We start from the raw sequence: 57671 nt of genomic DNA, 5'->3' as shown, positions 1-57671 counted from the left end.
GCATCGTCGACCGCGATGTGCAACTGCACCGCCTGGACGGCATCTGGTACCGGATCGAACTCGCGCCGGTGCCCGAGCCGCGCCGCTCCAAGCGCAAGTCCGGCGTCGTTTTGCCGGGGCTCGCGTTCGATGCGGTGCTGCATGCGCAGATCGGCGAATGCGAAAGCAAACGCTGGAACCTGTACGGCCGCTGCGGCGTCTACGCGCGCCGCAAACGCCAGCTGAGCCAGGCCGAGCTGACCGCCCACCGGCTGCGCAACGGCGACGGGCCCGATCCGTTCGACCCGCGCGCGCTCGCCGCGGCCGCTCGCGCGAACAGCCGCAAGCGGCGTTCGCCCTGGCGCACCGGCGCACCTAATTAAGGACTGAACCATCATGAGTACCTCAAACTACGAACTGCTCCACGCCGACGAAGGCGTGGCACCGGTCAAGGCCTGGATCCGCGGGGTGCCGGTCGACGAAAGCGCCAAACACCAGCTGCGCAACATCGCCGCCCTGCCCCACGTCGGGCCCTGGGTCGCGGCCATGCCCGATGTGCATCTGGGCAAGGGCGCGACCGTCGGCTCGGTGGTGCCGACCCGCGGCGCGATCATTCCCGCCGCGGTCGGCGTCGACATCGGCTGCGGCATGGCCGCGGTGCGCACCACGCTTCGCGCGAGCGACCTGCCCGACAGCCTGGCCAAGCTGCGCTCGGCGATCGAGCACTGCGTCCCGGTCGGCAACGGCCGCGGCGGCGAGCACCGGCGCCTGCCCGACAGCCACGCCACCCGGCTGGCCAAATCGGGACTGGCGACGCGGCTGGACGCGATCCACGCCAAGCACCGCCGGCTGCGCACCGACAAGCTCGACCGCCAGATCGGCACGCTCGGCGGCGGCAACCACTTCATCGAGGTCTGCCTCGACGAAGCCGGCGCGGTGTGGGTGATGCTGCACTCGGGTTCGCGCGGCACCGGCAACCTGATCGGCAGCTACTTCATCGAGCTGGCGCGGATGAAGCTGGAAAAGCGCACGCTCGGCTTCCATCTGCCGGACAAGGATCTCGCGTTCCTGCTGGAGGGCGAGCCCTTGTTCGACGACTACGTCGAGGCGGTGGGTTGGGCGCAGGACTACGCCCGCCACAACCGCGAAGCGATGATGGAGCGGGTGCTGCATGCCATGCGCATCCAGCTGCCGAAGTTCAAGCTCGACAAGACCGCGGTCAACTGCCACCACAACTACGTGCAGCGCGAGGAACATTTCGGCGAATCGCTGTGGGTCACGCGCAAGGGTGCGGTCAGCGCGCGCGAGGGCGAGCTGGGCATCATCCCCGGCAGCATGGGCGCGCGCAGCTACATCGTGCGCGGCAAGGGCAATGTCGACAGCTTCCACAGCTGCAGCCACGGCGCCGGCCGGGTGATGAGCCGGGCCGAGGCGCGCCGCAGCATCACCTTGAAGGACCACCGCGCTGCCACCGCGCATGTGGAATGCCGCAAGGACGCGGCGGTGATCGACGAGTCGCCGGCGGCGTACAAGCCGATCGAAGCGGTGATGGCGGCGCAGTCCGACCTGGTCGAGGTGGTGCACACCTTGCGCCAGGTGGTCTGCATCAAAGGTTGAACGCCGCAAGGCGTTGTTTCGGCGCCGTCCGCGAGGGCGGCGCCATTTTTATGCGCGCCATTCTTACAGGCGCCGGTTTCGATGCGGGGCCGGCGTCAGTCGGCCAGCACCAGCCGCCACGCGCCTTCCACTTCGCCTTCGACGTGGGTCCACGGCACCTGCTCGGCGCCGCGCAGCCGTTCCCAGCCGCGCGCGAGCTCGTCGCGGATGTCGTCCCAATGGCGTTCGCCGTGGTGCAGGCGCGCGCCCAGGCCATAGGTGATGGCCAGTTCGCGGATGCGGTGGGAGAGGGATACGACGTTCGCGACGGTGGCGGCGGCCGCCGGCGCGTCGGCTTCGCGGGCCTAGTCGGCGATGAAGGAACTGAGCCAGTCGACGTTGCGTGGCGGCATGGACGAGTCCGTTGGCATCTCTTTTGCATCACGACGATAACGTTTTTTTCATCGCCGGGAACGGTCAAAAGTCCGAATCGCACGCGCAAACCGCGAGCGCTGTCGCAAACGCGCATCGGGGTTTCGCGGCGCTCGCTCGTCGGTCGTGAAGATGCGCCGCGATTCACGTATACGAAGCCGGCCGGCTACTGAACGCGCGTGACGGCATTCACAGCGGGCAGCACGACAAATTCCCACCGGCGCATCCTTGCGCCGGCCGCGCGGGCGCAATCGCCCGGCGGGTCCGCGAACGGGCGGAGTGGGTCGAGAAAGCCGAAGGGCGATGCGCAGCGCGCAACAACGCCGTGGCGGTCACGCGCGCGCGGGCTGCGCGCGGCGGCGCCATTGCCACTTGAGGTTGACGCCGAGCGTGCCGACCACGATCAAGGCCACGCCCAGGCTCTGTACCGGCGCCAGGGTGTGGCCGTAAACGGCGTAATCCAGCAGCAGCGCGATCACCGGATAGATGAAGGCCAGCACCGCGATGGTCGCCACCTGCAATCGCGGATAAGACGAGTAGAACAGCACGTAGCACACGCCGCTGTGGATCAGGCCGAGCCCGGCCAGCCAGTACCAGTGCGCGCCGGGCACCATCACCCGGGCGTAGTCGGCGAACGGCGCGAGCATGGCCACGCCGACCAGGCACTGGATCAACACCACGGCGAACGGCCGCTCGCGGCTGATCCGCCGCGACAGCAGCAGCGAGGCGCCGCACAGCAGCGCGGCGACGAAGGTCAGGCCGACGCCGATCAGGTAGCCGATGTCGGCGCTGCGCAGCAGCTTGAACGGATCGGCCGAGCACAGCACGCCGACGAAGGCGATCGCGGTCCAGCCGATGTCGGCGGCGCGGGTGCGCTCGCCGTAGAACAACGCAGCCAGGCCCAGCACCACGAACGGGAAGAAGTGATAGACCATCGTCGCCACGCCGATCGACGAGCGCGCCATGCCGGCGAACAGCGCCACCCAGTTCAGCACCAGCAGCACGCCGCTGAAGATCGCCGAGCGGATCAGCGCGCCCTCGCCGAGCAGGCCGCGGAACAAGCCGCGCGCCCAGCCCCAAGCCAGCAGGAAGACCACGCCGAACACGCAGCGGAACAGCACGGCGGTGATCGCGTCCTGGCCGCTTTCGTGAACGAACACGCCGACCGAGCCGATCAGCAGTTCGGCGATCAGCAACTGGATCAGCGCCGGGCGGGAGTCGGCGGCGGGGACGGCGGCAGCGACGGTGCTCATGGGCGGGAGCGCGCGGCGTAGGGAGGGGAGGCTCAGGTTAGGGTCGGGCTGTGGACCGATACAGATTCAGTTAGGATGAATTTCGACCGGTACAGATTTCAGTCGCGCTCTGCTCCCTCTGCCGCTTGCGGGAGGGGGCCGGGGGTGAGGGCAAACAGGGCATCGAGGATGTCGTCGCAAGCAGACACCCTCACCCCAACCCCTCTCCCGCAGACGGGAGAGGGGCTTTTGCATTGCGAAATTGGTGGTGATCCAGGACTTGCTCTACCGAGCTCTGCTCCCTCTCCCGCTTGCGGGAGAGGGCCGGGGTGAGGGCAAACAGGGCATCGAGGATGTCGTCGCAAGCAGACACCCTCACCCCAACCCCTCTCCCGCAAGCGGGAGAGGGGCTTTGACACTGCGAGGTTGGCGATGACCCAGGACTTGCTCTACGAACGCCTCGCCGAGCGCATGCGCCGGCAGATCCAGCGCGGCGTGCTGCGCGCCGGCGAGCGGTTGCCGTCGTTGCGCCGGCTCGGCCGCGATCAGCGCATCAGCCTGGCCACCGCCGTGGAGGCCTATCAGCAGCTCGAGCGCGAAGGCCTGATCGAAGCGCGCCCGCGCTCGGGCTACTACGTGCGCGCCGCGCCCGCGGCGGCGCCGCGCAGCCATCGCGCCCGACACCTCGCGCGCGCGCCGACGCCGATGCGCAACCCGGCCCTGCTCGGCGTGCTCGACGTGCAATCGCGCCGCGACCTAGTGCCGCTGCACGCGGCCACCCCGGCCGCGGCGCTGCTGCCCAGCGCCGCGCTGTGCGCGTCGGTGACCCGGGCCATGCGCCGCGATCCCGACGTCGCGCTCGGCTACACCGTGCCGCAGGGCCTGCCGGCGCTGCGCGAGCGCATCGCCCAGCGTTACGCGCAATGCGGGGTGGAAGTCGATCCGGACGAAGTCATCGTCACCGCCGGCGCGATGGAGGCGATCAGCCTGACCCTGCGCACGCTGACCCGGCCCGGCGACATCGTGATCCTGGAAACTCCGACCTATCACGGCCTGCTGCAGGCGGTGGCCGCGCAGGGGCTGCGCGTGCTGGAAATCCCCAACCATCCCGGCCGCGGCCTCGACCCGGCGCAGTTGCGCGAACTGCTGGAGCGCCATGCGGTACGCGCAGCGCTGTTGGTGCCGAACTTCAACAATCCGCTCGGCAGCCTGACCAGCGAGACGGCCAAGCGCGAGATCGTCGCCGCCTGCGCCGCGCATGGCACGGTGCTGATCGAGGACGATCTGTACGGCGAGCTGGCCTATTCCGGCGAACGCCCTTCGCCGCTGCGCCGCTACGACGACGGCGAGCACGTGATCACCTGCGGCTCGTACTCGAAGATTCTCGCGCCCGGCTTGCGCGTGGGCTGGATGATCGGCGGGCGCCGGCGCTCGGAACTGCTGCGCACCAAGAGCTTTTCCACCGTCGCCACCGCGACCTTGCCGCAGTTGGCGCTGATCGACTTCCTCGCCCGCCACGACATCGAACGCGGCCTGCGCCGCCTGCGCCGCGCCCTGGCCGGCAACGCCCAGGCGTATCGGCAGGCGCTGCTGGATCACTGGCCCGACGGTATCGCCGTGGCCGAACCGGCCGGCGGCATGACGCTGTGGGTGGAACTGCCCGAACGCATCGACGGCCAGGCCTTGTTCGAAGCGGCGCTGGCGCGCGGCATCGGCATCCTGCCGGGGCATCTGTTCTCCAACCGCGGCGACTACACCCACCACGTGCGGCTGAGCTGCGGGCAGCCGTGGGATCGCGCGATGGAAGCGGCGTTGAAAACGCTGGGCGATTTGGCCAAGCAGCTGATGCGCTAGCTGCGCAGCATCCCTGTAGGAGCGGCGCGAGCCGCGACTGCGGCAACGCAACTACGCCGTCAGTTCCGTCGTGGCTGCGTTGCCGCAGTCGCGGCTCGCGTCGCTCCTACAGGGGGCGATCGTGCTTTCGTCTGGGCCGGAAACGAAACGAGCCGCGATCTTGCGATCGCGGCTCGCTTCATTGCGGCGTCGATGCAACGCCCTCGTCCGCCTCAGGCCTGCGCCGTCAGCAAGCTCGGCAGGAACTGGCTCAACGCATCCTTGACCTGCTCGACGGTGAGGTCGGGCTGGCTGATCGCGCGCATCGCCAATCCTTCGATCAGCGATTGCAGGATCAGCACGCGCGTGGCCACCTGCTCCTTCGGCACGCCCAGGCCGCCCTCGGCGGCGCTGCGCGCGAACCACGAGGCCAAGTCGGCGCGAAACACCTTGTCGGACGCGTGCGTGGCCGCGGCGATCTCCGGATCGCGCGTGGCCTCGGCGGTCAGCTCCAGGAACAGCGCCGCGCTGGTGATGCTGGGATCGTTGGCCTGCCACTGCTGGAAGACCTCGGCGATCCCGCCGACCAGATCGCTGCTGGAATGCAGCTTGGCCACATCGGCCCGAGCCTCTTCGAGCTGGCGCTCGATGATGGCCAGGATGATGTCGTTCTTACCCTTGAAATAGCGGTAGATCAGGCCGGCGCTCATGCCCGCGGTCTCGGCGATGTTGGCCATGCTGGCGGCGTGGAAGCCGTGCACGACGAAACATTGCTGAGCCGCGACCAGGATGCGCTCGCGCTGCGCCTGGGCCCGTGCGGCGGCCTTGGCGCTGGGCTTGGCGGTCGGGGTGCCCGGGGTGCTCATTGGCTGCGCTCGTTCCAGCCACCTCCGAGCACTTTGTACAGGGTGACGCGGTTGGCCTGTTCGGCCAGACGCGTGCTCACCAAGCCTTGCTGCGCGCCGTACAGCGTGCGCTGGGCGTCGAGCTGGTTGAGGTAGCTGTCGCGGCCGGCCTTGTAGCGCGCGGTCGACAACTGCTCGGCGCGGCCGGCGGCCTCGACCAGCGCTTCCTGCGCCTGGCGCTGCTCGGCCAGGGTCTTGGTCAGCGCCAACGCATCGGACACATCGCGGAAACCGGCCTGGATCGCCTTCTCGTACTGCGCCAGCGCGATCTTCTGGTCGGCCTTGGCCGAGGCCAGGCCCGCGCGCAAGCGGCCGCCCTGGAAGATCGGAATGTTGAGCACCGGCGTGACCGACCACATGCGGGTGTTGCTGTCGAACAAGCCCGACAGTTCGTTGCTGGCGCTGCCGAAGAAACCGGTCAGGCTGATCGACGGGAAGAACGCGGCGCGCGCGGCGCCGATGTTGGCGTTCTGCGCGCGCAGCAGGTGCTCGGCCTGGAGCACATCGGGACGGCGCAGCAGAACCTCCGACGGCAGGTTCTGTGGCAGCGCCGCCAGGCCGGTGACGCCGGCGGTGAGCTTCTGCGGCAGCAGCGCCGGATCGACCGGCTCGCCGACCAGCAGGTTCAGCGCGTTGATGTCCTGCGCCACCTGTCCGGCGTAGCGCGCCGCATCGGCGCGCGCCTGCTCGACCTGGGTGCGGGCCTGGCTCAGTTCCAGGCCCGACACCGCGCCGAGTTCGCGGCGCTTGGCGGTCAGGTCATAGGCCGACTGCTGATTCTTCAGCGTCGCCTCCGACACCGACAGCAGCTCGCGGTCCGCCGCCAGGGTCAGGTAGGCGTTGGCGACTTCGGCGATCAGGCTCAGCTGGGCGGCGCGGCGCGCTTCCTCTTCGGCGAAGTAACGCTGCAGCGCCGACTGGCTCAGACTGCGCACGCGGCCGAACAGGTCGATCTCGAAGTTGGCGATGGACGCGCCGGCCTGGTACTGGTCGGTGATCTGGTCCGGCGTGTCGGTGCCCACGCGCTGCAGCTGTCCGCCGACGCCGACCGAAGGCAGCCGGTCGGCGCGCTGGATGCGGTACTGCGCGCGCGCCTTCTCGACGTTGAGCACCGCCACGCGCAGGTCGCGGTTGTTGTCCAGCGCGCGGCCGATCAACTGCTCCAGGTTCGGGTCTTCGAAGAAATCGCGCCAGCCGATGTCGGCCACCGCCGCGCCTTCGGTCGCGGCGGCCTCCTGCGAGGCCGCCGGATCGGAGGTCAGCGGTTGCGCGCCGACGAAGGACTGGGTGGTCGGCGGCAACGGCCACTGCGCCGGGATGCCGGCCTGCTGCTCGGGCAGCTTCGGCGCCAGACTGACGCAGCCGGTGGCGGCCACGGCGATGGCGAGCGCCAGGGCGTGGGTCGAAAACTTACTCATGGTTCTGCGCTCCTTGGGCGCTGTGCTCAGCGGGCGCGTGTTTCTTGCGGACGAAGATCTTCTCGACCACGACGAAGAACAGCGGGACGAAGAAGATGCCCAGGAACGTACCCACGACCATGCCGCCGAGCACGCCGGTGCCGATCGCGCGCTGCGCGCCGGAACCCGCGCCGGAGGCCAGGGCCAGCGGCAGCACGCCCAGGCCGAACGCCAGCGAGGTCATGATGATCGGGCGCAGGCGGTCGCGTACCGCGGCCAGCGTGCCCGAGATCAGGTCCATGCCCTTCTCCAGGTTCTCCTTGGCGAACTCCACGATCAGGATCGCGTTCTTGCTCGACAAACCCACGGTGGTGAGCATCGCCACCTGGAAGTACACGTCGCGCTCCATGCCGCGCAGCCACGTCGCCAACACCGTGCCGAGGATGCCCATCGGCGCGATCAGCAGCACCGAGGTCGGGATCGCCCAGCTTTCGTACATCGCCGCCAGACACAGGAACACGATCAGCAGCGACAGCGTGTACAGCAGCGGCGTCTGCGCGCCTGCCTGGCGTTCCTGGAACGACAGGCCGGTCCACTCCAGGCCGATGCCCGGCGGCAACTGCGCCACCAGCTTCTCGACCTCGGCCATGGCCTGGCCCGAGCTCACGCCCGGCTTGGCTTCACCGTTGATTTCCAGCGCGGACACGCCGTTGTAGCGCTCCAGACGCGGCGAACCGTATTCCCAACGGGTCGAGGCGAACGCCGAGAACGGCACCATCTCGCCCTTGTCGTTGCGCACGTACCAGCGGTTGAAGTCGCTGGGCACCATGCGGAACGGCGCATCGGCCTGGATGTAGACGCGCTTGACCCGGCCGCGGTCGACGAAGTCGTCGATGTACTGGCCGCCCCAGGCCGCCTGCAGGGTGCTGTTGATGTCGGCGATGCTCAGGCCCAGCGCCGCGGCCTTCTGGTTGTCGACGTCGACGCGGAACTGCGGGGTGTCTTCCATGCCGTTCGGGCGCACGTTCTGCAACAGCTCGCTCTGCGCGGCCATGCCGAGGAACTGGTTGCGCGCGGCCACCAGCGCTTCATGGCCGAGCGCGGCGTTGTCCTTCATGTAGAACACGAAGCCGTTGGAGTTGCCCAGTTCGAACACCGCCGGCGGCGCCAGCGCGAACACGAACGCGTCCTTGATCTGCATGAAGTTGCCCATCGCCCGGCCGACCACGCCGTTGACGCTGTTGTCGGGCATCGGGGTCTTGCCGAAGCTGGTCAGCCAGCGCCAGCGGTCGCCCCAGGTGCTGGCGCGCTCTTCCCACGGCTTGAGCTGCGAGAACGCCATGCCCGCGTTCTGGCCGTTGCCGGCGAAGCTGAAGCCCTGCACGGTGAACAGCGAATCCACGGCCGGGTCGTTGAGGAACTGCTCCTCGACCTTCTTCAGCGTCTCGCCCGTGCGTTCCTGGGTCGCGCCGACCGGGGTCTGCACGATGGTGAACAAGAAGCCCTGGTCTTCCTGCGGCAGGAACGACGACGGCAGGCGGAAGAACATCACACCCATCAGCGCAGCCATCGCCGCGAACACGATCATGAAGCGGCCGGCGCGGGTGACGATGCCGTGCACCACGCCCTGGTACTTCTTGTTGCCCGAGTCGAACTTGTTGTTGAACCAGCCGAAGAAGCCCTTGTCGGACGCGTGGTGGCCCTTCTCGATCGGCTTGAGCATGGTCGCGCACAGCGCCGGGGTCAGCACGATCGCGACCAGCACCGACAGGAACATCGCCGAGACGATGGTCACCGAGAACTGGCGATAGATCACGCCGGTGGCGCCGCCGAGGAAGGCCATCGGCACGAACACTGCCGACAGCACCAGGCCGATGCCGACCAGCGCGCCGGTGATCTGGTCCATCGACTTGCGCGTGGCTTCCTTCGGCGAGAGGCCTTCCTCGCTCATCACACGCTCGACGTTCTCGACCACGACGATGGCGTCGTCCACCAGCAAGCCGATGGCGAGCACCACCGCGAACATGGTCAGCATGTTGACCGAATAGCCGAACAGCGCCAGCAGGCCGAACGTGCCCAGCAACACCACCGGCACCGCGATCGTCGGGATCAAGGTGGCGCGGAAGTTCTGCAGGAACAGGTACATCACCAGGAACACCAGCACGATCGCTTCGAGCAGGGTCTTGACCACTTCCTCGATCGCCACGCGCACGAACGGCGTGGTGTCGAACGGCGTCACCGCCTTGAGGCCCTTCGGGAACGAAGGCTTGAGCTGTTCCAGTTCGGCCTGCACCGCCTGCGCGGTGGCCAGCGCGTTGGCGCCGGTGGCCAGCGAGATGGCGATACCGGTGGCCGGCTTGCCGTTGAAGCGGGCGATGGTGCCGTAGTCTTCCTGGCCCAGTTCGACCCGGGCGACGTCGGACAGCTTCAGCACCGCGCCGCCGCTGTTGGCGCGCACGACGATGTTCTTGAACTGATCCGCGGTCTGCAGGCGATCCTGCGCGGTGATGGTGGCGTTGAGCTGCTGGCCCTTCACCGACGGGGTGCCGCCGAGCTGGCCGACCGCGACCTGGGCGTTCTGCGCGCGCAGGGCGTTGATGACGTCGGTCGGGGTCAGCTTGTAGGTGTTGAGCTTGTCCGGGTCCAGCCAGATCCGCATCGCATACTTGGTGCCGAACAGCTGGGTGCTGCCGACGCCGTTGACGCGGGCGAGCGGGTCGACCAGGTTGGCGGCCACGTAGTCGGCGATGTCGGCGCCGTTCATGCTGCCGTCCTCGGACACGAAGCCGATGACCTGCAGGAACGACGAGTTCGCCTTGGACACGCTCACGCCCTGCTGCTGCACGATCTGCGGCAGCAACGGGGTGGCCAGCTGCAGCTTGTTCTGCACCTGCACCTGGGCGATGTCCGGATCGGTGCCGCTCTCGAAGGTCAGCGTGATCGAGGCCTGGCCGTCGGCCGAGCTGGTCGCCGACATGTACATCAGGCCGTCGATGCCCTTCATGTTCTGCTCGATGATCTGGGTCACCGAGTTTTCGACGGCTTTAGCCGAAGCGCCGGGATACGACGCGTTCACCGCCACCGTGGGCGGGGCGATGGTGGGATATTGCGAGATGGGCAGCTGGGTGATCGCGATCGCGCCACCGAGCATGATGATGATCGCCAAGACCCACGCGAAGATGGGGCGATCGATGAAGAACCGTGCCATGAATGTCTCCGATTACTGCTTCGGCGCGGCGGCGGGGGCCGCCGGCTTGGCCGGGGCGGCGCCCTTCTCGGTCGCGTCCACCGGCATGCCGGGGCCGATCTTCTGCAGGCCTTCGACGATGACCTTGTCGCCGGCCTTCAAGCCGCCTTCGACCAGCCACTTGTCGCCGAGCGCCTGACCGACCTGCACTTCGCGCGGCTCGACCTGGCCCTTGGCGTTGACCACCATCGCGGTGGCGTTGCCCTTGGGATCGCGGGTCACGCCCTGCTGCGGAACCAGCAGCGCGTTCTGGCGCACGCCGGTGCCGACCAGCGCGCGCACGTACATGCCGGGCATCAGGATGTTGTCGGGGTTCGGCACGATCACCCGCAGCAGGAAGCTGCCGGTGCCTTCGTCGACGGTGACTTCCGAGAACGCCAGCTTGCCGTCGTGCTCGTACTTGGTGCCGTCCTCGAGCAGGATCGCGACCGGCGTGGTCGCCTCGCTGAGCGTGCCCGCGGCGATCTGCTTGCGCAGCGCCAGCAGTTCGGCGCTGGACTGGCTGATGTCGACGAACACCGGATCGGTCTGCTGCACCACCGCCAGCGCATCGGCCTGGTTGGCCGAGACCAGCGCGCCGGCGGTGACCGCCGACTTGCCGATGCGGCCGCTGATCGGCGAGACGATGCGCGCGCGGCCGAGGATCACGCTGGTGCTCTGCACGCTGGCGCGGCCGGCGGCGACGTCGGCGCGGGCCTGCTTGAGCGTGGCGGTGGCGTTCTCGTCGTCCTGCTTGCTGACCGCGTCGATCTTGACCAGTTCGGTCGAACGGCGGGCGTTGAGCTGGGCCGAGTTCAACGCGGCCTCGGCGCGCGCCAGCGACGCCTTGGCGTTCTCGGCGTCGGCGGCGTAGGTCTTGTCGTCGAGCTGATACAGCGGCTGGCCGGCCTTGACCAGGCCGCCTTCGGTGAACAAGCGCTTCTCGACGATGCCGTTCACCTGCGGCCGCACCTGCGCCACCAGCGACGCGCTGGCGCGGCCGGGCAGCTCGCGGGTCAGGGTCACGGTCTCGGGCTTCAGCGTCACCACCGTGACCTGGCCCTTCTGCCCGCCGGGGCCACCCGGCCCGCCTTGTTGATCGCCGCCTTTACCGCAGGCCGCCAGGGCCAACGCAAGCACGGAAACAGTGAAAATTGCCTTATAGGACATGGACTTGCGCGACGGCATTGGGGGAGCCTCAGGTATGGGTGCGGCCGGGACGGACTGCGGACGGATCGTAGAATGAACGATCATTCTCTTTTTTTGAGTGTGAACGTTCCATCAACGGGAAGGCTCGGGGCGTGCCGTTTTGGGAGGTTTAGGGTGCGGAGCATGTGTTTATTTGTGCGCAGCAGCATCAAAAAGACACATTCGGCAAAAACAGCCGAATCCCGCGGTGTCGCCGCCTTCGTCAGACGAGCAGCGGGTCGACCCTTCCGCTGTTGATCGCGTCCAACCACTTGAGGTCGTCCCTGAACTCCAGGACGAGCAGCATTCCCTCCAGACGAATGCAGAAGTAGACGCAATCGGGAGAGTCGGGCCTGGCCTCGGACTCCAGCCGCCACACTTCGGTAGCCGACCATTGGGCCACGCCCAACTGCACTTCCACGACATACCAAAGCATGTCCAGAACCCGGAAAGACAGATAACGGCGCAGGTCCGTCAGGCTCGTCGAGCTGGCGGACGCAAGCTCGCGAACCAGGAACGGCTGGATGTCGCGCTCCAAGCTGCCGAAGCCGCGTGGCAAGCGCTCGCCTTTGCCCAGAACGAATTCGGTTCGTCGCGGGTAGAGGCCGGTTATCGCCCGCTCGAGGTCGACTTCGGGCTCGACCGATTCGACCAGAAAGGCGTTCGCGGAGTAGTTCCGAATGCATCCGTTGGATGCTGCGATGCCCGCGAGATAGCCGTCCAGCCTCGCGATCTCTTCATGCACTTGCGACAGGGACATGCGATACGCCCGGCGTGGCGCCGAGGTAATGGGAATAGATCAAGCTGCGCCGACAGTATCAGACCAACCGAACAAAGCCATAGAAATCGCCGCAGGCGAACTAATCGGGACGCGGACACGACATCGATCCAGGCCGATGCTCGGCAGATCGCCATTGAGACAAGGCGGCGAACCCCGCCGGCGAGCGAGCGTTCGCCGGAGCCTATGGATCACCGCTTGTCGGAGCAGTAATCCACTCCGCTGTTCTTGCCGTTGCGCAGCAACGCGATTCGATAGCCCGTCTTGCCGGCGTACTTCCACACCGAAAAATTGAAACCGGTGGCGTTCTGGCAGTACTTGAAGGACCGGTCTGCGTTGGCCTTCTCGTCGGACTCGATCAGCTTCCAGCCTTCAGCTTCCAATTGCGAACGATAGTGCTGTGCGATTTCCGCTTCCGTGCGCGTCGATTGCAGATGTCGGATTGCCGCGACCGGTCCGCCGTGATTCAGGATTTCTATCGACTCGCTATCCGTATCTCCTGCGAGCACGGAGAACCGCAGGAGTTGCTGCTTCAACTCCTGCACCAATGCGCCATTCGCCTTCTCGAAATAGCAGCCAGACACTCGGCTCAATGCGTAAGCCATTGCTACCAAAATGCAAAAATAGACGAATCCGTCGATTGCTTTTTTTCGAGTAAGCATCGCGCCTTACCAACCCGAGCCAACCGTGGCCGCTTCACCAGAATAAGTCACGCCGATGCCGGCACTACGCGTTCCGACACCGATCTCTACGGCAGAACCGCTGCCGTTTACTGTCACTCCACCGCCTGCACCGTTGAAGCCGCTTGCGTTGAAAGAGCGGCCGTTCAGGAATCCATCGACCTTCTCACGAGCTTCTTCACGAGTTATAGGGCAGTCATTGACCCAGCCAACAACGAACGAGACCCCTGCAGAGCTCAAAGACTTCCCCACATTTCGAGGGTCGCCAACAAAGCCGCCACCCGAGAACAGCTTCCCGCTGCGCGAAAGCGTGTAATGCAAGCTGCCCAGCCCGAAATTCACCGTAATGGTGCCGTAGTCTGGAGCGCGGCCGGAACCGTTCTCCCAGCTCAACCGCGTTCCGCCGTTGTTGAACGAACCTGGCCCTTCGAGCCCGAACGGATCGACGCCCGACACCGGATTTGAGCTTACGTAGGCGAAGGTATTGATCCCGCCCGACATCCCGATCGGATCGCTCTGCAAGTAACGGCCAACCGAAGCGTCGTAGTCGCGGAAATAGTTGTAGTTAGATCCAGTCCAGGGATCGAACCGCTGCCCGGGAAAACGCATGTCGAAGACGAATGCGGTCCCGTCCAAGTCCGGATCCTGATTCGGCGCGGTGGCGCCGAACGCCTCGCCCTTCGCATCCCACGACCACACCGCGACATCGCGCTGCGGATCGGCGACCGCTCGGGGCGTGGCCAGACGATCGGTGTAGATGTAGTAGAGCTTCTGTCCCTGTGGCGAGTTCGCCAGAACTGCCACCGGCACGCCATCCCACCAAACGATCTGCTGCATCGGCAGACCCGCATCGCTGTAACTTCCGATCCAACCGCCTCGTTCGTCGTACAGCAACCTAGAGCTCGCAACTCCCACATCGGCAGCCCGCACTTGCTCCCCTAGCGCGTTATACCGATAGCCGGCCTTATCGAGGCCATTCCATTTGACGGTCTTCAAACGGTCGTCGGCGCCATATTCGAACTGTTTATCCGCACCGATACTCGTCACGTTGCCTGCGGCATCGTAATCCCTCGCAATCCCGCCAACGCTTGCGAGACGATGGTCCGTTGAGGCATAGCCGTACACCTCATTGACCCCACCATGCTTGAAGCTTGTACGGTTGCCCGCCGCGTCATAGCCATAAGAGTCCAAAGGCACTCCCGAGGCCCCATCGCGCGTCACGGTCAGCCGACTCAAGCTGTCGTAGTCGTACTTGGCCAGGACCGCACTTTGCAGCCCATCTTTCAACGCCGCGACCTCTCCAATTTCGTTGTAATCGTAGTGCAGGGAAAGCGCGGCATTTCCCGAGCCGGAAACCGTCGCGACCCGATAGTCCTGATCATGAACGCGGGACTGGACCGTTCCATTGCCATAAGTCCAGCTTCTGGCCGGCCCATTGGGCTCGTAAGCGACCCCAGTCAGCACGACCGAGCGGACGCCAGCACTGGGTGTAACTCCGATCTCCGTCACCCGCCCTCTGCCATCGCGCGTGTAGTCCGCAATTGATCCATCGGGATAAGTCACGCTCTTCAACTCGCCGCCCAGGGTATAGGCGTAACGCATCGTCAGGACGCCTGCATCGATCGCCTGCACTTTGCGCACGACCTGCCCGAACCTGTCATAGCAATATTTCAGTTCCGTTCCGTCCTTACGCATCGCACTTACTCGCCCAGCGGCAAAGGTTTCGCCCACTGCACAGGCGCTATTGACCGTGTCGTAGTCGAATTCCACATCCGCCCCCCCGCTGGCCGAGTAGTAGATGGCCTTGGTGCGATTCAAGGCGTCGTAGACATAGCGATGCGGCACCGCATCGTTGGCGTCCTGTTTAGTCGCAACACCACCTGCCGCGTTGTAGGTGTAAGTGGCTACGCCGGTATCTGGACTGCTCAAGCGGACCTGATCGCCAAAACCGTTGTAGCTATAAACGGTATCCAACCCCTTCGGATCGGTAACCTTAGCCACCCGATCCAGCGGGTCGTACTCGAACTTCGTCTCGACATTAAGTCCACCGACATCCTGCAGCGTCCGCACCAACCGGTTGAGCGGGTCGTAGGTGTGGTCGGTGATCCGGCCGAGCGCATCGGTGGTGCGGTCCTGGTTGCCGCGGCCGTCGTAGCGGTAGACGGTCGCGTTCTGCGACGCGTCCTTGTTCGCCTGCAACTGCCCCAGCGTGTTGTAGACCCGCGACAGGGTGCGCTTGAGCGTGCCGGTGGAAGTCTTGGTGTCTTCCTTGGTCCGGTTGCCCTCGTTATCCAGGGTGTAGTGGATGGTGTTGCCGTCGTTGTCGGTGACGTCGGTCAAGCGCTGGGCCGCGTCGTAGGTGAAGGTCAGCGAGGCGCCGTCGGGTAGGGTCGACTTCTTGAGCTGGCCGGTCGGCCAGTAGTCGAAGCGGGAAATGCGGTCGTCGCTTTCGCTGTTGTTGTCGGCGCCGCGGACCTTGGTGGCGAGCAGCCAGCCGCGGGAGGAGAACTCGTTGTCGGAGACGACGCCGTTGATGTCCTTGCTCGACAGCAGGCGGCCTGCGGAGTCGTAGCGCAGCATTTCGGTCGAGCGGCCCAGGGCGTCCGTGATCATCCACAGGTCGCCCTTGCGATAGGCGCAGTTCGCCGGAGGCGCCGCGGCGCAACCTGCCGCGTCGACCGGGTAGTACTCGTAATGGGTCACGTCCGCCACGTCGGTGCGCGGACCGTCCACGGACCGGACCAAGCCGATCACCGGGCAATCGCCGGCGGTCACATCGGCCTGTTCGCAGTAGGCGATCGTCGTGGAGCGCTCTTCATTGGTGGCCGGATCGACCTCGGTGGACACCAACGGCTGTCCCCGGTCGTTGTAGGTCCACTTGCGTTTCGCCACGGCTGCGCCGCTGCTGTTCAAAACTCTTTGTTCGCTGGGCTCGTTATAGGCGGTGTTCCAGTCGAACTGAGTCGTTCGGGTTACTGCGGTAGTAGCGCCAGCTTCGCTCAAACCTTCCTTGCGGCTGGAAAGATTCGGCCCCGTGTAACCGAACTCGGTACGCGCACCGCCGACGGCGCTGTTGTAAGCCACTCGCCAGCGATTGTCGTAACCCACCTGAGTGGTCTGAGTGGAGGTTCCGGCTCCGCCCGAGACGGTCGCGCTCGAAATTTTCTTCAGCTGTTCGTTGGTGTAGCCGAAGGTTTTGACCGCGCCGGACGCCAGGGTCGCCTTGCTCTGGGTGGCGGAGAGATAGTCCACGGTGACGCGCCCGGCGCCGCCGGCATGCTCGCTGATGGTCGCCCTGCCCTTGTCGTCATAGGAGTAGGTGGCGAAGCGGGTCGCGGACTCGTCCTCGACGCCGGTCATGTGGTTCGGAAACTTGATCGGATCGCATCCCGCAATCGTGCCGCCGCTGGCGTTGCGGCACAGTTGCGCCGATTCGCCATAGAGGTAGCGACGCCCCGCGCCTTCGACACCGTCGTGCCACGCCGCGGTCATACGCCCTTGGGCGTCGTAGCGGTACTGCATCGCGACCGCGCCGTCGGCCTTGACCGAGACCAGCCGCGCTTCCTGCGTGGCGCCGGGCAGAACGGTATAGGTGAACTCGAGCGTGCGGCCACGCGAATTGGTCGCGCGCCGGATCAGATCCCGGGAGGGGCAGTCGTCGGTACCCAGTTCGGTTCCGCCGCAGTAGGCAAGGTCGACCTTGGTGCCGGCGATCTGCTTACGCAGCAGCCGCCCCTTGGCATCGAACCACGTGACTTTCTGCCCGGGTGCGGAAAGCCGCCAGACGCCGTCCGCCGGATCCTGAGAGCCTCTAGTTGGCTTGGTCAGCGCGAGATTAGGCGTGTTGGGCGAGTAATAGACCTGCTTTCCGGATTCGACCACATACAGGCGCTCCACATAGCCGTCGGGGCGGATCCAATAGGTCGCGTTGCCGGCATTGTCGAACATCAGTCGGTCGGAAAACGTATGCGACCAGTTGTTGCCGAAGCCCGAAGACAGCGGGAAATCGGCGATCGAGTTATAGGCGCGGCGGAAATCGAAGCCATCCCAGGCGAAATCGCCCTCGCGGTATTCCTTGTTGCCGAAATCAGCGGCGCAGGGGTTGCCGGGCCGGTCATTGGGTACCTGGCCGGACTGATCGGTCTTGCCAGAACAGAACGGAGCCCGTTGCTTGAAGCGCACAAGGATCTGACCTTGCGCGCTATTGACGCAGAAGATCGGCCAGGTTCCGTAACGCGCTTCCCCATAGGGATTATCAGTGCCATTGAACAGCGCCGGACAGATGTAAGTATCGACCCGATTGATTCGATAGGTATAAGAATTACCGCTAGCGTTGGTTGCAGTAATCTCCCGTGCGTTGGGGATCGGCCCGCCGCTGTACTGCACCGCATTCATAGCGATCCAGACTTTCCGAGCATCGGACGAAGTTGTAGACCACATGGCAAACGGGGGCGACAGATAAGCGCCGCGCAGCGTCGGGGTGTAAGCGCCATCGAGCGGATAGGCGCGCATGCTTGCAGCGACCATTTCCTCTTCGGTCCGGCACTTCAGGCCGTAGCAGTCGGTCGCATTGCCCGACATATGTCCGTCGTAGTAAGCACCCTCGTAGCTTTCGTACTTCCGCCACGGCACGTTGTATTCGAGCAGGACGGCGCTGTCGCTGGCCGCAAACGCGCGGGTATTGACCAGGAACGCGTTGCCCAAGGCAGGGGACGGCTCGGCCCGGATATAGGCCTCGGCTTCCGCCTGGGTGGCGAAGTCCTGCGACTGCGCCTGAGGCATGTAGCGGGTAGCCCGATACACATATTCAGGCACCTGAGCCTGCACTGCGCCCGCAAACAGCAACGCAGCCGAAGCAGCTGCAATGCCCCACCATGACTTCGCGTTCATCACGATTCCTTTTCCGAACTTCATACGGTTGCCCGCTGCAGGCGGGCTTGCGGCAACACGAACGGACCCGGCCCGCCGGCAATGCGGACTTTTCGACTTGGACGCTCAGTGGACAGGATCGGCAAGGCGCCCGTAACGCATAGCAGGAGGCTGGCGCGCGTGTCGCCATCGGCTCGTGCAGAAATCATAAACGGGGCGTGTGTCGAGCTGTTCATCCGTTGATGACGGGCCCTGCCGGGCCCGATCGACCATCCTTGCTGGCTTTCGAGAGGTGCTCCGCCCTGGCGAAAGAACAAGGAGCGATCGCACCGCATCATCTCTGCAACGACCGGATCGATTCAAGCCGCAAAATTCGCAGCTTTTGTACACATGCTCATTGCGTCGTAGAAGCCGCGCTTCCCGCCACCATTCACCGATACGGGTTGTAGCTATACACCCCACTCACCGCCTCCGGAATCCGAAAGTAATTCATCGTCAGCCCCACCGGATCCGTAGCCAATGCGCCGCGCCCCGGGCCATCGTTGCTGTCGTCCCACCCCCACGGAGCGTTGGCCGCGTTGACGCTGCAGCCGATCGCTCCGCTGCCGCAGCCGCCGCTCTTGTCGCCGGCGAAGCTGCCGTAGCTGGCGAACAGCGACGGGGTGTTGCGCTGGTCCCACAGGCCGCCGGGTTCGAAGATGTCGATGAGTTTGTATTTGACGTCGCGGTCGTCCGGGCCGGAGGGGACTTCGGCGACGCTGAGCGAGGGGTAATAGATCACGCCGTCGCCTTTGATGTCGTAGGCGGGCCAGGCCTTGAGGCCGTGGCCTTTGGCTTCCTGCGCGGTGACCGGGTGCGGCGCGCCTTGGTAGGTCAGGAACGACAGCGTGCCGTCGACGTTTTCGGCGTTGCCGGTCCAGTCGCTGCCGGCGGGCACGAACGAGAAGAAGTCGGTGTGGGCGACGGTGACGGCGGCCTTGAGCCTGCCGTAGGCGCTGCCGTCGCGGGCGACGGCGAGCATCACGCCTTCGGCGTCGTTCTCGTGTTCGGTGTCGAAGAACGAATCGGTCCAGTCGCGCGGATGGAAGAACAGGTAGGTGATGTACCAGTGGGTCGCGGTTTCCACCACCGAGTAATAGGCGTGCGCGGCCAGCGGGTAGGCGCTGTGGCCGGCGCGGTCCCAGTTGTTGCGCGCGTCGAGGTCGCCGTCGAAGTCGTAGCGGGCGATGTAGTCGGCGGCGCCGCCGAGGGCGTGGCTGCCGGTCTGGTCGACGTCTTGGTAATGCACCGGCGCCCAGCGCAGCGCGAGCGCGGCGCGGTCGACGGGATTGGCGGCCGACAGGCCGGCGGCGCCGGCGGCGTTGGCGGCGAGCAAGCCGGTGCCGAGGCAGGCGAGGCGCACGGCGGTGCGCAGACGGGCGGCGAAGCATCGGAGCATGGCGGCGGTCCTGGCGTTGGGCGAACCCAGGAGCTTGCGGCGGCGGCGATGGCAGCGATGTGGCAGACCGCGCGCGTCGGCGGGTCGGTGCGCGGATTCGTTCTAACCGTCTCGTCGCGAATGCGGCGGCGGTCACCGCCGGCGGCGCGGCGTGCTGCGCTGCACGGCGCGCGAAAAAGAAGGGCTGGCGGGCGCGAACGCCGGGCTGGCGAAGGGAGGGTTGCGACCGCTTGAGGTCGCGGCGCGGATGCTAAGGCCGGCGCCGGCTGCGGACAAGCGCTCGCGACGCGTTCGCGCGTTGCAGCGGCCGGCGCGCAACGGATCGAACCGATCGGGCAAAGATGTCGTGCAACGACGCCGCGCGAAGCGGCGTCTTCATCGCCACAGCACCGACGCGCAAGCGCGCCGGTGCCGATTACGTGGACTGAACTACGCGAACCGCGCCGCCGATCAGCCGCGCGCCCCGCCCTGCGCCGCGATCTGCCGCAGCGCCGCTTCGAACTGCTCCACCGGCTGCCCGCCCTGGATCAGATGACGGTCGTTGATGATGACCGACGGCACCGCGCTGATTCCGGCTTCCTGGTAGAGACGCTCCTGCTTGCGCACGTCCTGCGCGTACTCGTCCGAATCGAGCACGGCGCGGGCGCGCTGCCCGTCGAGGCCGGCCTCGCCCGCCACCGCCGCGAGCACCTCGCGCGAAGACACATCGCGGCCATCGGTGAAATAGGCCTTGAGCAAGGCGTGCTTGAGCGCGCGCTCGGCATCGGCGCTCTGAGTGCCGGCCCAGTGCAGCAGGCGGTGGGCGTCGAAAGTGTTGTAGATGCGGTCGCGATCGCCGAACTGGAAACCGACCGCGGCGCCGCGCTCGCGCAGCGCTTCGCGGTTGCGCGCCAGTTGCTCGGCGCCCAGGCCGTACTTGTGCGCCAGGTGCTCGTCGATGCGCTCGCCTTCGGCCGCCATCTGCGGGTTAAGTTCGAACGGCTGGAAGTGCAGTTCCACTTCGACTTCGCCGTCGAGCCGGGCGATGGCCTGCTCCAGCGAATTCAGGCCGACCGCGCACCACGGGCAGACCACGTCGGAGACGAAGTCGATCTTGACCTTCGCGGTCGGGTTGGACGAACTCATGGCAAAGCTCCGCGCGGCGCGCAATTCTCAGGATACAGTCACCATGCGGGCGCGGCCCGGCGCCATCAAGCCGAAGCCGGGCGCACCGGCGGATCGGTGCGTTCCACCGCCCGGGCCGGGCCCCACCCGCACTGGCGATGCTTACTCCATCACAAAAATCGGGGCAGAATAGGCCGGCCCCCGGCGGGGCGCCCCTTGCGGGCAGGCCGGGCGCGCACACCGCGGCCGCGCGCCGCCACCGCTCGATGGGGACAACATGGACTCGATGTACCCGGCCGGACCCGCCTCCGTGCCCGCGCAACTGACTGCGCCCAGCGCCGCTTACCGTCGCCACGCCTGGCTGGCCATGCTTGGCCTGCTCGACTTCGTCGCGATCTACTTCGCCCTGCTGGTCTGGTTCGGCTGGACCGCCTGGCGGCTGTTCGCGGCACTGGTCCAGGGCGACGGCGGCAACCTGATCGGCAACGGCATCACCGGCGCCTGCGCCGCGTTCTTGTGCCTGTTCATGGCCAAGGCGCTGATCTTCAAGCGCCGCGGCGCCGGCGGGGAAGACCTGGAGCTCAAGCCGGCCGACCAGCCCGAGCTGTTCGCCTTCCTGCACCGCCTCGCCGACGAGGCCGGCGCGCCGCGGCCGCACCGCGTATTCCTGTCGCCGCGGGTCAACGCCGGCGTGTTCTACGACCTGTCCCTGCTCAACCTGATCCTGCCGTCGAAGAAGAATCTGGAAATCGGCCTGGGCCTGGTCAACGTGCTCAACCTGGGCGAGCTCAAGGCGGTGCTGGCGCACGAGTTCGGCCACTTCGCCCAGCGCACCATGGCGGTCGGCCGCTGGGTCTACGTGGCCCAGCAGATCGCCGCGCACATCATCGCCAAGCGCGACGCTTTCGACGATTTCCTGCGCGCGCTGTCGCGCTTCGATCTGCGCGTGGCCTGGGTCGGCTGGATCCTGTCGCTGGTGGTGTGGTCGATCCGCTCGCTGGTGGAGATGGTGTTCCGGCTGGTGGTGCTGGCCCAGCGCGCGTTGTCGCGCGAGATGGAGTACCAGGCCGATCTGGTCGCCGCGTCGCTGACCGGCAGCGACGCGCTGGTGCACGCCCTGCACCGGCTCGGCGCCGCCGACGACGCCTGGAGCCGCACCCTGAGCTTCGCCAACCGCGAGTACGCCAACCAGCGCCCGGTCGCCGACCTGTTCGCGGTGCAGACGCGCATCATCGAACACCTGCAGCGGGTGTTCGCCGACGCCGAGTACGGCGAGCCGCCGCGGCTACCCGACGCCGGCCGCGACCAGCACCGCGTGTTCAAGAGCGAGCTGGCGCAGCCGCCGCAGATGTGGTCCACCCATCCGGCCAACAGCGACCGCGAACGCAATATCAAGCGCAGCTATATCGCCTGCGAAATCGATACGCGCCCGGCGCTGGAGCTGTTGCGCGATGCGCAGGCGCTGAAAGAGCGCATCTCGCGCGAGATGATCGACAGCGCCGAGCCGCTGGCGCCGGTGCCGATCGCCGACAGCCTGGAACGCGTGGACCGCGACTTCGACGATCTGGCCCTGGACCGCCGTTTCCGCGGCACCTATCTCGGCCGCTCGATCGTGCGCGACTACGAGCGTCCCGACGAGCTCTATCACTCGGTGGCCGACGCCGCGCTCGATGCGCAGCTGGCCGGCCTGTACCCCGCCGAGCACGGCGACGCGCTGGAACGCCTGCGCGAGCTGGAAGCCGAACGCGCCACCCTCGACGCGCTGCGCGCCGGCCACCTGCGCGCGCCCGGCGGCGTGGTGCGCTGGCGCGGCGGCGAGTTTCCGGCCAAGCAACTGCCGAAGGTGCTGGCCGAACTCGACGCCGAACTGGCGCCGCTGCGCGAGCAGGTGCGCGGGCACGACCGCCGCTGCCGCAGCGTGCACCTGGCCGCGGCGCGCGCGCTGGGCGGGCCGTGGGAAGCGCTGCTGCGCGGGCAACTGGCGGTGCTGCATTACGCCGACCACAGCCACGCCGACCTGCAGGACGCCAACAGCCTGCTGGTCAACACCTACGAGGTGGTGACCGCCGACCGCCGGGTGTCTTCCGACGAACTCAACCGCCTGGTGGCTTCGGCCAACCAGCTGCACCGCACGCTCGACGCGCTGTATGCGCATGCCGCGCAAGTGCGCATGGACAGCCGCATCGCCACGCGCCTGGGCGCCGCCGACTGGGCCGCGGCGCTGGGCGAGTTCCGCCTGCCCGTGGCCGACCGCGACAACATCCAGCAGTGGCTCGGCGCGATCGACACTTGGGTGCGCGGCACCGTCGGCCCGCTGGCGGCGCTGCGCGACGCCGCGCTGGAATCGCTGCTGGCGACCGAAGACGAAGTCGCGCGCGCGTTGCGTGGGGGCGAGCGCGAGGATGCCGACGGCATGGTCGCAATCGCCGAAGCGCCGGCCGTGGAAGTGTCCACCGCGGATGCGGACGCGCCGGAGCGCACCGGCTCCGCGCAAGCGAGCATCGCCGCAGTCGCACGCGATGCGTCCGAACAGGCCGCCTTCGATCAGGCCATCGCCGAGCGCGTCGCCGCCGACGGCAACGACGCCAGCGATTACGACGCGGACAACGCGCGCTTCGCCCGGCCCTCGGACGACGCGCCGGCCGCGGCGCCGCGCGACTACACCCGGCTCAAGCCCGGCAACGGCCGCAAGCACCAGACCAAGCTCGGCTGGTGGGATCGCTTCCAGACCGCCGACGGCCTGCTGCCGTCGATCTCGCGCGTGGCCGCGGCCGCCGGCATCGTCGGCGCGGTGCTGTTCGTCGGCGCTTCGGTCGGCATGGCCAAGCTCACCGTGCTCAACGGGCTGGCCCAGGCGATGCGGGTGGAAGTCGACGGCCGCGGGTACGACCTGCCGCCGTTGCAGAACCTCACCGTCGAGCTGGCCGACGGCGGCCGCCACCACGTGGTCGCGCGCACCGCCGATGGCGCGGTGGTAGAGGAGTTCGACAGCGACGGCCCGACGCATGCTTCGCACTACGTCTACAACATCGCCTCGGCCGCGCCGCTGGTGGAGTGGACCGCGGTCTACGGCCCGGGCGGCGAAGTGCCGGAGAACAAGCTCGGCGCGCCGCGCTGGATCGCCTCCAGCGCCGACCACATCTTCGAGGAGCCGCCGAAGCAGATCAGCACCAAGGGCAACGGCGGCAGCCGCCGGGTGTTGCAGGGCTTCGCCGGGCTGTCGCCGTCCGACCAGTTGCAACTGGCCCGCGACGACGCCGACAAGCATGCGCTGATCGCCGCGCACGTGCGCTGGGACGCCGGCGATTCGCGCCATATCGCCGAATGGCTGACGCTGGCCGCGCGCCAGCCGGATGCGGCCGCGCTGATCGGCGCGCGCCTGCAACGCGCGCCGGCCGAGGTGATCGCGCTGCGCGCCGAGCAGGACGCGAGCGAGGGCAAGCCCGCCCGCGCCGAAGTGTGCGCGCGCCACAACGCTCTGTCGGAACGCGCGCCGCAATCGCCCGACCTGCGCTACATCGCGCTGCGCTGCGCGCCGGACAACGACGAGCGCGACCGCGCCTTCGCCGCCGGCCATGCGCGCTGGCCCGAGCACGGCTGGTTCGCGCTCGCCGCCGGCCACGCCGCCAACGAGCGCGGCCAGTGGGATCAGGCGCTGCCGCTGTTGCGCCAGGCCGCGAAGATGCCGCAGGCCAACGAGTGGCTGGCGACCGAGGTCGCGCGCACCCAGCGCGCGATCGATGGCGACGCCGCGCGACTGGACGCCAGCGGCTCGGGGCAATTGCAGACCTTGCTGGCGATCGAGCAGGGCACGGTGCCGCGCGAGTCGCCGCACTGGGCGTTCGTCGCGCTCAAGTCCGGCGATCTGGCGCGCGCGCTGCAAGCGGCGAACGGCGCGGGGGACACGCGGGCTTACCTGCAACGCTTGATCGCCGCGTCCGAAGGCGCGCCGGCCGATGCAGTGGCGCAGGCGCTGGCGCAATCCGACCAGCCCGAGGAAGACCCGGCCAGCGCCTGGGCGTTGGCCGCGCTGGCCGAACGCGAACGCGATGCCGGCGCCGCGCACCGGCGCGAGAACGCGATGCGCGCCGATCCGGAAGACGCGGCCAGGATCGCCGCCTTCTTCGACGCCGTGCGCCGCGGCGGCAGCGCTTCGGCCGAACAGGCCGAGCGCGCGCTGGGCAAGATCAACCCACGCTCGCGCGGCATCGCCTACGCCACCGCGGTGGTGATGCTCGGCCGCGATTGCCCGCAAGCCTGGCGCGACGGCGCCAAGCGCCTGCTGTTCGCGGCCGAGCGGCCTTACTTCGGTTGAGGCCGAGGCCGGGCGCGGCCTTCGCGGCCGCGCCCGGCAACGCACGCCCGGGCGCGCAAACACGCGCCCGGGCCCGCGCGCCGCAAGCACCCGCCCGCACCAGCGCAGCTCCGGCCGCACGCGCGCGGCCGCGACTTTGCCGCAACTGACCGTTGCCGCGCCGATGCTGGCGCGCATCGCGCGCAGTGGCCACACTGTCGCCTAGCCTCCCCCGCTTCCCCGCCCGCGCGCTTCGCGGCGCGCCGCACGAACGACGCCTTTCGCGCCTGTGCGCGGCCTCGCGGCCGCGCCGTTCGTCGTATCTCCCCCTCCTGTTGCCGCCGTCGAAGCCGAATCCCATGAGCGCCACCGCCGCCCCCGCTTCCGCCATCCGTCCGCTGTGGCAGGGACGCGCCTGGGTGCTGGCCGGCATCGTGCTGTCGGCGTTCACCCTGCGCACCGCGGTGACCTCGCTGACGCCGCTGCTGGACGCGCTGGGCCGCGAATTCGCCTTCGGCGCGACCATGACCGGCGTGTTCGGCATGGTGCCCACCGCCGCGTTCGCGCTGTTCGGCGTGGCCACGCCGAGCCTGGCCCATCGCATTGGCCTGGAGCGCGCGGCACTGCTGGCGATGGCGGTGGCCGCGCTCGGCCTGCTCGCGCGCGGCTTCGTCGGCGACACCTGGCAATTGCTTGCCGCCAACGCGGTCGCGCTGGCCGGCATGGGCATCGGCAACGTGGTGCTGCCGCCGCTGGTGAAGCGCTATTTCGGCGACCGCGTCGGCACCGTCAGCACCGCCTACATCACCGTGCTGCAGCTCGGCACGATCCTGCCCGCGCTGACCGCGGTGCCGCTGGCCCAGGCCGCGGGCTGGCGGGTGTCGCTGGCCTCGTGGTCGCTGGTGGCGGTGGCGGCGGCGCTGCCGTGGCTCAGCGTGCTGTGGATGGAAGCGCGCGGCCGTTCGGCGCAGGCGCGCGAACTCGCGCGCACCCACGACCGCGCCGTCGCCGGCGGCGACGAAGCGCCGGAACTGCCGGCGGCCGCCGCGCGCGGCAAGGTCTGGCGCTCGCCGGTGGCCTGGGGCATGACGCTGATGTTCGGCATGACTTCGCTGGTGACCTATTCGATGTTCACCTGGCTGCCCAAGCTGCTGGTCGAAGCCGGCGGCAGCCCCGCGCTCGGCGGCGCGATGGTGGCGCTGTTCTCCACCCTGGGCATGATCAGCGCGCTGACCATGCCGGCGCTGGCGGTGCGCATCGCCAATCCGTTCCCGATCGTGCTGGCCTGCGTGCTGTGTTACCTGGGCGGCTTCGCCGGCCTGCTGCTGGCGCCAATGCATCTGACCTTCGTGTGGGTGGCGCTGATCGGCCTGGGCCCGAGCACCTTCCCGTTGGCGCTGACCCTGATCAACCTGCGCACGCGCACGCCGGCCGGTTCGGCCGCGCTGTCGGGCTTCATGCAGGGCCTGGGCTACACCTTGAGCTGCGCCGGCCCGCTGCTGTTCGGCTGGCTGCACGAACGCAGCCACGGCTGGGTGTGGCCGTTCGCGATGCTCGGCGCCTGCCTGCTGGTGTTGATCGTGGGCGGGCGCATGGCCTGCCAGCCGCGCTATCTCGAAGACAGTTGGTGAGTGCGGCCGCGCGCGTGGTTTGACGCGCATCGCTTTCGATCGCGAACGCCGTCGCCCTTCGCGGGGCGGCGGCGTTCGCGCATGCGCGCTTTAGCGCATATCGCGTTGCGTTCGCCACCGCTCGCGCGCAGCGCGCACGCGGACCGCGATGCGCTTGCGCCGCAGTCCGCGCGTTCACCAGCGTGAATCGCCCGCGGCGGCGCGGATCAAACGCCGGATATGGAAACGCGGGCACAGATCGATCTGTCATCTCGCGGCCGTTTCCGGCAAGCGATCACGTAACGCGCGTGCGCGGTCAAGACAATGAACCTACGGGATCCATGCTTGCCATGCCAATACGCGGCCGCTTGCGGCCGCGTCCGAAGGAGATCGTCCGATGCATTCGCACACTCTCGCCGCAGCTCTCGGCGGCGCCTTGCTGTTGGGTTCGCTCGGCGCCGCCGCCGCGCCCGATGCCGCCGCCTTGCGCCTGGAACTGGATCGCAGCAACGCACTGGTCGCCGCGCAAGTCGCGCGCGCGGCCTATCCCGAGTACTTCCGCCGCGCCTACGCGCGCTATCCCAATCTTCCGGCCGGCGCGCTGGAAGCCATCGCCTACAGCGAAACCAACTGGGTCCACGTGCGCCCGGAAGCGCAGAACCCGCGCGACCTGCATATGCCGCGCTCCTACGGCGTCATGGGCCTCTATCACGGCGGCGGCTTCGCCGACATGGTCGGCGACGGCGCGCGCCTGATAGGGCGCAGCGCGCAGCAAGTGATCGACGATCCGGAAAGCAACATCCTCGCCGCCGCCGCGTTGCTCGACCGCGCGCTCGCCGCCGGCCAACCCGACAAGCGCAGCCGCGCGCTGGCCCAACCTGAGGCGATGGCTGCGGTGCTGGCCCGCTACGCCGGCTACGGCGCCAGCAACGGCGGCATCGCCGACTACGCGCGCCAGAGCTTCGCCTACGGCGTCATGCAGACCCTGCAGCAAGGCGTGGACGCGCAAGGGGTGAAGATTCCCGCGCAGCCGCTCGAACTCGAACGCGCCTTCGACGCCGGCCAGTTGCAGAAACTGCGCGCGCCGGCGCTGCTGATGAACGCCGCCGACGACAGCGTGCGCGCGAATCCGGCGCTGAGCCGCGAACTGGCGCGCAGCGCCGCGCCGGCCACCGACGTCGGCGCCAAGGCAGTCGATTTCGGCGAAGCGATTTGGAACCCGGCCAGTTCCAGCAACTACAGCACCGCCTCCAACCAGACGAGCGCGGTGATCATGCACACGATGGAAGGCTCTTACGCGGGCTCGATCTCGTGGTTCCAGAACCCCAGCGCGCAAGTCTCGGCGCATTACCTGATCCGCAAGTCCGACGGCCAGATCACCCAGATGGTGCGCGAATACCATCAGGCCTGGCATGCGAAGAACCATAACTACTACACCATCGGCATCGAGCACGACGGCCGCGCCGCCGACGCCGGCAACTGGTCGGCGGCGATGGTCAACGCCTCGGCGCGGCTGACCAAGAGCATCTGCGCGCGCCGCGGCGTCAACTGCGCCAGCGCCTGGAAGGGCCCGGGCTACGACACCTTCCACCTGGTGCCCGACAGCGTGCGGGTCAAGGGTCACGGCATGCTCTCGGGCAACGAGAACCGCTACGACCCCGGCAAGTACTTCCCCTGGTCGAACTACTACAACCTGATCAACGGCGGCGGCGGCAATCCGAATCCGCCCGGCAAGTATTGGGTCGACACCTTCGCCAACGCGACCGGCTACAAGTGGCCGTCGACGCTGACCCCGGTCGGCACCTTGAACCAGGGCACCAACTACGTCTACTGCAAGGCCTGGGGCGAGGAAGTGCGCGTAGGCAATTCCTACAACCACTACTGGCTCAAGACCGATCTCGACGTCGGCCCGGCCGGCGCCTGGGTCTCGGCGTATTACCTCAGCCGCTGGGGCAACGACGAGGCCCGCGACAACAGCGGCGCGGTGATTCCCGACTGCTGACCGCCGATCGAACCAAGGCCCCTCTCCCGTTTGCGGGAGAGGGGTTGGGGTGAGGGCCCCACCCCAGACCGCTTCCACCTCCCCACACGAGCCCTCCGATGAAACGCAAGATGATGCTGTGCGAGCGCGTCATGTACGTCGATCGCGATTCCACCTTCACCATCGTCCAGGCCGCGCGCGTGCGCGGCGCGCTCGACGAACGGCGGCTGCGCGACGCGCTCGACCGGGTCCAGCGCAAGCACCCGATGCTGCGCTGCTCGGTCGAGGACGGCGATCCGCCGACCATGGTGCTCGAAGACGCCCCGCAGCCGATCCCGCTGCGCATCACTGAGCGCATCGACGACGAGGAATGGCAGCGCCAGTCGCACATCGAACGCGAAACCCGCTTCGATACCACCCGCGCGCCGCTGATGCGGCTGACCTGGGTGCGCGGCCGCGACGCCCAGGGCGAGGTCGGCGAACTGCTGCTGGCCTGCCATCACGTGATCTGCGACGGCATGTCGATGCTGACCCTGCTGCGCGAGATCCTCGCGCTGTGCGCCGACCCCGCGCTCGACATCGGCACGCACACCGGCTTCAACGCGCTCGAGGACATCCTGCCGGCGCAGGCGTTGAGCGACCGCCGCGTGCGCCGCAGCGCGGCGTGGAAGGCGCTGGCGTTCCGTTTGTTCTTCAGCCTGCGGCGCAGGCGCAAGCCGGTGCCGCAGGGCGAGTTCTTCGTCCTGCACTGGAAGCTCTCGCGCGAGGACACCGCGGCGCTGGCCGCGCGCGCCAAGGCCGAGGGCGTGACCGTGTTCGCGGCGATGAGCGTGGCGTTCTCGCTGGCCTTCCGCACGGTCAAGGGCGCCGCAGCCACCGGCAAGATCTTCTCGCCGGTGGACATCCGCAAATTCCTCACCCTGATCCGTCCCGACCAATTGTTCGCCGCGGCGCCGGGCACCATCGTCCCGCTCGACACCGAGCTCGCGCCGGAGAACGTCGACGACGCGGCGTTCTGGGAACAGGCGCGGGTGTTCAAAGGCCGGCTCAACCAGAAGGTCGAGCGGATCAGCCGCAACGTGCACGAGTACTTCATCGGCCTGGAGATGATGCATTCGATCTTCGGCCAGTTCGTCGCCGAACGCCGTTCCGACCTGGACAAGTTCGATACCACCATCTCCAACATCGGCCGCATCGACATCCCGCAGGACTATCCGGGCTTCCGCCTGGAGACCGTCTACAGCCCGACCGCGCGCCTGCCCTGGCGCAGCACCACCGCGATCCTGAGTTCGGGCTACGCCGGCGAGCTGGACTTCGTCTTCACCTGCGACACCGCTTCGCTGTCGCGCGCACAGGTCGAGCGCATCCGCGAGATCGCCATGCGCCTGCTGCGCGAGCGCTCGCACGCGCCGGCCGCGGCGCTGCCGCTGCGGGAAGCGGCATGAGCGAGGCCGGCTTGCCCGCGGCGGACGATCGCGACGCAGCGAGCGCCCTCGCTGCGTCCGCGCCGCCCGATCCTCAACCCGATCCCGACGCCTTCGGCGCGGTGGTGGTGCTGTGGCAGCCGCAGCCCGAGCACGTCGAGCACCTCGAACGCGTGCGCGCCGCCTGTCGCCACCTGATCGCGGTCGACAACTCGCCCAGCGCTGACGCGGCGATGCACGCGCGGCTGCGCGCCCACGGCATCGAGGTGCGCCACAACGCCAACCGCGGCGGCATCTCCGGCGCCTACAACGTCGGCGCGCGCGCCTTGTTCGACGCCGGCCGCCGGGTGGTGTTCCTGCTCGATCAGGACTCGCAGCTCGGCACGGATTTCTTCCCCGGCATGATGCGCGCCTGCGCGCGCGCGCAGGACGAGAACGAGGCCTTCATCGTCGGCCCCAAAGTGTTCGAGGTGAACCTGGGCCGCTACCTGCCGGTGTTTTCGCCGCAGGCGCGGCTGCCCAAGCCCGAGCGCATCGACGAGCGCAGCGAAGGCCTGGTGCCGACCTTGTTCGTGATCTCCTCGGGCTCGGCGGTCTCGGCCGCGGCGTTCGCGCGCATCGGCGAGTTCCGCGAGGACTACTTCATCGAGTACGTCGACATCGAATACGGCCTGCGCGCGACCCGCAACGGCGTGCCGGTGCTGGTCAACACCGAGGTCGAGCTGCGCCAGCAGGTCGGCCAGTACGTCAAGCGCGGGATCTTCTCGACCAGCAACCACGTCGCCTGGCGCCGCTACTACGCCTCGCGCAACGCCGTGCACGCGCTGCGCTCCAACGCCTCGCGCTGGTCGATCCATTGGCTGATCGAGCTGCTGACCCTGCACCAGGTGGCCTGCGTGCTGGTGTGCGAGCAGCACAAGCTGCGCAAGGTGGTGGCGATCGCAGTGGGTTACTTCGATGGCCTGTTCGGCAAGCTCGGCACCTTCGAGCAGCGGCATCCGCGGGTGGCGGCGTTCTGCAAGCACTGAGAGAACGCCGCGACTGAGAGCAGAGCGTCGGGCCTGAAGGCCCTCCCACAAGAGCCGGCGGGCCCCGATTGTTACAGGAAGGCCTTCAGCGGTTTTGAGAGGGCTTCCTTCAGTTGTAGGGAGGCCTTCCGTTGTTGTGGAAGTGCCTTCAGCGATTGTGGGAGGGCCTTCAGGCCCGACGCTCTTGTCTCAGTGCTTACGGCACTCAGAACGCCTCGTTGGCCGGCTGCACATCGATGCCCAGGCCGGTGGCGACGGCCTTCATGTTCTCATCGTCGCGCCGCAGCGCGATCCAGCCGGCGTAGGCGTCGCCGCCGGTGTCGTAGTTCCACAGCGTGTAGCCGTGCTCGCGCAGCCGGTCGTAGGCGATCGACATCAGCTCGGGCACGTCGACCCGGTCGAGGAACTCGTCGTCGGTAGGATCTTCCACGCCCCACTCGATGCGCAGGTTCCAGCGCGCGGCGAGTTGGTCGAGCACGTCGACGAAACTGGCGGTGTCCTTCCAGTCGACGTAGAAGCCCGAGGTCCAGTCGATGGCCTCCTGCACGGTCTCGGCCGGTTCGCGCTCGTCGCCGTTTTCCTCGCGCGCTTCGCGGTAGCGGGCGAACTGCTGCAGCGCGCTGTCTTCGTCGCCGGGGTTGATCAACAGCAGCAACTGCCAGACCAGGGCCTCGTCGTCGAGCTCCTCGCCGTCGTCGCCGCCGGCGAAGTCGTAGCCGTCGTCTTCGTAGTCGGATTCGTTGTCGGGGAGCATGGCGCGCGCTCGTCGCGGGGAGGGGCGATCATGGTCGCGCCGGCGCGGCGCAAAGAAAAGTACGCACGGCGGCGGCAACGCGCGCCGTCGGCGCAGGCGCGCGCCGGGTTGGGTGCGGACAAAAGAAAAGCCCGGCTTGCGCCGGGCTTCTCTAATGCATTGGCGGACGGGTCCGCCGCAGACTTGCCTAGGCGGCAACCGCTATTACAGCGGCTGGACCTGGTCGGCCTGCAGGCCCTTCTGGCCCTGGGTCACGACGAACGAGACCTTCTGGCCTTCCTGGAGGCTCTTGAAGCCGTTGCCGAGGATGGCGCGGAAGTGCACGAACACATCGTCGCCGCTCTCGCGGGAGATGAAGCCGAAGCCCTTAGCGTCGTTGAACCACTTGACGGTGCCGTTCTCACGATCAGCCATTTTTGCTAACTCCTTGAAACATAACGTTGTAAGTACCGCTTTCGCGGCGTTGGAGCTGGTCGCAAGGAGGAAGCGTGGAACGATGGAGTGGATCTGTGAATCGACGATCTACGGCATCGGGTCACGACCTACGGTGACCCTTGACTAACTCAGCACGCACACCGTAGTGGCGTCCGCGGGGAAAATCAATTGGTCCCGACAGCGAAATTCATCCCCGCGCCCCGCCCGACCGGGTCCGGACCGGCTCCAGAGGCCCATCGGCGCCTGCAACGGGCTCACTAGCCGATTGATTTTGATGGCTTTTAACGCTAGCACCCGGATGCCAACCCGTTCAGCCACGGACGCATCGACCCAACTCAACTGAACCGGCCTTCGATCACGCCGGAGCTGCGATCCGCGCCCATTCGCGCGCGGATGGCGCGAAACCGGCGGCTCAGCCGCCCTCGCCGCTCTCGGCGTCGGCCCGGGCCTGGGCGCGCTGCCAGATCGCGTACTCGGCGCGGTTGAGGCGGAAGTCCTGCAAGGCCATCGCCGCGGCGCCGCGGTCGGCGGCGTTGCTGGCGGGGTCGGCGGCGATAGCCAGCAGCGCGTCCTTGAGCCGCTCGCTGCGCGCGGCCGCCCCCGATACCGCGACGATCGCCTTGCTGCGCACGCTCGCGGCGGGATCGAGCAGGGCGCGGTGCAGCGCGTCCTCGGCTTGCGCCGGCTCGGCCCACTGCGCCAGTTGCGCCACCGCATCGCCGCGCACTTCCGCATCGCTGTCGCCGGCGAGCGCGGCGAGCCGCTCGATCACCGGCGCGGCGTCTTCCTCGGGCATCGTCGCCGGGGTGAGCCGGCGGATCAGTTCGGCCTCGCGCTGCGGTTCGCCGCCGGCGCGCAGCTTGGCCAGCAAGGCTTCGCGCACTTCGGCGCGCTGCAGCGAGTAGCCGCCGAGCAGGTCGAGGCCGATGCGCTCGTCCTCGGCGCGGGTGCTGGCCGCGCGCGACAGCGCGTAGCGCAGCACCTCCTCGCCGCCGACCGCGTGCAGCAACGCCAGCAGTTCGCCGCGCGCGTCCGCGGCGGTTTCCTGGCCGTAGCGGCGCAGCAGGTCTTGCAGGAACGCCGGATCGCGTTGCGCGCGTTTGCGCAGGGCTTCGAAGCTCACCGGTGCGGCGCCGCCGAGGGAAAGGTATTGGGGATAGGGCGACGCGGGTTCGGCCTGATCGTTGTGGCGCACGGGCGCCGCGGCCTGCGCGGTTATCGGCGCAGGCGCGGGCTCGGCGCGCTCGCGCCGGGCAACGAAGGCGCCGCCGGCCAGCGCGCCGATCAACGCCGAGACCACGGCGATCGGCAGGGCCTGCTTGAGGTTCATGCGGAGCGGGTGAGTGGTCGCATGCGGGCAGGATAGCGGCTGGGAGGTGGCGCGCGTCGACAAAGACGGAGCGGTCGCCGCAAGCAGGATCAATATGGATTCCGGCTTTCGCCGGAATGACGGATCGATGGTCGCGTCGTTTGGTTTCGGTTTGCCTCGCAACGACGCAGCGACGGTTGTGCCGGGCAGTTTCGACCTGCACTGGAACGACGCATCGGTCGCAGCGAGCCGCGCTTGGGCATCGCCGCGAACGCCCGCTTCGCACGAAGCGGGCGTCGCCTGGCGCCGCTCAGCAATCCGGCGCGACCCGGCCGTCGGAGCCGGTGTAGGTGTAGGCGTCGGGAATGAAGCGGCCGCTGCCGATCCGGTTCCAGATGTTGCTGGTGCCGTAGGTGCCGGTGACCGAGGTGCCGGTGGTCTGGCACTGGATCGTCACCTTGGCGCCGTTGGCGAGGCTGTCGACCACCGAGTACGAGGTGCCCGGGCCGGAGCGCACGTTCAACGGCGTGCCGTTGGTGCCGACCGTGCCCGACGCGCCGCCCCCGCCGCCGCAGGAATTGCGGCTGGTGTAGCTGGCGCTGCCCCAGTAGGTGATCTGCGCGCCGTTGAACTTGATCTTCTGCGCCGAGCCGTTGAGGCGTTCTTCGAAATGCAGGTGCGGGCCGGTGGAGCCGCCGGTGCTGCCGACGGTGCCGATGGACTTTCCGATCGCTACGTTCTGCCCGACCGAGACCGAGTAGCTGTTGAGGTGCGCGTACAGCGTGCTCCAGCCGCCGCCGTGGTCGATCACCACATACTTGCCGTAGCTGGTGTCGCCGAGGTTGCGCACCACGCTGACGGTGCCGGCCGCGGCGGCGACGACGGTGTCGCCTTCGTCGTTGGCGCGGTTGAAGTCGACCGAGTTCTGCGGGTTGTGGTTGGTGCGGGTCTGGCCTTCCCAGACCTGTCCGCACGGGAACGGCATCTGGAAGGTCGGCGCGGCCTGGGCGGCGGTGCCGAACAGCGAGGCGAAGACCAACAGCGCCAACGCGCTGCGGTTGCGGAAACGATTGCCGGGTTCGATCACGGGCGTGACTCCAAGGTTGGGGCGCGGATGCGCGGCTGGGGAGACAAGGTCAATGCACGATCTGCACATCGTCGAGGTAGAGGTTGACGTCGAAGCTGGTCTGCTCGCGCAGCAGCCAGACCGCGTCCAGGCGCACGCCGGCGGCGTCGATCTGGCCGTTGCTGGCGCCGGCCCAGGCGTTCCACTGCGCCGGGTCGTCGAGCGTCCATTCCAGGTAAGTCCATTGGTTGGCGGGTATCGCGCGCTCGATGCCGCGTTCAGTGCCGTCGCTGTCGTCGATGCTCAGCGAGGCGCGCAGGCCGGTGCCGCCGGTGTAGATCCAGAAGCCGACCTTGCCGCCGGCGCGCAGCAGTTCGACGTTGTTCGCCGGCGTGCCGCCGCCGGACAGCAGGCGCACCGCCCACGCGGTGGCGACGTTGGGATCGTCTTTCAGCAACACCCGCAGCGAACACGCGCCGTTGCGGCGGGTGGCGCAGTCGCGCTGCGCCAGCGATGCGGCCGAGACGCCGACGGTGCTGCCCGAGTAGGTCGGCGCGCTATCGAAGCGGCCGACGCCGGTTTCGAAGTCCTCGAACACCACCGCGCCCGGGCCGGGGCCGGCGCCGTCGTTGGCCAGGTAGGCGTTGCGCTGGCCGCCGGGCGCGTTGTTGCCGTTGTAGTAGTGGTTGGCGATCCAGCGCCAGTCGCGGCCGTTGTTCGCAGCCCAGCGCTGGCTGCCCCATTGGCTCATGCCGCGGCCGTGGCCGAAGCAGCCGCGCCCGCGCCCCACTTCGTCGGACAGGCACGGCCAGCCATTGCGCGGCGAGCCGTTGCGGCCGTTGCCGCAGCTCAGGTCGGTGTTGACGCAGGACAGGCCGTCGCCAGGGTCGTCCCAGGCGTTGTTCTCCGACGAGTATTCGCTGAAGGCGGCGCTGGCGCCGTCGCGGGTCAGGACCACGCCGCGCGTGGCCGCAGCCGCGGCGACCGTGGCCGCGACGCTGTCGCCGTCGAAGGCCTGGCACGAGGTGCTGGCGCAGATGTCGTAGCGGCTGTTGACCGGATGGGCGACGTAATAGGCGGCGTAGCTGCGGTAGGCGACCGCGCCGGCGGCAAGCGATTGCGGATTCCACGAGGGAATCCATTCCTCGTCGAGCCCGCGGCCGACGTAGTCCTCGAACGCGTACACCGAGACCGAACTGCACGAGCGCCCGGAGCAGTTGGTGCCGACGCGGATGCTGGCCGGCACCGCCACATCGGCCGAGCGCGCGGCCAGCGCCGCGGCCCGCGCCACCGTGTCCGGTCGCGCGGGGTCAAAGCCAGCGCCGGCGGCCGCGCGCGCATCGGCCTGCGCCTGCATGGCGTCGGCAGCGGACATCGGCCGTTGCTGGTCTTCGCGCTGCCGCGCGCGTTGCTGCACGTGACGACGGTCGCTGCGAGTCAGACCGTGCCCGGGTTCGAGATCGACGATCAGCGCGCGCGCATCGTTGAGCAGCGGCAGGCCGGCGAGTTCGCGGCCGCGGTAGCCGGGCGCTTCGATGCGCAGGTCGATCGTGGCCGGCAGCGCATCGTCGCCGGCGGCGCGCGCGGCGGGCAGCCGCGTCTGCAGTTCGAAACGGCCATCGGCATCGGTGGTCGCGCGGCCGCGCTGGCTGTCGCGCACCGTCGCGCCGGCCAGCGGCCGGCCGCTGGCGGCATCGAACACGCGGCCGGCGAACACGGCGCAGCGTGCGCAGGCCGCGGCCTTCAGCGCGAGGCGGTCGAGCGCGTCGGACGACGCGGTCGGCGGCAGCCACACGGTCATCGGCAACAGCGGCGCGGCGTCGATGCGCAGGCGCGTGCTGATATTGCGGTGGCCGTCGGCGCCGATGCGCAGTTCGTAGTCGCCTGCGGCGAGCACGGCGTTGCTGGCGCCACGCAGGGTCGGGTCGGCGGCGAGCGCGCGCACTCGCGCTGAAGCGTCCAGCGGAACTGCGCTGAGGCGGGCGTCGAGCGCATGGCCGTCGACGCTGTCGCGCACGCGGATGCGCAGCAGGCGTTCGGCCGGGCCGGCCGCGACCGCGGCGCGCGACGGCGGCGAAGCGGATGCGGCGCGGGTGTCGGCGGCGGCGTATTCGCGCAGCCATTGGGCGAACACGGCGGCGGCGAGCAGCAGCGCCAACGGCGCCAGCCAGGTGGGCGTGCGGCGCGGCGGACGCGGAGCGGAAGGCGGCGGTGCGGTCATGCGCGTTCTCCGGTGAGGGAGGGTCGGCCTCGGCGGAGCGGAAGGCGTCGGGCCTGAAGGCCCTCCCACAAGAGCGGCGATCGGCGGGTTCGAAGCATGTCGGCAAAGAACGCCGACGCGCAGGCCGTTGCGGGATGGCGGCCTGCGCGCCGGACGCTCAGTTCTTCACTTGCACATCGTCCAGGTACAGATTGACGTCGAACGAGGTCTGCTCACGGTAGAACCACACCGCATCGAGCTTGACCGTGGCGGCGGTGATCGCGCCGTTGGCGCCGCCGACCCAGGCGTCCCATTGCGCGTCGTCGTCCAGGCGCCATTCCAGGTAAGTCCAGGTATTGGCCGGAATCGCGCGCGCCACCGAGCGCTCGGTGCCGTCGCTGTCGTCGACGCCGATCGCCGCGCTCATGCCGCTGGCGCCGGTGTAGACCCAGAACCCGACCTTGCCGCCGGCGCGGGTCAGCGCTGCGTTGCTGCCGGGGTTGCCGCCGCCGGACAACAAGCGCACCGCCCACGCGCTGGAACTGGCGGCATCGTCCTTGAGCAGCACCCGCAGCGAGCACTCGCCGTTCTTGCGCGTGGCGCAGTTGCGCTCGGCCACGGAAGCCGCGGAGATGCCGGTGGTGCTGCCCGAATACGCCGGCGAGCTGTCGAAATGGCCGACCGTGCTCTCGAAGCTGTCGATCACGCTGCCGCCGCCGGGCGTGCCCGGGTTGAGCAGGCCGTAATAGCGCGCCCAATCCCAGTACTGGCCCGGGTCGGTGTGGGTCTGGCTGCTGTAGTGCTGGTGGCCTTTGACCTTGACGCTGGCCGGCAGCACGTTGATGCCGGTGCCGCCCGGGCCCTTGAACGCGCTGGCGCAATTGATCGCGCTGTAAGTCGCGCAGAAGTGCCGGGTCAGCGCGGCCGAGGCGTTGTACATCGCCGCGGTGTACCAGCTCGAATTGGCGATGAAGCCTTCGTGCTCGATGCCCAGCGTGGTCTTGTTGTGCACGCCGACGTGATGGGCCGCGCGGTTCTCGCGCACCATCTGGGTGATCTGGCCGTCGGAGCTGCGGATCAGGTAGTGAGCGCTGACGCTGTAGGGATTGTTCTGGAACCAGGAGATGCTGCCGGCGTAGTAGCCCTCCATGGTGTGGATCGTCACCGAGTCGTACGAGGTGCGGTCGGAGTGGTAGGGCGAGGCCACCCACAGCGCCGGGCCGTAGTCGGTGCTCTTCTCCGCCGCCGCGGCCGCTTCGGCGCGCGAGCCGGCCGGGGCGCGCAGGGTTTCCTCGCGCGGATCGATGCGCCAGCCGCCGTCGGCGCCGAAGGCTTCGACCGTGTCGGCGGCCGCGTCCAGGCGCACGAACGGCGCGCGCAGGCGTAGCAACGCCGGCGCGTCGAACGCGCGCTCCCAGCGCACCGCGCGCTCGGGCACGACGATGCCGCGGTCGTTCACGCCCTTGTCCTGCGCCGACAGCACGTCGAAGGCGAAGCTGGCGCGCGCGTGCGACTGCAGCGCGCTCTTGGCCGCACCGGGCGCGAAGCCGGCGTAGCGCTCCAGCGCTGCGCGGCTGGCTTCCAGCGGCGAGCGAGCGTCGACGCCGTCGGCGCGCAGCTCGCGGTCGAGCAATGCGGCCGCGGCGAGGATGTTGAGCGCCGGCTCGCGCTGCACGCGCTGCGCCGGCACGCCGAGCAGGCGCGCGCCGTCGCCGACCTGATCGGCGAAACCCTCGCCGTGGTACAGGCCCATGACGCCGTAAGCGCGCGGCATGTGCTGATGCGCATCGCTGGCGCGCGGCGGCTGCAGGTTCTGCCAGCGCGTGGCGACGAAGGCCATCGCTTCCAGGGTGCCGCGCGGAATCGACGGGTAACGCGCATACGCCTGCTGGAAGTACAGCGTGTAGAGCTGGCGATCGATCCGCGTCAGCGATTCCTCCAGGCGCAGGCGTTGCGCCAGGGCCGGATCTGGGTTTTGCGCCGCGTCGGCGGCGTGCGCCGCGGGCGCGACGACGGCGCAGGCGGCGATCAGTGCGAACGGCAACAGCAACCACGAAGCGCGCGACGGCGCCGAGCGGCGCGCAGGCCCGCTCACGGAATATTCGTTCATGTTGTTTATCCCCGAGAGAATTAAAAATTCCCGCGCCGCCCTTGTACTGCATTTGTTTGTCGCGCAAGTGCTGGCCGCCGCGGTTTGCGCCGCGGATGTCGCGTTCCGCGACGCTTATCACTTCGGGAATGGGTGATGCGGCGAGTCCGCGGCGCGCTGCGACGGCGCTTGGGTGCGGCGCGTCATTGGCGATGGGGAATCGGGCCGCCGGGAGCGGCGCGAGCGGCCGGTTCCGCCGCGCCCTGCCCGGCGTCCGATCCCGTATAGGGTTGGCCCCAGTTACCCGACTGAACGCCGATTCTTATCGTGACCGCCTGGGCGCTTCGGGGCGCCCGATCTTCGATCAAGGATCAGTCATGAGCGGAATCGACGGCGTCAATTACCAGATGCTGCGCAACCTGCCGCCGGAAGACCGGCAGGCCATCCTGGACGCGGCCAAGACCCAGGCCGCACCCGCGCCGGAACCGCCGCCTCCGCCGCCGCCCCCGCCTCCGCCGCCCCCGCCGAAGGAGGCCAAGACGCCCGAAGAGGCGGTGCGCGCGATCCATGCGCTGCCGCTGCCGAAGAACAGCGACCTGTCTTCGAGCATGCCTTCGCAGGTCTACGATTCGATCTACGGCCCGCGCGTGACCGAGTTCAACACCACCCGCCGCACTGAGGCGCAGGCGGCGCTGGACCGGATGGAGCCCAAGCTCGAGGAGTACCGCAACAGCGGCCTCAACGGCGCCACCGCCAACTACGAATACCAGCAGTCGCGCGACGCGTTCGACAGCAATCCTTACGTGAAGGAACTGCAACGCATCGTCGGCGAGGCCACCGACAAGCCCAGCGAAGTGCCGGCCTACCTCACTAATCAGGACGCGCCGGTCGGCGCCAGCGCGGTGTCCAACCTCAAGCTCGACAGCGTGCGCACCGCGCTGGACACGCTGGGCGTGAAGCTGCCCGACAACCCGAGCCCGGAACAGATCGCCGCCGGCTACGAGCTGCTCGGCACGATGCCCAACGACGTGCTGTCCTATGCGATCAATCCCGGCATGTCGGTGAGCTATTCCACCCCGGTGATCGGCGCCAGCACGCCGTCGATGATTCCGGTGCGCGCCGAGGCGCAGGTCACCGTGGAAGGCAAGGTCGAACTGTCGGACGTGCAGACCGGCGTGGATTTCCAGCAGAACCAGCAGTTCAAGGCCTCGGTGCAGGTGCAGGGCGAGGCCGGCGTGGACGTGGGCAAGACGCCGCTCAACCGGCTGTACAAGTGGGGCGTGCGCCTGGGCGCGGTGTCCGACGAAACCAAGCACATGATCGAAAGCTCGCCGCTGCTCAAGAACGCGGTCAAGGGCCTGCCGGTGTCGGGCCACTACACCGAGTTCGAAGGCACCCGCCTGAGCTATGAGGCGACGGTGACGCCGCAGCAGGGCGCCAAGCTCGACAAGGGCGACATGAGCGCGATGCCGAGCCCGCTGGATCCGCTGGCGATGCCCGAAGGCACCTCGGTGCTGATGCGCGGGCAGAACCTCACCGGCTCGGACTTCGCCCTCAACTACAAGTTCATCGCCGGCATCGGCGGCACCCACACCGAACTCGACGGCGCCGGCTTCGGCGTGCGCAAGATGGAAGGTTCGGTGGTCGAGGTCTACGCCGGCCCGATGCAGACGGTGGAGAACGCGACCATGTTCGGCCTGGGCAAGGTCGGCACGCTGTCGGTCGGCCTGAGCGTGGAGACCAGTTCCGAGAACCGTTCGCTGCAGACCGCGCGCATCGATCTGTCCACGCAGGAAGGCCGCGACGCGTACCAGACCTTCATCAGCGGCGGCAAGGTACCCGACTGGAATCCGCCGGGCGTGCAGCGCTCGGGCACCACCGAAGTCTTCAACGCCGAACACGCCGCGCGCCTGGGCATCGACGCCGGCCCGATCTCGCTGGGCATCGGCAACAGCAGCCAGCTGACCATCACCCGCAACGTCTGGCAGGACGGCACGGTCGACCAGACCAACAGCTATCAGTCGATGGGCCAGACCACCGACGTGCAGTTCCAGGTCGGCGCCGACGGCAAGCCGGTCAAGGACTCCACCCAGTGGACCCTGGTGCTGCCCAACACCAGCGACGTCGCCGCGTCCTACTTCAACTCGTCGTTCCACCCCGACCAGCTCAACAAGAAGTTCGACGGCGACCAGCACCTGCAGTTCGAATTCACCGATTCGCAGTTGCTGTCCCTGCGCGACCGCGCCCGCGAGAGCGTGGGCAATCTCGGCGGCGACGAGCACGGCGGCGAGCGCCTGCGCGACCTCGATTCGGGCCGGGTGACGCCGTTCCCCAACGATGTGACCGAGCAGATCGCCATCGCCAAGACCCCGGACGAAGTGTTCGCCGCGATCTCGCGCAGCGGCCAGGCCGGCTGCGAGGATTTCGTGTCGATGATGATGTGGGGCGACCAGCGCAACACCGCGCTGCCCGGGACGTTCAAGATGAAGGACGCGGGCTGAGGTTCGTCGCACGCTCTCCAACGAAAACGCCCGGTGCAAGCCGGGCGTTTTCGTTTTCGCCGAAGCCCCTGTAGGAGCGACGCGAGTCGCGACCGCGATAACGCAACTACGGCGAACCTTGCAGCGCGAACGTGGTCCAGTGGTTGCACCGGTTCGCATCGCACAGTCACCGTAGCTCGCTGTAGGAGCGGCGCGAGCCGCGACCGCGACAATCGAACTGCGCCGAAACTTGCGCTGCGAGCGGACGCCCCGCGGTCGCGGCTTGCGCCGCTCCTACAGGTAGATCGCGCAGTTTGGTCGCAGCTTAGACCGGCGAAGGATTGCGCTCGGCGAATCCGCTCTGGTGCCAGTACGGATAGGCCTTGTCGCGCGCGCTGGCTGCGTCGAGCTTGGCCACTTGTTCCGCGCTCAGATTCCAGCCGACCGCGCCGAGGTTCTGCTTGAGTTGCTCCTCGTTGCGCGCGCCGATCACCACGGTCGCCACCGTCGGCCGTTGCAGCAGCCAGTTCAACGCGATCTGCGGCACGGTCTTGCCGGTTTCGGCGGCGATCTCGTCGAGCGCGTCGACCACGCGATACAGATATTCCCCATCCACCGGCGGCCCCTTGTCGGCGGTGACGTGCAGGCGGCTGGTCTCCGGCAGCGGCTGGCCGCGGCGGATCTTGCCGGTCAGCCGGCCCCAGCCCAGCGGGCTCCACACCACCGCGCCGACGCCCTGGTCCAGGCCCAGCGGCATCAGCTCCCATTCGTAGTCGCGGCCGATCAGCGAGTAATAGGCCTGATGGGCGACGTAGCGGCTCCAGCCGTAGCGCTCGGCCAGCGCCAGCGACTTCATCAGATGCCAGCCGGAGAAATTCGACACGCCCAGATAGCGCAGCTTGCCGGCGCGGACCAGGTCGTCGAGGGTCGACAGGGTTTCTTCGATCGGCGTGCGCGCGTCGAAGCCGTGCAGTTGGAACAGGTCGATGTAGTCGGTGCCCAGACGCTTGAGCGAGGCGTCGACGCTGCGCAGCAGATGCTGGCGCGAGGAACCGACTTCGTTCTCGCCGTCGCCGAAACGGAAGGTGGCCTTGGTCGAGATCAGATAGCTGTCGCGCGCGCGGCCCTTGAGCGCTTCGCCGAGGATCGACTCGGCCGCGCCGTGCGAATAGATGTCGGCGCTGTCGAACAGGTTGACGCCGGCGTCCAGCGCGACATCGAGCAAGCGCCGCGCTTCGGCCACATCGGTCTGGCCCCAGGCCTTGAAGAAATCGCCCTGGCCGCCGAAGGTGCCGGTGCCGAAGCTCAGCACCGGCACGCGCAGGCCGGAGCGGCCGAGATAACGGTGTTCCATGCCGCACTCCTGATTGAGGGGGAGGCGGCCATTGCACGCCATCGCCGGCCTCGGCTCAACCGCGCGGGCGGGATGATGCGTTGCTGGGTGGGGTGGAAGCTGGGGTGTGGCGGTTATCGACGTGGCGAAACCCGCCTATCGTCATTTCCGCGGATGCGGGCTCCGCTGTGCTTCGGCGAAACCGAACATCCAGGGCTTCACCGAGGCATGACTCTGAAGTCTCTGGATCCCCGCCTTCGCGGGGATGACGGCTGGAAAGAGACGCTGCGAAACCCACCTACCGTCATTCCCGCGGATGCGGGAATCCAGGGCTCCATCGCGACATGACTCTGAAGTCTCTGGATCCCCGCCTTCGCGGGGATGACGATCTGAGAGAGACGCGGCGAATCCCGCCTACCGTCATTCCCGCGAACGCGGGCTCCGCTGTACTTCGGCGAAGCCGAACATCCAAGGCTTCACCGAGGCATGGCTCTGAAGTCTCTGGATCCCCGCCTTCGCGGGGATGACGATCTGAGAGAGACGCGGCGAATCCCGCCTACCGTCATTCCCGCGAACGCGGGAATCCAGGGCTTCACCGAGGCATGGCTCCGAAGTCTCTGGATCCCCGCCTGCGCGGGGATGACGATCTGAGAGAGACGCGGCGAATCCCGCCTACCGTCATTCCCGCGAACGCGGGCTCCGCTGTACTTCGGCGAAGCCGAACATCCAAGGCTTCACCGAGGCATGGCTCTGAAGTCTCTGGATCCCCGCCTTCGCGGGGATGACGATCTGGGAGAGTCGCAGCGAAACCGACTTCGAAAACGCTACGGTGAGGCTCAGCGCTGCAAACGCCACACCGCCAGACCGTCGCTACCGCTGCTATCGCCGCTACCGCCGCGCCGGTACGAACTTCACATCCGACGGCGACACCATCGGCAAGGTCTGCACCGTTTCGCCGAGCTCGCCGCTGGCCGGGTCGCGCGCGATCACCACCAGGTTTCCGCTGTGCTGATTGGCCACCACTACGAAACGTCCGTCCGGCGCCAGCGCGAACTCGCGCGGGCCGCGGCCTTCGCTGGCGCGGCGTTGCAGCGGGCGCAGGCGACCGTCGCCGGGGTCGACCGCGAATGCGGCGATATGGTTGTCTTCGCCGCGATTGCTGACGTACAGAAAACGTCCGTCGGCGGAAAGGTGCAGCGCGGCAGCGGCGTTGCCGTCGCGGCGGCCCGGATCCAGCGCCAAGGTCTGCGTCGCGGTCAGCCGGCCCTCGTCGTGATCGAGCACGACGATCTCGCCGCTCATCTCCAAGGTCAGATACGCGTGGCGCCCGTCGGCGGCGAACAGCAGATGGCGCGGCCCGCTGCCGGCCGGCAGTTCCAACCACGGCGTCGCTGCGGCCTGCAACGGCCGCTCGGCGCTGCGCGCGGGATCGTAGCGATAGGCATAGACCTTGTCGGCGCCCAGGTCGGCGGCGAACACGTAGCGGCCGTCGGGCGATTGCGCCGCGGCATGCACGTGCGGGCCGAGCTGGCGTTCGCGGTCGGCCTGGCTGGCGCGATGGCCGAGTACCTGCACCGTCGCGCCGAGGCGGCCGTCGGCGCCGACCGGCAACACCGACAGGCTGCCGCCGGGGCTTTGCGCGCCGGAATAGTTCGACACGAACAGATAGCGCCCGTCCAGGCTCGCCAAGGCATGGGCGGGATCGTCGCCGAGCGTGTTGGCCTGCGACAACTGCCGGCTGTGCTTCGCGCCGCGGCCGAGCGCGAAGCTGCTGGCGCGGCCGACCGGATCGGGCGAGGCCGGGCCGTTCTCGTTGACCGCGAACAGGTGCGCGCCGTCGGCCGAGAAGGTCAGCCACGACGGGTTGTCGGTGGTGATGGTTTCCAACGCGTGCGGATCGATCCGGCCGGCGGCCGGGTCGAAACGGTAGCGGCCGATGCCTTTGCACTGCGCGCCGGTGTAGCAGCCCACCAGCAGTTCGGTCGGTTCGGCGGCGTGCGCGGCGGCGGCGCTCATGATCAGGCTCCAGGCAAGCAGGGCGGAACGCAGGGACATCGACGGCTCCGGTAGGCGCGAAGGACCGATGCTGCCTCAATCGCGGCGATCGACCAAGCACCGGGTTTGGCGTTCCGTGCGCCGATGCCGCAATCGCGCGCAGCCACCGCGCGCTGCGTCGCGTTTACGGCGAGTACTCGAACTCGACCTCCGCCTGCGCGGTGACCTCGCCGCTTTGCGCCGGCGCCTCGGCCGCGTAGTCGTAGGCGCGCGCGCCGTACTGGCGCGCGGTCGGCGCCTGCGGCAGCCACCACGGGCGTTCGTCGAGGAACTTCACCGCGCGCGCGCCGCGCAGGCGCCAGCCCAGTTCCTGCGCGGTCGCGCGGGCGCGGCGTTGCGCGTCCTGCAGCGCCAGCCGTTGCGCCTGTTCGGTGTACTCGGGCAGGCGTTGCGACAACGGCCGCAGCTCGAATTCGGCGACGCCGGCCTCGGCCAGTTCCTGTTGCATCCGCGCCAGTTCGGCGTCGCCGCGCACGCGCACGACGAAGCGGCTGGAATAGCGCCACGCCGGCGCCTGCTCGCTGCCGCGCGAATGCAGGCGCGGCGCGTCCTGCGAGCGCTCGCTGAGCGCGCCGGCATGCGCGTCGACGACGCGCTGCACCGCCGCCAGCGCCGGTTCGAAACGCTCGCGCGCGATCTTGGCGTCGGCGCCGTCGCCGACCGCGGCGAAGGCCAGTTCGTACAAGTCCGGCTGCCAGGCCACACGGCCGAAACCGGCGACACGGAAGCGTCCGCCGCTGTCCGCGCTCTGCGCCGCCGCGGCCGGCAGCGCCAGCCCCAACGCCAGAATCCAGGCCGCCGCCGTGTTCATGGGCCCTGCCCTCATGGACGAGGCGCCCATTCTAGGCCGCCCGGCCCGCGCCGCCGAAGCCGCCGCCGCGGCGCGGGCTGGGCCGTGCCGGCGCGCGCGCGTATCCTAGGCGCCGCGCCGGCCGCGTCCGCGCCGGCGCGCAATCCTCACCGCACGAGCGCCACCATGACCGATACCCCGCCCGACCGCCTCTCCAACGATCCGCGCAGCCCGTTCTACGCCCCGTCCGTGCTCGAACGCGGCATCGGCATCCGCTTCAACGGCGTGGAGCGCAGCAACGTCGAGGAATACTGCATCAGCGAGGGCTGGGTGCGTCTGCCGGTAGGCAAGGCGCTCGACCGCCGCGGCAATCCGATGACGATGAAGCACAAGGGCACGGTCGAGGCCTATTACCTGACCGCGGCGCCCGAAGCCGAGTAAGCCCTTGCGGCGAGCGTAATCCCGCGGGAGGGGCCCGGGCCCCGGCGTTTCAGTTGCGGCCGCGATGGCCGGCAGCGCGAGCGTCGGGGCCCGGGCCTCTCCCGCTGCGTTTGCGGCCTGCGGACGGCCGCGCCAAGGTTTCGCCGCGCGATGTCCAAAACCGCGCGCCTGGATCGTCGAACCCAAGACACACGCCCGCACCGTCGCGGGACGTTCGATCTCCAGGAGCCCGCCATGTCCCTCGCCCTCAGCCTCGCCGTGTTCAAGATCGTCCTGCTCGCCGGCCTGGCCGGCTGGCTCAGCCTGGTCGCGCTCAACAACCTGATCGCGTTCGGCAACGGCGCGTTCGCGCTCGGCCAGATCATGCGCATGGCGCCGCTGCAGCAGGCGCCGACGATCCAGACGCCGCTGCTGGCGCGCAAGGTCGAATCCGCGTTCTGGCACCGCGCGGTGCTGGCCGTAGTGCTCGCCGCCGAAATCGTCAGCGCCTTGCTGCTGTGGGCCGCCGCGGCCGGCTTCGCCGGGCTGGCGACCGAGCCGGCGGCGTGGGCGAACCTGGCCCTGGCCGCGTTCATGGCCACCTGTTTCCTGATGCTGATCGGCGGCAGCTGGTTCGCTTACTACATCCGCCAGGACAACGTGCAGCTGCTGCACTTCGTCCTGATCGGCGTGGCCGCGGCGGCGATGCTGGTGGTGAACCTGCGCGGCTGACGCGGCTCAGGCCGCGGCGTCGGCGCGCCAGCGGCCGAGCAGGCGGCGCATGTCGGCGGCCAGCTCCGGCACTGGCTGCGGCAGGCGCTGGGCCGATTCGATCAGCGCGCACGCGCCCGCGGTGTCGCCGCCGGCGGCCGCGTGCAAGGCGCGGGCGTAATCGCCCAGTGGCGCCGGCGCGTCCAGCACCGGCTGCAGCCACTCGCGCGCGTCGCCGGCGGTTTCGCGCATCAGCAGCAACTGGGCCAACTGGAACCGCGCCACCACGAACTGCGGCACCCGTGCCAGCACCGCGCGCAGGCGCTCTTCGGCGCGCTCGTACAGCCCGAGCTGGGCGTGCTGGATCGCCAGCAGATACTGCGCGTGCAGGTTGCCCGGATCGCATTCGAGCACCTGCTGCAGCAGGCGCACGGCTTCGACATCGCGCGCATCGGCGATGGCGGCGTGGGCGCGCTTGAGCAGCGCGGGCAGGTCGGGACTGGGTTCGGACATACGACGGGAAAGGCGGCGGGAGTGCATCGGGGATCCGACCGCGCGCTCCCCTGCGCGCGGTTGCGGATTCGGGGCGGTCATTGTGCCGTGGCGGCGGGTGGGGAAAAACGACTTGCGTCATAACGAGGCGAAGGCCGGCCCTGGCGATGCCGTTCCGACTCCGCATGGCTCCGCCCCAAGCGGCGAGAAGGCCGCGCTTACCGTTGCTGTTGCCGTTGCCTTAGCTCCCCCCGCCGCCCCGAACTCGCCACAGGCAATCAGAGACCCGAAGGGCGGCGCGCAGGACGCGCGCCGTGCGCCACCCAGGCCATGGATGGCCTGGGTGGCGCATCCCTGCGCAAGCTCCGAACGATAGTGGCTCTTGATTCGAAACAGGAAAAAGCACTTTCTTTGGTTACTTTCTTTGTTGCTTTGGACAAAGAAAGTGACCCGGCCGCTTGCGGACGGAAGCTGTTGATCTTGCGCTTGTCGTCAGGCGCAACCAACGAACTTAGGCGAAGTTTGTCGTAGGTGGGTTGGCGCGGTCGCGACTTGCGTCGCTCCTACAGCGAGCGTTCCGCGGGGGCTTTCGTCGTGACTCGGATGACGAGTGAGGACAAGCGGCAATCCAAAGCTTCCGTCCGCAAGCGGCCGGGTCACTTTCTTTGTCTTGCCAAAGAAAGTAACCAAAGAAAGGCGCTTTCCTTGTTTTCGGATCAAGAGCCACTAGGGTTCGGTGCTTTCGCGGGGATGCGCCACACAGGCCATCCATGGCCTGGGTGGCGCACGGCGCGCGTCCTGCGCGCCGCCCTTCGGGTCTCTGATTGCCTGTGGCGAGTTCGGGGAGGCGGGGGGAGCGAAAAGCAAGGGCAACGGCAAAAGCGTTTGTGCAAACCAGCCGTGCAACGAAAAACGGCGCGGACCTTGGTCCGCGCCGTTTGCGTCTTGCCTTGTCGCTGAGCCGCGCTCAAGCCGTCGCTTCGCGCCGCTGGAACCCCAGCGCATAGAACAGCACCGTCAGCAGGACCAGGAACGCCGGGCCGACGATCAAGGCCATGCGAGTGTCGGGGAAGTAGGCCATCAACCCGATCACCAACACCAGGAACGCCAGCGCGATCCACGAACCCACCGGATACATCGGCGCCTTGAACGCCAGCGCATCGCGCTCGGCCGCGCTCAGGCGCGCGCGGAACTTCATGTGCGCCACCAGGATCACGCCCCAGGTCCAGATCGCGCCGAAGGTGGCGATCGAGGTCACCCACACGAACACCTTGGCCGGGGCCAGGTAGTTCAGCGCCACGCCGATCAGCAGCGCCGCCACCGACACCAGGATCGCCGCGCGCGGCACGCCGCCGGGCGAGGTGTGGGCGAACAGCGCCGGCGCCTGCTTCTGCTGGGCCAGGTTGTAGAGCATGCGCCCGGTGCTGAAGATGCCGCCGTTGCACGAGGACAGCGCCGCAGTCAGGACCACGAAGTTGATGATGCCGGCGGCCTCGCGGATGCCCAGGCGCTCGAAGGTCTGCACGAACGGGCTGCCGGTGGTGCCCAGCTCGTTCCACGGGTACAGCGACAGGATCACGAACAGCGCGCCGACGTAGAAGATCACGATGCGCCAGAACACCGAGTTGATCGCGTCGGGAATCGACTTGGCCGGATTGGTCGCCTCGCCCGCGGTCAGGCCGATCATCTCCACGCCCAGGTAGGCGAACATCACCATCTGCAGCGACATCAGCACGCCCTGCGCGCCGTTGGGGAAGAAGCCGCCGTGCGCCCACAGGTTGGAGATGCCGATGGCCACGCCGCCGTTGCCCAGGCCGAACACGATCATCGCCAGGCCGCCGAGGATCATCGCGACGATGGTCACCACCTTGATCATCGCGAACCAGAATTCGAACTCGCCGTAGGCCTTGACCGTGATCAGGTTGACCGAGCCCATCGCCACCAGCGCCGCCAGCGCCCACGCCCATTGCGGCGAGCCGGGGAACCAGACCTGCATGTACACGCCGACCGCGGTGATCTCGGCCACGCAGGTCACCAGCCACAGGAACCAGTAGTTCCAGCCGGTGAGGTAGCCCGACAGCGGGCCCAGATAATCGCGTGCGTAGCGGCTGAAGGAACCGGCGACCGGGTTGTGCACCGCCATCTCGCCGAGCGCGCGCATGATGATGAAGATCGCGCCGCCGCCGAGCAGGTAGGCCAGCAGGATGCCCGGACCGGCGAGCTTGATCGCGTTGGCCGAGCCGAGGAACAGGCCGACGCCGATCGCGGCGCCCAGCGCCATCAAGCGGATGTGGCGCTCGCTGAGGCCGCGGTGGAGTTGCTGGTGGTCGTTGGGCATCCGCGGGAACTCCGGCTGCGGTCCGGCGCGACGACCGCACTGCGCTCAGCGCGGCCGGGCCGGGACCGGCGCAGCATACTCCGGGGGCTCGGTATACGGCAGGGTTTGCAGGTATCGAACACTAGGCTTTGAAGCCCCTCTCCCGCTTGTGGGGTGAGGGGCTGCGCTTGCGAGCCATCGGCTCGCGCAGCGCCGAACGCCCGAACGCTCTGCGTTCGGGCCGAGGTGCGGGTTGGGGTGAGGGCGCGCGGTATCCGTCAACAGCGAAATTCGCGCCTGCGGCGCTCATCCCCTCACCCTAGCCCTCTCCCGCCAGCGGGAGAGGGAACAGTTCCTCGGCGCCTCAGCTCTTGAGCTTGTACCCGGTCCGGAAGATCCACCACACCACCACCAGGCACAGCACCATGAACCCCGCCGTCATCCCCACACTCAGCCCGATGTCCACATCCGACTTGCCGTAGAAGCTCCAGCGAAAGCCGTTGACCAGGTACACCACCGGGTTGAACAGCGACACCGAGCGCCAGAACGGCGGCAGCATGTCGATGGAGTAGAAGCTGCCGCCGAGGAAGGTCAGCGGCATCACGATCATCATCGGAATCATCTGCAGCTTCTCGAACCCGTCCGCCCACACCCCGATGATGAAGCCGAACAGGCTGAAGGTGACCGCGGTCAGGACCAGGAACACGACCATCCACACCGGATGCACGATCTCGAAATCGACGAAGCAGCGCGCGGTGATGAGCATCAGCGTGCCCAGGATCACCGACTTGGTCGCCGCCGCGCCGACGTAGCCGCAGATCGCCTCGATGAACGACACCGGCGCCGACAGCAGTTCGTAGATCGTGCCCGACCATTTGGGCAGGTAGATGCCGAAGGAGGCGTTGGAGATGCTCTCGGTCAGCAGCGACATCATGATCAGGCCCGGCACGATGAAGGCCGCGTAGCTGATCCCGCCGATCTCGACCATGCGCGAACCGATCGCCGAGCCGAACACGATGAAGTACAACGAGGTCGACAGCACCGGCGTGGCGATGGACTGCATCAGGGTGCGGAAGGTGCGGTGCATCTCGAAGAAATAGATCGCCTTGATCGCATGCACGTTCATGCCCGCGCCTCCTGCGCCGCGCGCGGCTGCTTGACCAGTTCGACGAAGATCTCTTCCAGCGAGCTCTGCGCGGTGCGCAGGTCCTTGAACTCGATCCCGTGCTCGGCCAGCCGCTTGAGCAAGGCGGCGATGCCGGTGTCCTCGGCTTGCGCGTCGAAGGTGTAGACCAGTTCGTTGCCGTCGGCCGACAGGGTCAGCGCGTCGCCGGCCAGCCCGGGCGGCAGCGCGGCCAGCGGCGCCTGCAGTTGCAAGGTCAGCTGTTTCTTGCCGAGCTTGCGCATCAGCGCGCGGGTCTCCTCGACCAGCACGATCTCGCCCTTGCTGATCACCCCGACCCGGTCGGCCATTTCCTCGGCTTCCTCGATGTAGTGCGTGGTCAGGATGATGGTCGTGCCGTTCTCGCGCAGGCGCGACACCATCGCCCACATCTCGCGGCGCAGTTCCACGTCGACGCCGGCGGTGGGCTCGTCGAGGAACAGGATGCGCGGCTCGTGCGACAGCGCCTTGGCGATCAGCACGCGCCGCTTCATGCCGCCTGACAGGGCCATGATCTTCTCGCCGCGCTTGTCCCACAGCGCCAGCTCGCGCAACAGCGTTTCCAGGTAAGCGGGGTTGGGCGGCTTGCCGAACAGGCCGCGGCTGAAGCGCACCGTGTCCCACACGGTTTCGAACGCGTCGGTGTGCAGCTCCTGCGGCACCAGCCCGATCGCCGCGCGCGCGGCGCGGTAGTCGCGCACGATGTCGTGGCCGTCGGCCAGCACCCGGCCTTCGCCGGGATTGACGATGCCGCAGACGATGCTGATCAGGGTGGTCTTGCCCGCGCCGTTGGGCCCGAGCAGGGCGAAGATTTCGCCGCGGCGGATGTCCAGGTCGATGCGCTTGAGCGCCTGGAAACCGCCGGCGTAGGTCTTGGTGAGGCCCTGGATGGAAACGATGGCGTCGCCGGCGCGGACGGCCGGCGCGGGGGTTGCGGACGATTGTGGCGGCATGGCGGCTCCGCGAAGGCCGCGCGCGGCGCGCGCGGCGGTGGCTGTGGCGAAACGCCGGAACGGCGGGTCGCTGCGATGGTAACGGCGGCAGCGCGCGAATGCCGCCGGCGCGCGCAACCCCGCGCAAAACAGACCGTGCGCGCACATGCAACGCCGCCGCCCACACCCAGGCGCGGGCGGCGCGCGCCTCAGCGCTCGGCCAGGTACGCGTCCACGCGTTCGAACGAATCGCTCCAGCCCGGCACCAGGCCCTGCGCCTGCGCGTGTTCGCGCTCGCCGCGGCCGGGGAACACGATCGCTACGGTCAGCAACGTTTCTTCCGGGCCCACGTCGGCGAAGTCGACGGTCACTTCCGAGGGTTGCGGCGCGCGCTCGTCGTCCCAGTCGTCGGTGTAGACCAGCCGCTGCGGTTCCACGATCTGCCGGTACAGCCCCTTGATCGGATACTCGGCACCGTCGGGGCCGACCATGCAGATGCGGAACTGTCCGCCCACGCGCACGTCCATCTGCCGCACCACGCTGCGGAAACCGTGCGGGCCCCACCAGCGGGCGATGTGCACCGGGTCGGTCCAGGCCAGGAACACCAGGTCGCGCGGGGCGTGGATGATGCGTTGCAGAACGATGCTGCGCTCTTCGATACGGTGGGTCGTGCGCGCGGGCGCCACCGCGAGCGTGCTGGAACCGTCGGACGTCATGTCGGAACTCCTGAGCGAGGAAACGCCGCGCCGCGGCCTCCCGCGCTTGCTGGAAGCCGGGAAGGAACCGAAGCCGGGCGGCACGGACCGAAAGAGTTGGATCGATCTTATGTGGAGCTGTGGTAGTTAACCGGTTGGGAAACTAGCGCCGGGGCCACGCCCCGTCAAGGCAGCGCCGGACAGCATGCCGATCCGCGTCCCACGGGCTGAGACGCGCCCGCGGCAGCCGCGCCAAGCGCCCTCAACCCGGCCCCGGCGGCCGCCGCGGCCGCTTCGGGCCGGGCGCGGAATGGCGGCCCTGGGCGGCGTCGATCTGATCGATCCAACCGGCGCGCGCGCCGACGAAGGCGTCGGCATAGGGCACGTACGGCTTGATGTCGAGCACCGGCGTGCCGTCGAGCAGGTCGACCCCGCGCAGCACCAGCGCGCCGTCCTCCACCGCCACCAGTTCCACCGCCGACAGCCCCAGCGGATTGGGCCGGTGCGGCGAGCGCGTGGCCAGCACCCCGCGCTTGGGCCCGCCGCGCGGCGGTTTCACCTGCGCGTTCCAGCCCTGGCTGCGATGAAAAGCGAAGATCAGCCAGATCCGCTCGAACCCGGCCAGGTCGGCGTAGGCCTGCGGCGGCAGCTCGGCGACGAACTCCAGCCGAGCGTCCACCACCGCGCCGCTTTCGGTCCCCGCCACCACCGTCGACTGGTGCGGCGCGTCGATGCGCTGGGCGTAGGGCGAGCGCAGGTAGGCGATGGGGCGGCAGACGAACTCGGGATGCATGCGGATGGGCGACGGGGCCGGGTAACGGACGGGTTATGGTCCCACGCGGCCCGGCGCTGGGGGAAACTGCGCCGCGAAGCCTGAACCCGCATGCGTTTTGTCACTGCATCGGCCTGCACCGATGGCGCTATCCTGCGGCGCATGCATCGGCGACCTCGCGGTCGCGCCCCGCCACGCCACCGAGGTCGCGAATGAAGTTTCTGGTGATGATCTACAACGACGACGCGCTGATCGAAGCCCTGCCCGACGGCGAGTACGCGACCATGATGCGCGGCTGCCTGCAGCACGCCGACCAGATGCGCGCCGACGGCAAGCTGATGGATTCGCAGATGCTGGCGCCGCCGGCGCAGTCGGTGTCGCTGCGCACGCGCAGCGGCCGCACCACCTTCCTCGACGGCCCCTTCGCCGAGGCCAAGGAGTACCTGGGCGGCTTCAACCTGATCGAGGCGGCCGACATGGACGAGGCGCTGCGCATCGCCCAGGAGTTTCCGTGGAGCCGCACCGGCCGGATCGAGGTGCGCCCGGTGCTGGATTTCGAAGCGGTGCGCAAGCACTTCGACGCCTGAACGCGGCGCGCGCAGGCCGCGCGCGACCCCGCCGGGACCACATGGACGTTGATGGCGGTACACCGCCTCAAGGACGACTCGCATGCCTTCGCTCCCGCTGTCCCCACGCCTGTCCTGGCCGCTGGCCGCCGCGCTGCTGCTGAGCGCCTGCCAGCCCGCCCCTGCGCCGCCGCCGGCCGCCGCCGCGCCCCAGGCCCTGCCCGCGTTCGCCGACGACAAGGCGCTGAGCGCGGCCTTCGCGCATCTGCGCCGCGAACCCGAGCCGCAGACGCTGGCGCTGCCCGACGCGCCGATGGCGATGGCGCCCGCGCCGATGGCCGCGGCCGACGCCGCGTCCACCGCCAGCGATGCGATCACCAACGTCCAGACCGCCGGCGTCGACGAAGGCGACATCGTCAAGAAACAGGGCGACCACCTGATCGTGCTGCGCCGCGGCCGCTTGTTCAGCCTCGACATCGGCGGCGGCGGGCTGCGCGCGCGTTCCTCGGTCGACGCGTTCGCGCCGGGCACCGACCCCAGCGGCACCTGGTACGACGAGATGCTGGTCGCCGACGGCCAGGTGGTGGTGATCGGCTACAGCTACGAGCGCGGCGGCACCGAGATCGGCCTGTTCGACCTCAGCGCCGACGGCGGCCTGAGCTACCGCGCCACCTATCACCTGCGCAGCAGCGACTATTACTCGGCCAGCAACTACGCCAGCCGGCTGATCGGCAAGCAGCTGATCTTCTATGCGCCGATGAGCGTCTACGGCTACGACGAGCAGCACCCGGAAGCCTCGCTGCCAGCGCTGCGCCGCTGGCGCACCGGCGCGCTGCCGAGCGAGTTCGAACGCCTGTTGCCGGCGCAACGCATCTATTACGGGCCCGACTCGCTCGACGCCGAGCAGCCGACCCTGCACACGGTGACGGTATGCGACCTGGGCGGCGCGCCGATGCGTTGCCGCTCCAGCGCCGCGCTCGGCGAACCCGGCCGCAGCTTCTATGTCGCCAGCGACGCGGTCTACGTGTGGACCCAGAACCCGAGCGGGCCGGCGCCCGCCGCGGCGAAGACGAAGACGGCCGCGACCGCCGCCAAGCGTCCCGACGCCACCGTCTACCGGCTGCCGCTGGACGGCGCCGCACCCAGCGCCCTGCGCGCCGACGGCGCGCCGATCGACCAGATGAGCTTTCTCGAGCGCGACGGCTGGCTCAACGTGCTGGTCGCCAGCGAAGGCCGCGGCGAAGGCATGTGGGCCGCGCAGGTCGAGGCCGGCGACCTGGCCTTGCTGCGCGTGCGCCTGAGCGAGTTCGGCGACGGCCGCGGCATCGCCTCGGCTTCCGCCTATCGCCCGCTGCCCGAAGCCGGCGGCCAGCCCGGCTCGCTGCACGCGCGCTATATCGGCGACTGGCTGGTGTTCGGTTTCGGCGGCCATTGGGGCGACGAGGCGCGCCGGCCGCAGGGCCTGTACGCGCTGCGTTACGCCCGGCGCGAGCCGACCACGGTGCTGCCGCTGCCGCATTGGGTCGAGCGCGTGGACGCGCTGGGCGAGAACGCCATCGCGATCGGCCAGGCGTATGCGCCGCTGCCGCCGGCGTCGAAGTCCGCGTCGAAACCGCTAGCCGAAACCGCACCGCAAACGGTGCCGCAATCCCTGCCGGTATCGTTGCTGCAATCCACCGCCGACGCCGCACGGGTCGAGGAAGAAGTGGTCGAGATTCCGCCGGCCCCGATGCCGCCGGTGCCGCTGCCGCCGCTACCGCCCATGCCGCCGATTGCCAACGAACCGGTCGATACCGACCTGCACTTCACCAGCGTGCGCCTGGACGCCGGCGCGCGCATCGCCGGCGATTACGTGCAATCGCGCGCGGCCCAGGCCGACCAGCGCAGCCACGGCTTCTTCTACCGCGCCGACAGCGCCGGACGCGGCGTGCTCGGCCTGCCCACGCTCGGCGCCGACGCGCAGGGCCGCTTCAACGCGCGCGTGCTGTATCTGCGCAACCAGGAGCTGGCGCTGAGCCCGCTCGGCGAACTGGCCTCGCGCCGCCCCGCCGGCACCGACAGCGACGACGGCTGCCTGGCCAGCTGCGTGGATTGGTACGGCAACGCCCGCCCGATCTTCGTCGGCCCGCGGGTGTTCGCCCTGCTCGGCTACGAGCTGGTCGAAGGCCGCGAGCAGAGCGGCCGCATCGTCGAGCAGCAGCGGGTGGACTTCACCCCGCGCGCAGCGGTCGCGCGCTGAGAGCCGGCGCCTTGTCCGCTTCCCGTCCCGCGCCGCGTTGGCGCGGGGACGGGGGAAGGCAATGCATCGAACCGAACCTTGGCGCGTACGCGCCGGATTGAGCGCGGCGCTGGCGGCGCTGCTGGTCGTCGCGCCGCCGCCCGCGCCGGCGCACGGCGGCGGCCTGGACAAGCACGGCTGCCATCACGACCGCAAACGCGGCGGTTACCACTGCCACCGCGCCTCCATCCCGGCCGCCGGCCTGGGCTGGGCGCCGCCGTCGCGCCCGGCCGCGCCGACGCGGCGCGAGCCCCGCCCGGTGTCGCCCGCCGCGGCATGGCGCGATACCGCCGCCGAGACCTATTACCCCAATTGCAGCGCCGCCCGCGCCGCCGGCGTCGCGCCGCTGATGCGCGGCGATCCGGGCTATTCGCGCCGCCTGGACCGCGACGGCGACGGCCGCGCCTGCGAATAGCGCGGCTGCGAACGAACGGTCGTCGCGCCGCCGCAATCATCGTGAACTGCCGCCAACGCAGGCCCGGCCGCACTGGCCCGCGGCCCGGCGCAGGCGGAGAATCGGTGCCATCCCCACCTGCGGAGAACGCCATGAAACTGCGCACCGCATTGCTGGCCCTGGCCACCGCCGCCGTCCTGGCGAGCGGCGCCGCCGGCGCCAAGTCCCGCACCGTCACCGACCCCGAAGCGCCGCGCGCGCTGCCCGCCCAGGGCGCGGTCGACGTGCGCTGGGACAATCCCGAGCAATTCACCGAAATCCGCCAGAGCCGCAACCGCTTCGAAGCGCGCCGCGGCAACTGGGTCGAACAGCTCGCCCAGTACGTGCGCAAGCGCACCGAGCGCGAACTGACGCCCGGCCAGCGCCTGAGCGTGGACATCACCGACGTCAAGCGCGCCGGCGACTACGAGCCCTGGCACGGCCCGCAGTTCGACGACACCCGCTTCATCCGCGACATCTACCCGCCGCGCATCGACCTGAAGTTCACCCTCAGCGACGCCAACGGCCAGGTGATCGAACAAGGCCAGCGCACCCTGCGCGACATGAGTTTCCTGATGGGCCCGCGCGCCGCCGGACAGACCGACCCGCTGCGCTACGAGAAGCGGCTGATCGACAGCTGGGCGTTCCGCGAGTTCAAGGCCGACGCGCGCAGCGCAGCGCGCTGATCCGCCGGCCGGGCCCGACCCCGGATTGGCTCCTGCGAAAAGGCCCCGCGATGCGGGGCCTTTTCGTTTCGCCGCTGCGGGCGCGGCAGCGCGCCCGCGCGCTCAGGCCTGCGCGTCGCCCGGCATCGCGTTGGGATCCATGTGGAAGATTTCCCAGGTGTTGCCGTCCAGATCGTCGTAAGCGCGCTGGTACATGAAGCCGTAGTCCTTCGGCTCGTGCGCCTTGGCGCCGGCGGCGACGGCCTTGTCGGCCAGCGCATCGACCTCGGCGCGGCTGCCCAGCGGCAGCGCCACCAGGGTCTGCACCTGGCGCTGCGGATCGATCAGCTCCTTCTGGGTGAAGGTCTGGAAGAACGGCCGCACCAGCAGCATCGCGAACAGATTCTCGCCGAGCAGCATGCAGGTGGCGTTCTCGTCGGTGAACTGCGGGTTGAAGCTGTAGCCGAGCGCGGTGAAGAAAGCGACCGAACGGTCGAGATTCTGCACCGGCAGGTTGACGAACATTTGGGCGTGGGTGGTCATGGCGTAAGTCCTGGCTGCGAGGGTAAGGGGACGGCGGGCGCCGGAACCGACCTGGTGAGGCCGCATTCCCGCCTGCTCATGACTGCGACGAGCCAGGATCGCAGGAATCGACAGCCCCGCGAAAAAAATTTCCGCCGGCTTCGCGCTCCGGCCCGGACCGCGCTGCGAACGCCCGGTCAG

44 protein-coding genes and 1 pseudogene (2 of these 45 only partly in view) are annotated in these 57671 nt (G+C 68.6%); 18 read left to right on the top strand and 27 right to left on the bottom strand.

The window, feature by feature from the left end; all coding sequences use genetic code 11:
- The 3 genes in view from BLU84_RS00465 to BLU84_RS26005 are tightly spaced (at most 13 nt apart) and all read left to right on the top strand, a layout consistent with a single transcriptional unit that may run on beyond the window.
- Positions 1-362: the 3' end of a hypothetical protein gene (locus BLU84_RS00465; protein ID WP_074861638.1), read on the top strand. It extends 493 nt beyond the left edge of the window; only the last 362 of its 855 coding nucleotides appear in the window; its start codon lies beyond the left edge, outside the window; the stop codon is at positions 360-362.
- 13 nt (positions 363-375) lie between these two features.
- Complete coding sequence (locus tag BLU84_RS00460; RefSeq protein ID WP_074861637.1) at positions 376-1596, top strand: RtcB family protein; 1221 nt, start codon at positions 376-378, stop codon at positions 1594-1596.
- Positions 1593-2180 (top strand): hypothetical protein, encoded by a 588-nt coding sequence (locus BLU84_RS26005; RefSeq protein WP_139174505.1) that lies wholly within the window; start codon positions 1593-1595, stop codon positions 2178-2180. The genes BLU84_RS00460 and BLU84_RS26005 overlap by 4 nt, the downstream gene beginning before the upstream one ends.
- 159 nt (positions 2181-2339) lie before the next feature.
- Here BLU84_RS26005 and BLU84_RS00455 read toward each other — a convergent pair whose 3' ends face one another.
- Positions 2340-3260, bottom strand: coding sequence for a DMT family transporter (locus BLU84_RS00455; RefSeq protein WP_074861636.1), 921 nt, complete (start codon positions 3258-3260; stop codon positions 2340-2342).
- 411 nt (positions 3261-3671) lie between these two features.
- On the opposite strand from BLU84_RS00455, the gene BLU84_RS00450 reads away from it, so the two are divergent.
- Positions 3672-5093 carry an aminotransferase-like domain-containing protein gene (locus tag BLU84_RS00450; protein ID WP_074861635.1) on the top strand — a complete coding sequence of 474 codons (1422 nt, stop codon included), beginning with the start codon at positions 3672-3674 and terminating at the stop codon, positions 5091-5093.
- A gap of 212 nt (positions 5094-5305) precedes the next feature.
- Here BLU84_RS00450 and BLU84_RS00445 read toward each other — a convergent pair whose 3' ends face one another.
- The 9 genes from BLU84_RS00445 to BLU84_RS00405 all read right to left on the bottom strand — a co-directional run bounded on the left by BLU84_RS00445 (position 5306) and on the right by BLU84_RS00405 (position 20678).
- Positions 5306-5938, bottom strand: coding sequence for a TetR/AcrR family transcriptional regulator (locus BLU84_RS00445; RefSeq protein WP_074861634.1), 633 nt, complete (start codon positions 5936-5938; stop codon positions 5306-5308).
- The gene (locus BLU84_RS00440) at positions 5935-7395 is read right to left on the bottom strand and encodes an efflux transporter outer membrane subunit (RefSeq protein WP_074861633.1); all 1461 of its coding nucleotides are present in this window, start codon (positions 7393-7395) and stop codon (positions 5935-5937) included. Before BLU84_RS00440 ends, BLU84_RS00445 begins: the two co-directional genes overlap by 4 nt.
- Entirely contained in the window at positions 7388-10582 is a 3195-nt protein-coding gene (locus BLU84_RS00435) for an efflux RND transporter permease subunit (RefSeq protein WP_074861632.1), read from the bottom strand. Before BLU84_RS00435 ends, BLU84_RS00440 begins: the two co-directional genes overlap by 8 nt.
- 12 nt (positions 10583-10594) lie before the next feature.
- Positions 10595-11770, bottom strand: coding sequence for an efflux RND transporter periplasmic adaptor subunit (locus BLU84_RS00430; protein ID WP_211664491.1), 1176 nt, complete (start codon positions 11768-11770; stop codon positions 10595-10597).
- Between the two features lie 241 nt (positions 11771-12011).
- Positions 12012-12548: a hypothetical protein gene (locus tag BLU84_RS00425; RefSeq protein ID WP_074861630.1), complete on the bottom strand. Its 537-nt coding sequence runs from the start codon at positions 12546-12548 to the stop codon at positions 12012-12014.
- A 209-nt stretch (positions 12549-12757) separates the two neighbouring features.
- Complete coding sequence (locus tag BLU84_RS26000) at positions 12758-13171, bottom strand: hypothetical protein (protein WP_139174503.1); 414 nt, start codon at positions 13169-13171, stop codon at positions 12758-12760.
- Between the two features lie 63 nt (positions 13172-13234).
- Positions 13235-18160, bottom strand: a complete 4926-nt coding sequence (locus tag BLU84_RS00415; RefSeq protein ID WP_083382211.1) for an RHS repeat-associated core domain-containing protein — start codon at positions 18158-18160, stop codon at positions 13235-13237.
- Between the two features lie 385 nt (positions 18161-18545).
- A complete protein-coding gene (locus BLU84_RS00410; protein ID WP_083382210.1) occupies positions 18546-19553 on the bottom strand; it encodes a hypothetical protein in 1008 nt (335 codons plus the stop codon).
- A gap of 450 nt (positions 19554-20003) precedes the next feature.
- Positions 20004-20678, bottom strand: coding sequence for a DsbA family oxidoreductase (locus BLU84_RS00405; protein WP_074861626.1), 675 nt, complete (start codon positions 20676-20678; stop codon positions 20004-20006).
- A gap of 346 nt (positions 20679-21024) precedes the next feature.
- Here BLU84_RS00405 and BLU84_RS28065 point away from each other — a divergent pair.
- The 6 genes and pseudogenes from BLU84_RS28065 to BLU84_RS00375 form a co-directional block, all read left to right on the top strand.
- Positions 21025-23128, top strand: a pseudogene (locus BLU84_RS28065) (M48 family metallopeptidase); the annotation flags it as partial.
- Positions 23129-23418: 290 nt separating this feature from the next.
- Positions 23419-24972, top strand: a complete 1554-nt coding sequence (locus BLU84_RS28060) for a hypothetical protein (protein ID WP_425479286.1) — start codon at positions 23419-23421, stop codon at positions 24970-24972.
- A 338-nt stretch (positions 24973-25310) separates the two neighbouring features.
- Entirely contained in the window at positions 25311-26582 is a 1272-nt protein-coding gene (locus tag BLU84_RS00395; protein WP_074861624.1) for an MFS transporter, read from the top strand.
- Between the two features lie 376 nt (positions 26583-26958).
- Positions 26959-28563, top strand: coding sequence for an N-acetylmuramoyl-L-alanine amidase (locus tag BLU84_RS25990; RefSeq protein WP_139174501.1), 1605 nt, complete (start codon positions 26959-26961; stop codon positions 28561-28563).
- Positions 28564-28661: 98 nt separating this feature from the next.
- Complete coding sequence (locus tag BLU84_RS00380) at positions 28662-29987, top strand: condensation domain-containing protein (protein WP_074861623.1); 1326 nt, start codon at positions 28662-28664, stop codon at positions 29985-29987.
- On the top strand, positions 29984-30994 hold the full coding sequence (locus BLU84_RS00375; protein WP_083382209.1) for a glycosyltransferase: 1011 nt from the start codon (positions 29984-29986) through the stop codon (positions 30992-30994). Before BLU84_RS00380 ends, BLU84_RS00375 begins: the two co-directional genes overlap by 4 nt.
- A gap of 205 nt (positions 30995-31199) precedes the next feature.
- Here the strand turns inward: BLU84_RS00375 and BLU84_RS00370 are convergent, their stop codons facing one another.
- The 6 genes from BLU84_RS00370 to BLU84_RS00345 form a co-directional block, all read right to left on the bottom strand.
- Entirely contained in the window at positions 31200-31748 is a 549-nt protein-coding gene (locus BLU84_RS00370) for a DUF6630 family protein (protein ID WP_074861622.1), read from the bottom strand.
- A 204-nt stretch (positions 31749-31952) separates the two neighbouring features.
- Positions 31953-32162 carry a cold-shock protein gene (locus BLU84_RS00365; protein WP_074861621.1) on the bottom strand — a complete coding sequence of 70 codons (210 nt, stop codon included), beginning with the start codon at positions 32160-32162 and terminating at the stop codon, positions 31953-31955.
- A 433-nt stretch (positions 32163-32595) separates the two neighbouring features.
- Positions 32596-33513, bottom strand: coding sequence for a hypothetical protein (locus BLU84_RS00360; protein ID WP_074861620.1), 918 nt, complete (start codon positions 33511-33513; stop codon positions 32596-32598).
- Positions 33514-33802: 289 nt separating this feature from the next.
- On the bottom strand, positions 33803-34579 hold the full coding sequence (locus BLU84_RS00355) for a M23 family metallopeptidase (RefSeq protein ID WP_211664490.1): 777 nt from the start codon (positions 34577-34579) through the stop codon (positions 33803-33805).
- Between the two features lie 49 nt (positions 34580-34628).
- Complete coding sequence (locus BLU84_RS00350) at positions 34629-36779, bottom strand: SpoIID/LytB domain-containing protein (protein WP_074861619.1); 2151 nt, start codon at positions 36777-36779, stop codon at positions 34629-34631.
- A gap of 157 nt (positions 36780-36936) precedes the next feature.
- On the bottom strand, positions 36937-38868 hold the full coding sequence (locus BLU84_RS00345) for an N-acetylmuramoyl-L-alanine amidase (RefSeq protein WP_074861618.1): 1932 nt from the start codon (positions 38866-38868) through the stop codon (positions 36937-36939).
- Here BLU84_RS00345 and BLU84_RS26995 point away from each other — a divergent pair.
- A complete protein-coding gene (locus BLU84_RS26995) occupies positions 38867-39004 on the top strand; it encodes a hypothetical protein (protein WP_170849062.1) in 138 nt (45 codons plus the stop codon). The two genes, BLU84_RS00345 and BLU84_RS26995, sit on opposite strands and share 2 nt — an antisense overlap.
- Positions 39005-39224: 220 nt before the next feature.
- A complete protein-coding gene (locus BLU84_RS00340) occupies positions 39225-41348 on the top strand; it encodes a hypothetical protein (RefSeq protein ID WP_074861617.1) in 2124 nt (707 codons plus the stop codon).
- A gap of 304 nt (positions 41349-41652) precedes the next feature.
- Here BLU84_RS00340 and BLU84_RS00335 read toward each other — a convergent pair whose 3' ends face one another.
- The 3 genes from BLU84_RS00335 to BLU84_RS00325 form a co-directional block, all read right to left on the bottom strand.
- A complete protein-coding gene (locus BLU84_RS00335; RefSeq protein ID WP_074861616.1) occupies positions 41653-42681 on the bottom strand; it encodes an aldo/keto reductase in 1029 nt (342 codons plus the stop codon).
- Positions 42682-43548: 867 nt separating this feature from the next.
- Complete coding sequence (locus tag BLU84_RS00330; RefSeq protein ID WP_074861615.1) at positions 43549-44715, bottom strand: lactonase family protein; 1167 nt, start codon at positions 44713-44715, stop codon at positions 43549-43551.
- A gap of 124 nt (positions 44716-44839) precedes the next feature.
- On the bottom strand, positions 44840-45526 hold the full coding sequence (locus BLU84_RS00325; protein ID WP_074861614.1) for an SIMPL domain-containing protein: 687 nt from the start codon (positions 45524-45526) through the stop codon (positions 44840-44842).
- 165 nt (positions 45527-45691) lie between these two features.
- Between BLU84_RS00325 and BLU84_RS00320 the strand changes: the two genes are divergently transcribed.
- On the top strand, positions 45692-45946 hold the full coding sequence (locus tag BLU84_RS00320) for a DUF3297 family protein (protein ID WP_074861613.1): 255 nt from the start codon (positions 45692-45694) through the stop codon (positions 45944-45946).
- Positions 45947-46180: 234 nt separating this feature from the next.
- A complete protein-coding gene (locus BLU84_RS00315) occupies positions 46181-46657 on the top strand; it encodes a DUF2165 family protein (protein ID WP_074861612.1) in 477 nt (158 codons plus the stop codon).
- Positions 46658-46663: 6 nt separating this feature from the next.
- On the opposite strand, the gene BLU84_RS00310 is transcribed toward BLU84_RS00315, so the two are convergent.
- The 6 genes from BLU84_RS00310 to tsaA form a co-directional block, all read right to left on the bottom strand.
- The gene (locus BLU84_RS00310; protein WP_074861611.1) at positions 46664-47149 is read right to left on the bottom strand and encodes a tetratricopeptide repeat protein; all 486 of its coding nucleotides are present in this window, start codon (positions 47147-47149) and stop codon (positions 46664-46666) included.
- A 946-nt stretch (positions 47150-48095) separates the two neighbouring features.
- Positions 48096-49466: an amino acid permease gene (locus BLU84_RS00305; protein WP_074861610.1), complete on the bottom strand. Its 1371-nt coding sequence runs from the start codon at positions 49464-49466 to the stop codon at positions 48096-48098.
- Between the two features lie 343 nt (positions 49467-49809).
- The gene (locus tag BLU84_RS00300; protein WP_074861609.1) at positions 49810-50571 is read right to left on the bottom strand and encodes an ABC transporter permease; all 762 of its coding nucleotides are present in this window, start codon (positions 50569-50571) and stop codon (positions 49810-49812) included.
- Positions 50568-51560, bottom strand: a complete 993-nt coding sequence (locus tag BLU84_RS00295; RefSeq protein ID WP_074863188.1) for an ABC transporter ATP-binding protein — start codon at positions 51558-51560, stop codon at positions 50568-50570. The genes BLU84_RS00300 and BLU84_RS00295 overlap by 4 nt, the downstream gene beginning before the upstream one ends.
- A 188-nt stretch (positions 51561-51748) precedes the next feature.
- Positions 51749-52255, bottom strand: a complete 507-nt coding sequence (locus tag BLU84_RS00290; RefSeq protein WP_083382205.1) for an SRPBCC domain-containing protein — start codon at positions 52253-52255, stop codon at positions 51749-51751.
- 241 nt (positions 52256-52496) lie between these two features.
- Positions 52497-53027, bottom strand: coding sequence for a tRNA (N6-threonylcarbamoyladenosine(37)-N6)-methyltransferase TrmO (tsaA, locus tag BLU84_RS00285; protein ID WP_074861608.1), 531 nt, complete (start codon positions 53025-53027; stop codon positions 52497-52499).
- A 191-nt stretch (positions 53028-53218) separates the two neighbouring features.
- Here tsaA and BLU84_RS00280 point away from each other — a divergent pair, with 191 nt between their 5' ends.
- The 4 genes from BLU84_RS00280 (at position 53219) to BLU84_RS00265 (ending at position 56969) form a co-directional block, all read left to right on the top strand.
- Positions 53219-53593 (top strand): YciI family protein, encoded by a 375-nt coding sequence (locus tag BLU84_RS00280; RefSeq protein ID WP_074861607.1) that lies wholly within the window; start codon positions 53219-53221, stop codon positions 53591-53593.
- Positions 53594-53675: 82 nt separating this feature from the next.
- A complete protein-coding gene (locus tag BLU84_RS00275) occupies positions 53676-55811 on the top strand; it encodes a beta-propeller domain-containing protein (protein ID WP_074861606.1) in 2136 nt (711 codons plus the stop codon).
- A gap of 61 nt (positions 55812-55872) precedes the next feature.
- Positions 55873-56265, top strand: a complete 393-nt coding sequence (locus BLU84_RS00270; protein WP_083382204.1) for an excalibur calcium-binding domain-containing protein — start codon at positions 55873-55875, stop codon at positions 56263-56265.
- Between the two features lie 131 nt (positions 56266-56396).
- Entirely contained in the window at positions 56397-56969 is a 573-nt protein-coding gene (locus BLU84_RS00265) for a DUF3016 domain-containing protein (protein WP_074861605.1), read from the top strand.
- Positions 56970-57071: 102 nt separating this feature from the next.
- On the opposite strand, the gene BLU84_RS00260 is transcribed toward BLU84_RS00265, so the two are convergent.
- Both BLU84_RS00260 and BLU84_RS26990 read right to left on the bottom strand, forming a co-directional pair.
- The gene (locus BLU84_RS00260) at positions 57072-57473 is read right to left on the bottom strand and encodes a VOC family protein (protein WP_211664502.1); all 402 of its coding nucleotides are present in this window, start codon (positions 57471-57473) and stop codon (positions 57072-57074) included.
- A gap of 194 nt (positions 57474-57667) precedes the next feature.
- Positions 57668-57671, bottom strand: the 3' end of a protein-coding gene (locus BLU84_RS26990) for an ATP-grasp domain-containing protein (RefSeq protein ID WP_074861603.1). 758 nt of this gene lie beyond the right edge of the window; only the last 4 of its 762 coding nucleotides appear in the window; its start codon lies off the right edge, out of view; it ends in the stop codon at positions 57668-57670.

Origin of the sequence: Lysobacter enzymogenes, from assembly GCF_900106525.1 — a bacterium.
GTDB classification, from domain to species: domain Bacteria; phylum Pseudomonadota; class Gammaproteobacteria; order Xanthomonadales; family Xanthomonadaceae; genus Lysobacter; species Lysobacter enzymogenes.
The sequence above is the reverse complement of the archived record's forward strand: the minus strand, read 5'-3'. Positions and strand labels throughout refer to the sequence as shown.

Coding starts and splice junctions, on each gene's coding strand:
- BLU84_RS00395 (WP_074861624.1), top strand. CDS start 25,311: ATGAGCGCCACCGCCGCCCCCGCTTCCGCCATCCGTCCGCTGTGGCAG.
- BLU84_RS00270 (WP_083382204.1), top strand. CDS start 55,873: ATGCATCGAACCGAACCTTGGCGCGTACGCGCCGGATTGAGCGCGGCG.
- BLU84_RS00330 (WP_074861615.1), bottom strand. CDS start 44,715: ATGTCCCTGCGTTCCGCCCTGCTTGCCTGGAGCCTGATCATGAGCGCC.
- BLU84_RS00305 (WP_074861610.1), bottom strand. CDS start 49,466: ATGCCCAACGACCACCAGCAACTCCACCGCGGCCTCAGCGAGCGCCAC.
- BLU84_RS00405 (WP_074861626.1), bottom strand. CDS start 20,678: ATGAGTTCGTCCAACCCGACCGCGAAGGTCAAGATCGACTTCGTCTCC.
- BLU84_RS00320 (WP_074861613.1), top strand. CDS start 45,692: ATGACCGATACCCCGCCCGACCGCCTCTCCAACGATCCGCGCAGCCCG.
- tsaA (WP_074861608.1), bottom strand. CDS start 53,027: ATGCATCCCGAGTTCGTCTGCCGCCCCATCGCCTACCTGCGCTCGCCC.
- BLU84_RS00290 (WP_083382205.1), bottom strand. CDS start 52,255: ATGACGTCCGACGGTTCCAGCACGCTCGCGGTGGCGCCCGCGCGCACG.
- BLU84_RS00430 (WP_211664491.1), bottom strand. CDS start 11,770: ATGTCCTATAAGGCAATTTTCACTGTTTCCGTGCTTGCGTTGGCCCTG.
- BLU84_RS00340 (WP_074861617.1), top strand. CDS start 39,225: ATGAGCGGAATCGACGGCGTCAATTACCAGATGCTGCGCAACCTGCCG.
- BLU84_RS00295 (WP_074863188.1), bottom strand. CDS start 51,560: ATGCCGCCACAATCGTCCGCAACCCCCGCGCCGGCCGTCCGCGCCGGC.
- BLU84_RS00460 (WP_074861637.1), top strand. CDS start 376: ATGAGTACCTCAAACTACGAACTGCTCCACGCCGACGAAGGCGTGGCA.
- BLU84_RS00300 (WP_074861609.1), bottom strand. CDS start 50,571: ATGAACGTGCATGCGATCAAGGCGATCTATTTCTTCGAGATGCACCGC.
- BLU84_RS00365 (WP_074861621.1), bottom strand. CDS start 32,162: ATGGCTGATCGTGAGAACGGCACCGTCAAGTGGTTCAACGACGCTAAG.
- BLU84_RS00440 (WP_074861633.1), bottom strand. CDS start 7,395: ATGAGTAAGTTTTCGACCCACGCCCTGGCGCTCGCCATCGCCGTGGCC.
- BLU84_RS00375 (WP_083382209.1), top strand. CDS start 29,984: ATGAGCGAGGCCGGCTTGCCCGCGGCGGACGATCGCGACGCAGCGAGC.
- BLU84_RS00450 (WP_074861635.1), top strand. CDS start 3,672: ATGACCCAGGACTTGCTCTACGAACGCCTCGCCGAGCGCATGCGCCGG.
- BLU84_RS00445 (WP_074861634.1), bottom strand. CDS start 5,938: ATGAGCACCCCGGGCACCCCGACCGCCAAGCCCAGCGCCAAGGCCGCC.
- BLU84_RS00435 (WP_074861632.1), bottom strand. CDS start 10,582: ATGGCACGGTTCTTCATCGATCGCCCCATCTTCGCGTGGGTCTTGGCG.
- BLU84_RS00360 (WP_074861620.1), bottom strand. CDS start 33,513: ATGAACCTCAAGCAGGCCCTGCCGATCGCCGTGGTCTCGGCGTTGATC.
- BLU84_RS00315 (WP_074861612.1), top strand. CDS start 46,181: ATGTCCCTCGCCCTCAGCCTCGCCGTGTTCAAGATCGTCCTGCTCGCC.
- BLU84_RS00455 (WP_074861636.1), bottom strand. CDS start 3,260: ATGAGCACCGTCGCTGCCGCCGTCCCCGCCGCCGACTCCCGCCCGGCG.
- BLU84_RS00275 (WP_074861606.1), top strand. CDS start 53,676: ATGCCTTCGCTCCCGCTGTCCCCACGCCTGTCCTGGCCGCTGGCCGCC.
- BLU84_RS00380 (WP_074861623.1), top strand. CDS start 28,662: ATGAAACGCAAGATGATGCTGTGCGAGCGCGTCATGTACGTCGATCGC.
- BLU84_RS00410 (WP_083382210.1), bottom strand. CDS start 19,553: ATGCTCCGATGCTTCGCCGCCCGTCTGCGCACCGCCGTGCGCCTCGCC.
- BLU84_RS00335 (WP_074861616.1), bottom strand. CDS start 42,681: ATGGAACACCGTTATCTCGGCCGCTCCGGCCTGCGCGTGCCGGTGCTG.
- BLU84_RS00260 (WP_211664502.1), bottom strand. CDS start 57,473: ATGTTCGTCAACCTGCCGGTGCAGAATCTCGACCGTTCGGTCGCTTTC.
- BLU84_RS25990 (WP_139174501.1), top strand. CDS start 26,959: ATGCATTCGCACACTCTCGCCGCAGCTCTCGGCGGCGCCTTGCTGTTG.
- BLU84_RS00350 (WP_074861619.1), bottom strand. CDS start 36,779: ATGACCGCACCGCCGCCTTCCGCTCCGCGTCCGCCGCGCCGCACGCCC.
- BLU84_RS00415 (WP_083382211.1), bottom strand. CDS start 18,160: ATGAAGTTCGGAAAAGGAATCGTGATGAACGCGAAGTCATGGTGGGGC.
- BLU84_RS00325 (WP_074861614.1), bottom strand. CDS start 45,526: ATGAACACGGCGGCGGCCTGGATTCTGGCGTTGGGGCTGGCGCTGCCG.
- BLU84_RS26995 (WP_170849062.1), top strand. CDS start 38,867: ATGTTGTTTATCCCCGAGAGAATTAAAAATTCCCGCGCCGCCCTTGTA.
- BLU84_RS00345 (WP_074861618.1), bottom strand. CDS start 38,868: ATGAACGAATATTCCGTGAGCGGGCCTGCGCGCCGCTCGGCGCCGTCG.
- BLU84_RS26000 (WP_139174503.1), bottom strand. CDS start 13,171: ATGGCTTACGCATTGAGCCGAGTGTCTGGCTGCTATTTCGAGAAGGCG.
- BLU84_RS00280 (WP_074861607.1), top strand. CDS start 53,219: ATGAAGTTTCTGGTGATGATCTACAACGACGACGCGCTGATCGAAGCC.
- BLU84_RS00370 (WP_074861622.1), bottom strand. CDS start 31,748: ATGCTCCCCGACAACGAATCCGACTACGAAGACGACGGCTACGACTTC.
- BLU84_RS00265 (WP_074861605.1), top strand. CDS start 56,397: ATGAAACTGCGCACCGCATTGCTGGCCCTGGCCACCGCCGCCGTCCTG.
- BLU84_RS00425 (WP_074861630.1), bottom strand. CDS start 12,548: ATGTCCCTGTCGCAAGTGCATGAAGAGATCGCGAGGCTGGACGGCTAT.
- BLU84_RS00310 (WP_074861611.1), bottom strand. CDS start 47,149: ATGTCCGAACCCAGTCCCGACCTGCCCGCGCTGCTCAAGCGCGCCCAC.